The organism is Gemmobacter serpentinus (assembly GCF_008973825.1).
Taxonomy (GTDB): domain Bacteria; phylum Pseudomonadota; class Alphaproteobacteria; order Rhodobacterales; family Rhodobacteraceae; genus Gemmobacter; species Gemmobacter serpentinus.
In genome coordinates, this window is sequence record NZ_WCHR01000007.1 from 1 (window position 1) to 56,467 (window position 56,467).

Genomic DNA, 56,467 nt, shown 5'->3' on the forward strand with positions numbered 1-56,467 from the left:
GAGGCTGAGAGGCTGAGAGGCTGAGAGGCTGAGAGGCTGAGAGGCTGAGAGGCTGAGAGGCTGAGAGGCTGAGAGGCTGAGAGGCTGAGAGGCTGATCCCGCAGCTTGCCCCGAAATCCAATGAAAAAGGGTGCCCGGAGGCACCCTTTTCTTGTCAGCTTTTCATGCCATCCCAGAAACTCTTTACCTTCTTGAAGAAGCTGGAACCTTCCGGGTTGTTTTCTTCCGACAGTTTCTCGAACTCGCGCAGCAATTCCTTCTGCCGCGCGGTCAGGTTCACCGGGGTTTCCACCACCAGTTCGATCAGCAGATCGCCGATGCCACCACCGCGCAAGGCGGGCATCCCCTTGCTGCGCAGCCGCATCTGCTTGCCGGTCTGGCTGCCAGCAGGCACCTTCACGCGCGAACGTCCGCCATCGATGGTCGGCACCTCGACCTCGCCGCCCATGGCGGCCGTGGTCATCGGCACCGGCACGCGGAAGAACAGATGCGCGCCATCGCGTTGGAAGATCGGATGCTCGCGCACCTCGATGAAGATATAGAGATCTCCCGTCGGACCACCGCGCAGCCCCGCCTCGCCCTCACCCGCCAGACGGATGCGGGTTCCGGTCTCCACCCCGGCCGGGATATTGACCGACAGCGCGCGCTCTTTCTCGATGCGCCCTGCGCCCCCGCAGACCTTGCAGGGGTTCTTCACCATCTGCCCCATGCCGTTGCAGGTGGGACAGGTGCGTTCGACCGTGAAAAAGCCCTGCTGCGCCCGCACCTTGCCCATGCCCGAACAGGTCGGGCAGGTCACAGGCTCGGCCCCGCCTTCGGCACCCGTGCCGTGGCAGCTGTCACAGCTGACAGAAGCCGGAACATTGATGGTCTTCTGAACGCCCTTATAGGCCTCTTCCAGCGTCACCCGCAGATTGTAGCGCAGATCCGAACCGCGTTGCGCGCGCGACCGGGGGCCACCGCCACCACCGCCGCGACCGCCCATGAAATCGCCGAACAGATCCTCGAACACATCCGAGAAGGCGCTGGCGAAATCGCCATTGCCCCCGCCATGGAAGCCGCCGCGCTGACCGCCACCGCCCATGCCGCCGTCAAAGGCCGCATGACCAAAGCGGTCATAGGCGGCCTTCTTGTCGGCATCCTTCAGCACGTCATAAGCCTCGTTCACTTCCTTGAACTGAGACTCCGCCTCCGGGTTGTCGGCATTGCGGTCGGGATGCAGCTCTTTGGCCTTCTGGCGATAGGCCTTTTTCAGCTCTTCTGCGGAAGCCCCGCGCGAGACGCCCAGCACCTCGTAATAGTCACGTTTCGCCATGGATCATCCCTTTCAGGAACCGGAGAAGGGCGGCCCGTCACCGGACCGCCCCCTTGCCGTTTCCAGCGGTCTTACTTCCGCTTGCCTTCGCCGAGATCTTCGAAATCGGCATCGACGATGTCATCATCCGCTGCGCGCGGCCCGTCTTCCTCGGCACCGTCGGCCTCAGCCGCCTGCGCCTTGTAGATCGCCTCGCCCAGCTTCATGGCGGCTTCGGTCAGGTTCTGGATGCCACCCTTGATCTTGCCGGCATCCTCGGTCTTCAGCGTGTCTTCCAGCGCGCTCATCGCCAGTTCGATCACCTCGACGGTCGACGGATCGACCTTGTCGCTATGTTCGGACAGCGATTTCTTGGTCGAGTGCAGCAGGCTTTCGCCCTGGTTCTTGGCCTCGACCAGCTCCTTGCGGGCCTTGTCGGCTTCGGCATTGGCCTCAGCGTCACGCACCATCTTGTCGATCTCGTCATCGGACAGACCGCCCGAAGCCTGGATCGTGATGTTCTGCGACTTGCCGGTGCCCTTGTCCTTGGCCGAGACGCTGACGATGCCGTTGGCGTCGATGTCGAAGGTGACCTCGATCTGCGGCAGGCCGCGCGGGGCGGGCGGGATGTCTTCCAGATTGAACTGGCCCAGCAGCTTGTTGTCGGCCGCCATTTCACGCTCGCCCTGGAACACGCGGATGGTCACCGCGTTCTGATTGTCCTCGGCGGTCGAGAAGACCTGGCTCTTCTTGGTCGGGATCGTGGTGTTGCGGTCGATCAGACGGGTGAACACACCGCCCAGCGTCTCGATACCCAGCGAAAGCGGGGTCACGTCGAGCAGAACCACGTCCTTCACGTCGCCCTGCAGAACGCCTGCCTGGATCGCCGCGCCAAGCGCCACGACCTCGTCCGGGTTCACGCCCTTATGCGGCTCCTTACCGAAGAACTTGGTGACTTCTTCGATCACGCGCGGCATCCGGGTCATCCCGCCGACCAGCACGACTTCGTCGATGTCACTGATCGACAGGCCTGCATCCTTCAGCGCGGCCTGGCACGGTTTCATCGAACGCTTGACCAGATCATCGACCAGGCTTTCCAGCTTGGCGCGGGTCAGCTTCATCACCATGTGCAGCGGCGTGCCCGAGTTGCGGTCCATCGAGATGAACGGCTGGTTGATCTCGGTCTGGCTCGACGAGGACAGCTCGATCTTCGCCTTTTCAGCGGCTTCCTTCAGGCGCTGCAACGCCATCTTGTCCTGGCTCAGATCGACGCCATGCTCTTTCTTGAACTCATCGGCCAGATACTGGACGATGCGCATGTCGAAATCTTCGCCACCCAGGAAGGTGTCGCCATTGGTCGATTTCACCTCGAACAGACCGTCATCGATCTCCAGAATGGTGATATCAAAAGTGCCGCCGCCAAGGTCATAGACGGCGATGGTCTTGGTGTCTTTCTTGTCGAGCCCATAGGCAAGTGCTGCGGCGGTCGGTTCGTTGATGATGCGCAGCACTTCCAGGCCCGCGATCTTGCCCGCGTCCTTGGTGGCCTGACGTTGCGCATCATTGAAATAGGCGGGAACCGTAATCACGGCCTGGGTGACGGTTTCACCCAGATAGGATTCGGCGGTTTCCTTCATCTTTTGCAGGATCATGGCCGAAACCTGCGCGGGCGAATATTTGTCGCCGCGCACTTCGACCCAGGCGTCACCATTGCCGCCGTTCACGATGGAATAGGGGACCAGCTTCTTGTCCTTTTCCACCTCGGCATCCGTCACGCGGCGCCCGATCAGGCGTTTCACGGCAAAGACGGTATTAGCGGGGTTGGTCACGGCCTGACGCTTGGCGGCCTGGCCGACCAGACGTTCCGTTTCGGTAAAGCCCACGATGGAGGGGGTGGTGCGTGCCCCTTCGGAGTTCTCGATGACGCGCGGCTGCGACCCATCCATGATGGCAACGCAGGAGTTCGTGGTCCCGAGGTCGATCCCGATGACTTTGGCCATATTGCTACCTCTTCTTTCGGCGATGTTATGGGGGCAGAGCCTGACAAGGCCTCCGTCCCCGATCCCAGTTGAGCGGCGGGGCGGCCTGCCCCAACCGGCTTCGTGGCGTATATAGGCAGGCCCCGCAGGCCCTGCAAGCATGACAAAGGCGTGAAAGCCCGTCGAATGAGGGGAAATTTGCTCAGGGCTCGACGGAACAGCAACCGCTGAGCGAAGCCTCGCCTGCGGTGCCAGCAAGCCCCGGGCGCAGATGTCCCGCAACACGGATGCCGTAGCTGCGATCGCTCATCCCGTCAGAGCAGCTGCCCGCCTCCAGCCTCAGATCGCCGCCCTGCGCGGCATCACCAAAGCTGGCATATGCCTGCCCATCGGCCCCCGAGACCGCCCCGAGGGCAAGGGTCTGTGCCGGCAGACCCGGCTCTTCGCGGCGCGCATCCCCCTGACGCGGGCGCAGGGTCAGCGACCAGAACGGCTCGGTGCCAAAACAGTGCAACGCGTCCTGGATCTGCCACCAGTCTTCGCCCGTTCTGCGGGCCATATATTTCATATAGACCCAACCCGCGCCATCGCCCTTGTTGACCTGGCCCCAATTGCCCTGCTGGCGCACAACCTCCACCGCGCGGGCATCAGGGGCAAGTTGCGCCACCACCGCCGCCCGAGACGAAGGCTCCGCCCGCACATTCAGCACGTCCCAGTCTGCCACACCCTGCACATCATAAAGCGCAGGAAGACCATCCGCCGCGGCGGGGCCCGCCAGCATCAGACAAAGCGCAAGCGCACGCATCATCGTTTGGCACCCCAACTGGCCGAAATATGCTGCCGGGTGAAATACTCCGCCATCAGCCCGATCATGATACAGGCGATCGTCACCTTGATCGGATAGCTGATGGAGCTGTAATGCGGGTGGTAGTTCAGGAAGATATGCCCGCGCCCCTGGTCGATGGTATGGAACAGCGGATTCCAGTCAAACCACTGTCTGCGGTTGGCGGGCAGCGTGTTCGCGGCAAACATCTTGCCGGAAAAGATCATGTTCGCCCGCATATAGACCTGGCTGACCAGTTGGAACACATCGGGGGCCCAGGGCTTGACCGCCAGAAAGATCATGCCGATCCCCACGCCCGAGGCCCAGGACAGCACAAGCATCCCCACGGTCTTGATCGGCTCATGGATCGAGATCGGCGTGAAGGCCGCGTGATAGACATAAAGCACGCAGGCCGCCGACAGGACCTGTAGATAAAGCGCACTGAGCGCGGCAGATCCGATGGAGACGATGGTATTCATCGGCCGGTGCAGCATCATCGGCGAGGTCGGTCCCTCAGACCCGGCCACGGCCCCAAGCGCCTTGGTATGGGTCATGAACATGAAGACCCCAGACATCACATAAAGCACGAAATTGCCACGGATCGCCGACCGGCCGCCCAGAAGGTTCATCATCGTGTAAAAGACAACGATCAGCAGCACGGTCTGGAAGATGTTCAGCAGCAGCCCGATGATCGCATTGCCATGGCTTTTGCGCACATGCCGGACGGCGGCATGGAAGATGAGTTCCAGCGTGGCAATGCCAGAGCCAAGAAAGGATCGCGGTCTGTCCGCCTCGAACATGCTGCCTGACCTCACGGGTTTTGCGCATTCTGTGCGGGAAATCTTGCCGTTCCCTTAGCAAGCCATGATAAGGAGCAACGGATTTTTTCGCAACCGCGCGTGTGTCACGCTGCGGAGACCGCCCTACGGAGCTGCCTGATGGATTTCGACCGCCTTGTCCCCACCCTGCGTCGCCTTGCCCTTGAAGCCGGTGACCGGATCATGGAGGTCTATAATTCCCCTGAATTCGAGGTAAAATCCAAGGGCGATGCCTCGCCAGTGACCGAGGCTGACGAGGCCGCCGATGCGATCATCTCGGCAGGTCTTCAGGCCGAATTTCCCGACATCGCGTTGATCACCGAGGAACAGGCCAACAGCCACGCCCTGCGCGCCGAGACTTTCCTGATCGTCGATCCGCTGGATGGCACCAAGGAATTCATCCAGCGTCGCGGCGATTTCACCGTGAACATCGCCTATGTCGAGAACGGCGTGCCGCTGCGTGGCGTGGTCTATGCCCCGGCGCAGGGACGGCTGTTCTACACCCAGGCCGACGGATCGGCGGTGGAGGAGACCGGCACGCTCGACAAGCAATATCCCGGCACGCTGCGCCGGATCGGCGTGTCGATCCCCGACAATGATGCGCTGCTGGTGGTGGCGTCGAAATCGCATCGCGATGCGGCAACAGATGAATACATCCACAAATACCGCGTGAAGGACATGCGCTCGGCCGGGTCTTCGCTGAAATTCTGTCTGGTGGCGACGGGCGAGGCCGACCTTTACCCCCGCCTTGGCCGCACGATGGAATGGGATACGGCAGCGGGCGATGCGGTGCTGCGCGGCGCGGGCGGCCAGGTGGTGCGCTTTGATGACCACACACCGCTGGCCTATGGCAAGGCAGGCTGGGACAACCCGTTCTTCATCGCCTATGCGCCCGGCGTTGCATTGAAAGCCGGTATTGAGGCTGAAAAATGAGCGTCCTGATCGCCATTCCCGCTCGCTATGCCTCCACCCGCTATCCCGGCAAGCCGCTGGTGGTGCTGAATGGCCCGGACGGGGCCAAGACCCTGATCCAGCGCAGCTGGGAGGCCGCGAAAGCCGTGCAGGGCGCCGACCGTGTCGTGGTTGCGACCGATGATGACCGCATCAAGGCCCATGCCGAAGGCTTTGGCGCCGAGGTGGTGATGACCTCCAGCGCCTGCCAGAACGGCACCGAACGCTGTGCTGAAGTGGCCGCCAAGCTGCCGGGTTTCGAGATGGTGGTGAACCTGCAGGGCGACGCGCCGCTGACGCCGGCCTGGTTCGTCGAAGACCTGATCGCCGGTCTGCGTGCCGATACGCAAGCCGATATCGCAACGCCGGTGCTGCGCTGTGACGGGCGCGCGGTCAGCGGCTTTCTGGCCGATCGACGGGCGGGGCGCGTTGGCGGCACCACGGCGGTGTTCGGCACCGGCGGGCGGGCACTCTACTTCTCCAAAGAGGTGATCCCCTATACCGGCAAGACCTATGCCGATGACGATCCGACCCCGGTCTTTCACCATGTCGGCGTCTATGCCTATCGCCCGCGTGCGCTGCGCGCCTATCCAAGCTGGCCCATCGGCCCGCTGGAGGTTCTGGAAGGGCTGGAGCAGCTGCGCTTTCTGGAACAGGGCCGCAATGTGCTTTGCGTCGAGGTCGAGGCCAAAGGTCGCCAGTTCTGGGAGTTGAACAACCCCGAAGACGTGCCCCGGATCGAGGCCATGATGGCCGAGATGGCAGCACAGTGACAGCGCGGCCCACGGTCTCGGCACCTCTCACGGTTTCGGTGATCGTGGTTAGCTGGCAGCGGCCGCAAGACCTGCGCCGCTGCCTTACCGCCCTGTCGCAACAGGATCACCCTGCGCTGGAGCTGATCGTTGTGGCCGACCCTGCGGCCTGCGCACAGACGCAGGCCAAGATGCAGGCGGCGGGTTGGGCCGGGCATATCCTTGAAAATCCGGGTGGCAACATATCGCTGGCCCGCAATCTGGGGCTGGCGCGGGCCGCCGGACAGGTCGTGGCCTTCATCGATGATGATGCGGCCGCCGAGCCGACATGGGCCAGCCGTCTGATCGCCCCCTTTGCCGAGGCAAGCGTGGTGGCCGCCACCGGATTTGTGCGTGGGCGGAACGGCTTTTCCTTTCAATGGCGGGCGTCAGAGCTCGATCATCTGGGGCAGGATCATCCGCTTGAAGTCACCGCGCCGGCCTTGCTGGCGGCCCGGACCGATCGCGCCATCAAGACACAGGGCACCAATTGCGCCTTTCGGGCCGAGACCTTGCGGGCCATCGGCGGCTTTGACCCCGCCTATCGCTTTTATCTGGATGAAGCAGATGTGAATATGCGGCTGGTCGGGCGCGGCCTTACGGCGGTGATCCCCGATGCGCAGGTGCATCACGGCTTTGCGGCCAGCGACCGCCGCCGCGCCGACAGGGTGCCGCTGTCGCTGCATGAAATCGGTGCCTCCAGCATGGTCTTCCTGCGCCGCCACGCACCAGAGCGGCTTTGGGCGCAAGGGACGGAACTGCTCCGCGCCGATCAGCGCCGCCGCGCCCTGCGCCTGATGGTTGAAGGGCGGATCGAGCCACGCGCGGTGGAACAGCTTTTGCTGACGCTGGAACAGGGTCTGGCCGAAGGCGCGCGCCGGGTGCTGACCGACCTGCCCCCCCTGCCCGCCCCACAGACCGGCTTTCTGCCGCTGCCCGGCACCGGCCCCCGCCCGGGGCGACTGATCGCAGGCCGGATCTGGCAGGCCCGCAAGCTCGAAGCCCAGGCGCGCAGTGCCGTCGCCGAAGGTGCAATTTCGACCCTGATCCGCCTCTCACCGACCAGCCTGCGCCACCACATGCGCTTTCATCCCGACGGATGGTGGCAACAAACCGGCGGGCTGTTCGGCCCCTCGCAGCGCAACCAGCCCGCCTTTCGATGGTGGCGCTTCGCGGAAAGAATCGCCACAGAAGCCGAAAACTGGGCAAATTTCCGCCGAATGAATGATGAACGCCGATCATGACTTGCAGTTTTTTCCAGCCATGACATGAAGGCACAAGATTTCTGCATCGCACCAGCCATGAATGCAGTTTTGCGAATTTCGCTGCAAAATCCCGGTGTTTCCCCTATTATGACACGTGATTACCGTGCAGACGATATATCCAACGAAATCAGTCCCAGAGAATCGAGCTGATCATGAAGTCGAGAAAGGTCACGAAAGCTGTCTTCCCGGTTGCGGGTATGGGCACACGCTTTCTTCCTGCAACCAAGTCGATCCCGAAAGAGATCATGACGCTGGTGGACCGCCCGCTGATCCAATACGCGATCGATGAGGCGCGCGCCGCAGGCATCAAGGAATTCATCTTCGTCACCTCGCGCGGCAAATCCGCGCTGGAGGATTACTTTGACCACGCACCCGAGCTGGAAAACACGCTGAAGCGCGCGGGCAAGACCGAACTGCTGGAAACCCTGAAAAGCACCAATATGGACAGCGGCGCCATCGCCTATGTCCGCCAGAACCGCCCGATGGGTCTGGGCCATGCAGTATGGTGCGCCCGTCGCCTGGTCGGCAACGAGCCCTTCGCGGTTCTGCTGCCCGATGACGTGATCGCCTCTGAAAAGCCCTGCCTGCAGCAGATGGTCGAGGCCTATGAGGAAACCGGCGGCAATATGGTCGCCGCAATGGAAGTGCCCCCGGCCAAAGCCTCCAGCTATGGCGTTCTCGACATTGACGAGGACATGGGTTCGATGGTGCGGGCCAAAGGCATGGTTGAAAAGCCCAAGGCCGAGGAAGCCCCTTCCAATCTCGCGGTGATCGGGCGTTACATCCTGTCGCCAAAGGTCATGAACAATCTGAACAAGATGAAGCAAGGTGCGGGCGGCGAGATCCAGTTGACCGATGCCATTGCCGAGGAAATCGGGTCCGAAGGCACCGGCGTCTATGGCTTCCGCTTCCGGGGGCAGCGCTATGACTGCGGCTCCAAGGCCGGGTTCCTGCAAGCGACCGTGGCCTTCGGCCTGTCGCGCCCCGACCTGAGCGAAGAGTTCGGCCTGTATCTGGATGACGTTGTCGCCCAGCAAAAGGCTGCGCAGTAAGTCGCGATGCGGGCCCGCCTTCTGGACCTTACGCGACTGGTGTCGCGGCTGGGACGGGAGGCCTTGACCGGCGTCGACCGTGTCGAACTGGCTTGGGCCGAAAGACTGCTGGAGGGGGAGGCCCGCGAGGGCATCCCCCTTTTTGCATTGGTGCGCACCGCCTGGGGCTTTTGCCTGCTGGACGGGCGCGGTGCTGCGCGGATCGTTGACATGGCTCATGGCACCCCGCTTGGCCCCGCCGATCTGGCCGGGCGCATCGGGCGGCGACGCGATCCCTTGCGCGCACAGGCCGAAGCCGAGGCACGCCGGGCCGCCATCGCACATTGCCTGATACCAGGACTGAAGCGGATGCTGCGCCGCCATCTGCCCGATGGCTGCGCCTGTTTCAACATGGGCCACGCCAATCTGACTCCGCAGGTCATGGCGGCCCTGCCCGGCCACCTGACCGTGCTGGTCCATGACACGATCCCGCTCGATCACCCGGAGTTCACCCGCCCCGGGATTCCTGAAACCTTCGCCCGCAAGATGGCGGCGGTGTCTGGCCGCGCCGATCTGGTGGTGCATAGCACGCAAGCCGCACGCAGGCTGACCGAGGAGCATTTTGCCCGTATGGGCCGCGTGCCGCCGGGCCTTGTCGCGCCGCTTGGCATCACAAGCGCCCCGCCTGTGCCCGTCGACCCACCCGGACTGGATCGAACACGCCCTTTTTTCGTGATCCTTGGCACGATCGAGCCGCGCAAGAACCACGACCTGCTGCTGGACGTCTGGGACAGGCTGGCCTTGCAGCACCCGCCGGGAACGCTGCCACAACTGTTGATCGCGGGCAGCCGGGGCTGGCGCAATCACACGGTGTTCCAGCGGCTGGACGCCCGCCCTGATGGCATCATCGAGGCATCCGGGTTGTCAGACGGTGCGCTGACCAACTTGATGCAGCGATCAGCGGGCCTGCTGCTGCCCAGCCATGCCGAAGGCTATGGCCTGCCCCCGCTTGAGGCGGCAAGCCTTGGTGTGCCTGTCATCGTCTCCGATCTGCCAGTCTTCCGGGAAACCCTTGGTGACTATGCGGTTTACCTTGACAGAACAGATGTTTATTCTTGGATGGAAACAATCGGGCGACTGGCGGCAAGCCACAAGCCGGAAGAAGAATGTGCGAGTGGGAAAGCTGCGCGGCAAGCGCCGCTTGGGGTGCCGGGGTGGGAGAGCCATTTCAACGCAGTGTTAAACATCATCTGCCAGGTTGGCGGGGGCAACCGGCCGGAGTAAGCAGCGCGTGGGGATTCTGACGACATACCGGCTGCGGCTGGCGCGCAAACGCTGGCGCATCAGGGCCTTCCGCAAGCGGAGGGAACTGACGCCTGTTGTCAGCCGGGTGATGAATATCCGCGCCTCGGACCTGTTGCTGGTCTCCACCATTCGCAATGAGAAGGTGCGCCTGCCCTGGTTCCTGCGCTACTACCGCGATCTCGGTGTCAATCATTTCCTGTTCGTGGACAATGACAGCGATGATGGCTCGCGCGAATATCTGGCTGAACAGGCCGACGTCTCGGTCTGGACCACGAAACACAGCTATAAACGGTCGCGCTTCGGCATCGACTGGGTGAACTGGCTGTTGATGCGCTATGCCCATGGCCATTGGGCGGTGGTCGTCGACCCAGATGAATTTCTGGTCTACCCATTCTGTGACACAAGGCCCCTCAGGGCGCTGACCGACTGGCTTGATGCCAGCTCGATCAAGTCGTTCCCGGCGATGATGCTGGACATGTATCCCAAGGGGCCGATCAGCCGCAGCCCTTATCAAGAAGGGCAGGATCCACTCGACATTGCCCACTGGTTCGACAGCGGCAATTACACGATGACCAAGAACCCGTCTTATGGAAACCTATGGATCCAGGGCGGGCCACGGGCGCGGATGTTCTTTGGCGACACGCCCGAACGGGCCCCGGCGCTGAACAAGATCCCGCTGGTGAAATGGCATCGCAGCTATGCCTATGTCAGTTCCACCCATATGCTGCTGCCGCGCGGGCTGAATTTTGTCTATGATGAATGGGGCGGCGAAAAGGCCTCGGGCTGTCTGCTCCACGCCAAGTTCATCGACACTTTCGCCGCCAAGGCGCAAGAGGAGATGGACCGCAAGCAGCATTACGCCAACAGCCACGAGTATCGCGCCTATCAGGAAGGCATGGCCGCAAGCCCGGACTTCTGGTGCAAGTGGAGCGAGAAATACATCAACTGGCGCCAGCTGGAGATTCTGGGCCTCATGTCCAAGGGCAACTGGGCATGAGCGTGGGCTTTGTCATGCTCTGCCATACCGCGCTGGACCGGGCCGCTCAGGTGGCCCGGCATTGGGCGGCGCATGGCTGTCCGGTGGTGATCCATGTCGACAAACGGGTGCGCCGTCGCCCGTTTGAACGGATGCGGCGGGATCTGGAAGGCGTGGCCGATATCCGCTTCAGCGAACGGTTTTCCTGCGAATGGGGCACATGGGGGCTGGTCGCGGCAACTCAGGCCGCCTCCAGCCTAATGCTGCACGAATTTCCCGGCGTGCGTCACGTCTACCTCGCCTCCGGCTCGTGCCTGCCATTGCGCCCGGTGACCGAACTGGTGGCCTATCTGGATGGCCGCCCGCGCACCGATTTCATCGAAAGCGTCACGACCGAGGATGTCGGCTGGACGGTCGGTGGGCTGAATATCGAACGTTTCACCCTGCGCTTCCCGTTTTCATGGCGCAAGCAGCGGCGGCTGTTTGACGGCTATGTCCGGCTGCAACGCAACCTGCGCTTTCGCCGCCGCATCCCCAAGGGGCTGGTGCCGCACTTGGGCAGCCAGTGGTGGTGCCTGACCCGCCAGACGCTAAGCGCGATTCTGGAAAGCCCGGACCGGGCGGAGCACGACCGCTATTTCCAGCGCGTCTGGATCCCGGATGAAAGCTATTTCCAGACACTGGTGCGGCAGGTCTCGGCCAATGTCGAAAGCCGCTCGCTGACGCTGTCGAAATTCGATTTTCAGGGCAAGCCGCATATCTTCTACGACGATCACCTGCAGCTTCTGCGCAAATCCGACTGCTTTGTCGCGCGCAAGATCTGGCCGCAGGCCGACAAGCTCTATCGCACCTTCCTGTCTGCCGATCTGGGGAAACAGGCGGCGGCCGAGCCCAATCCCGGCAAGATCGACCGGCTGTTCGCCAAGGCAGTGGAGCGGCGGACCAAGGGCCGGGCCGGGCTTTACATGCAGAGCCGCTTCCCCAAGTCGAACTGGGAAAACGGCATGACGGCCGCCCCCTATTCGGTGTTTCAGGGCTTTGCCGATCTGTTCGAAAATTTCGATATCTGGTTGGGCAAGGTCGCGGGCACGCGGGTGCATGGCCATCTGTTTGCGCCCGACCGGGTGCAATATGCAGGCGGCGAGACGGTCTATAACGGTGCGCTGTCCGACAGTGCGGGCCTGCGCGACTACAACCCGCGCAGCTTTCTGGTCAGCCTGATCTGGAACACGCGGGGCGAGCGGCAGTGTTTTCAGTTCGGCCCCGATGATGTGCAGGATATCGCGCCCTTCCTCGCGCGCGATCCCAATGCCCAGATCTCGGTGATCTCCGGGGCCTGGGCGGTGCCGTTGTTCCACGCCAATGCCAATTTCGGCGAAATCCGTAAGGAAGCCGCGCGGATGCAGAAGATCGAGGCCGAGTATCTGGATATCCTGCGCGGGGCCAATGTGAAGGCCAAGGTGCGGATCTGGACGCTGGCCGAATTTGTCGAAAACCCGATGGAACCCTTGCAGACCATCATCGACGAAATCAGCCCGCGCAGCCTGCGCCGGGTGACCGAGGCACCGCGCATGGCCGATCTGGCCGGATTTGGCCAATTCCTGCAGAACCTGCGCAATCAGGGAATGCAGCCGGTGTTGATGGGCGATTTTCCGGCAGGCGACGACCCGCGCCCGCAGCCTTCGCGGCGTGGCCGCCCCTATCTGGTGAAATGACGTGGTGAAATTCACCTCTTTCGTGATGTTCGCGGAAATGCGCACCGGCTCCAATTTTCTGGAAGCCAATCTGAATGCCCTGCCCGGCGTGACCTGCCATGGCGAGTTGTTCAACCCGCATTTCATGGGCAAGCGCGACAATCCCGAAATGTTCGGTTTTGATCTGGCCGCGCGTGAGGCCGATCCGATGGCGGTGCTGGCTGCGATGCGCGACCAGACCGAGGGGCTGGCGGGGTTCCGCATCTTCCACGATCACGATGCGCGGGTGATTGCGCAGACGCTTGCAGACCCGGCCTGCGCCAAGATCGTCCTGACCCGCAACCCGATGGAAAGCTATGTCAGCCTGAAGATCGCGCAGGCCACCGATCAATGGCGCCTGACCAATGCGAAGAACCTGAAAACCGCCCGCGTCAGTTTCAACGCGGCAGAGTTCGAGGGGCATCTGCAAGCGGTGCAGGATTTCCAGATCGATCTGATGCGCGGCTTGCAGATCTCGGGCCAGACCGCGTTCTATATCGATTACGAAGACCTCAATGATCTTGAGGTGCTGAACGGCCTCGCGGCGTTTCTGGGGCTTGAGGCACGGCTGGAGGCGCTGGACCCCAAGCTGAAAAAGCAGAACCCCGATGCCGCGATCGACAAGGTGCTGAACCCCGCCGAAATGGAGACGTCGCTGTCGCGCCTCGATCGCTTCAACCTGGCCCGCACCCCGAATTTCGAGCCGCGCCGGGCACCGGCGATCCCGGGCTTCATTGCCGCCGCTGATGCACCCTTGCTGTTCATGCCGATGCGTGGCGCGCCGGAGGCGCAGGTGACCGAATGGCTGGGCCAGTTGGGGCGCGGCGGGCTGATCACCGATTTCGTGCAAAAGACCCTGCGGCAATGGAAGCGGCAAAGCGGCGCGCACCGCGCCTTCACCGTGCTGCGCCACCCGCTGGCCCGTGCCCATGACGGCTATTGCCGCGCGGTGCTGTCGGGCGAGACCGATCTCTATCGGCTGATGACCAAGGCCTATGGGCTGGACTTGCCGCGTGGCGAGGGCATCGCCGCTGATGCGCATCATGCGGGGTTTCTGACCTTCCTGCGCTGGTTGAAGATCTATCTGGGCGGCCAGACCGGCCAGAAGATCGACCCACGCCTGGCCAGCCAATCGGCGGTGCTGCAAGGCTTTGCGCAATTCCAGACACCTGACATGGTGCTGCGTGAAGAACGGCTGGCCGAGGGGCTGGAATATCTGGCAAGCGATCTGGGCATCACCGCCCCCGATCTGCCCCCCGATGCCTCGGGCCCCCTGCCCTTCGCGCTGCGCGAGATCTGGGACAAGGATCTGGAAGAGGCCGCGCGCGATGCTTACCCGCGCGATTATCTTGGCTTCGGCTTCGGCCGCTGGCGCGGCTGATCGCCAGCCTTTGCATGGATGCGTCAGTGCCTGCCTGATTTGTGAGGATCGCGCGTGACAAAGCCCCGCGCGGCCTGCGCCGCAGCGGGTTCATATGCCCTTTGTTGCCTCAGGCCGCGGCGGTGGCGCGGCTTTCGGTCAGGATGGCGTAAAGTTTTGCCGGGTCGGTATTGGCCCGCAGCTTGGTGCAGATCCCGGCGTCGCGCATCGTGCGGCTGACCAGCGCCAGCGCCTTCAGATGCTCCACCCCCGATTCCTTTGGGGCGAACAGGCCAAAGACCAGATCAACCGGCTGGCGATCAACGCTGTCATAATCCAGCGGCTTTTCCAGACGCAGGAAGATGCCGATGATTCCCGGAACCTCTTCCAGCCGCGCATGGGGCAGCGCGATGCCATGGCCCACGCCGGTGGGGCCAAGGCTTTCGCGTTCTTGCAGACCATCAATGGCGACCGCTGCGTTCAGACCATAGGTCTGTGCCGCGATCTCTCCCAACTCCTGGAAGAGACGCTTCTTGCTGGTCATTTGACTGACGACCCGAACGGCTTGCGGATTGAGAATCTTCGTAAGTTCCATCAGGTCGTCCACCAGGCACCGGAACGGTGCTTCACTTGCTGTTGCGAGGGTCGATCCAGCCGATATTGCCGTCATCACGACGGTATACGACATTCACGCCCCCATGCCCTTCATTCCGGAAGACAAGCATCTTCTGCCCTGCCAGTTCCATCTGCATCACCGCTTCGCCGACGGTAATCGAAGCAATCTTCGTTTCCATCTCGGCGATCACGATGGGTTGCAGCTCTCCGGCATCGGAGTCGTCACCCTCTTCGGTCGGGGCGAGGATATAGGCGGAACCTCCGTCGAATTCAACAGGTGCCGTGCGGCGGCTGTGATGGTCGCGCAAACGGCGCTTGTGGCGGCGCAATTGCTTGTCCAGACGCTCGCGGCAGGCCTCGAAAGCCGCGTAGATCTCGGATGCGCTGCCTTTCGCCGCGGCATTCAGGCCGGTCGACAGGTGGATCGTGGCCTCGCAGACATACTCATGCGCGCTCTTGGAGAACACGATCACTGCATCGGTCGGACGTTGGGCATATTTTTCAATGACCTCGCCCAGTTCGGCCTTCACATGGGTCTGAAGCGCCTCACCGATGTCGATCTGTTTTCCGCTGATCTGGTAACGCATGGCTCCTCCTTCGCGATAACAGCCAGAAAACCCTGCATCATGCCGGGTCCCCCGCTGATGGTCTTCACATGGGTCCGCGCCCCCGGCACTGGCGCACCCGCATCGGGCAGGCAAGGGCTGCCGGGATGGGGTGGAAGCTGGAGGCGGGTATCACATGCATTAGGGGTATTTGGTGGCAGGTCGGGCCATGTTGTCAACTGCCCATAGCGCCGATCCGCCGATCCCCATCGTCGCAGGGCCCGCGCTTGACCAAAACGTCAAACCATGGTTCCATAAGGAATATTTCCGGGTGCAAACAATGGCTTCCGGGCGGCTTTGCGACCCGCGTGCGGGGCTGTCGCTGTCTGGCCGCGTGGCATGGGGCCGCGATCAGATCGGGTTTGCCGCCTTTGATCCGATGGCGGAACGGGGTGGCCAGAAATGACCGGAACCTGCCATCAGCGGGCGGTCAGGCCATGCGGAAATTCGGCCCCAGATAGACCCGGCGCACGGTTTCATCCTGCACGATCTCTTCGGTCGTGCCGCTCATCAGGACGTGACCGTCATGCAAGATATAGGCACGGTCCACGATCTCCAGCGTTTCGCGAACATTGTGGTCTGTGATCAGCACGCCAAGGCCACGGCTTTTCAGATCCTGCACCAGATGGCGAATCTCTCCCACCGCGATCGGGTCGACCCCGGCAAAGGGTTCGTCCAGCAGCAGATAGCGCGGCTCGGCCGCCAGACAACGGGCGATCTCGGCGCGCCGCCGCTCCCCGCCCGAAAGGGCCAGCGCAGGCGCGCGCCGCAAATGGGTGATGGAAAACTCCGACAGCAGCTCTTCCAACCGCTCCCGGCGCCTGTGCTTGTCGCGTTCGCGAATTTCCAGCACGGCGAGGATGTTGTCCTCGACCGAAAGCCCGCGAAAGATCGACATTTCCTGCGGCAGATAGCCCACGCCAAGACGGGCGCGGCGATACATCGGCAGCGCCGTCACATCCTTGCCGTCAATCACCACCTCGCCGCCCTCGGGCGTCACCAGGCCTGCGATAGAATAGAAACAGGTGGTCTTGCCCGATCCGTTCGGCCCCAGCAGCGCAACCACCTCGCCCCGCGCAAGATTGAGCGAGACATCGCGGATCACGAGGCGTTTCTTGTAGCTTTTCCGCAGGTTGCGGACGGTCAGGCCCTCAGGCAGCGCATCGGACATCAATTGCCACCCGGCACAAAGACGGTGGAAACCCCGCCTTCCATCCGGCCAGTCCCGGCCTTCAGGTCAATGACCAGCTTCTGGCCAGAAATCGCGCTTTGGCCCTGGGTCAGCAGCACATTGCCGGTCATGACCACCGCGCCGGTTGCGATGGTATAGACCGCCTCGCTGGCCTCTGCTGCGTCCGTTTTCGACGCCAGGGTCACGCCGCCCGTGGCATGTAGCTTCTCGATGCTTTTGCCACCCTGTCCATATTCGACCCGGACGCTCTGCGCGGCCAGCCGCATATCGCCCTGCCCCACCAGCACATTGCCGCTGAAGGTCGCCGATCCATCGGCCTGATTGACGGCAAGGCTGTCGGCCTTCACCTCCACCGGCAGGGACGTATCCTGTTTCAACCCGCCGAAATTCACACTGGCCTGCGCCAGCACGGGCAGCGGGGCAAGGGCACAGAACAAGATCATCAGGATCGGGCGGAACATGGAGGGAAGCCTTCAGTCAGCAGCGCCCGCTGGCGCGCCGGGTTGGTATATCAGGCGGACGCCATCGTTGAAAACCAGAAGATGATCAGATTTCGCGGCCTCAGGCCGGGTCAGCACCATATGGCCCGCGCTCAAGGTGCCAAGCGGGCCAAAGCCTTCGACCGCGCCCGCGCTTTCTGCCCCGCCCTGATCCAGCGAAACCGTCATGCTGTCGGTGCGGAATTCATATCCCAGCGAATGGGCCAGCAAGACGCCATGATCGAGCTGCGCGCTTTTGCCATCGGGCGACATCTGCATCGCGCCCGCCGTGATGACGCTGCGCGCACCGTCCGGGGTTTCCATCTGCGCGCGCACGCTTTCGGCCGAGGCCCCGCCACCGCGGCCGTCCGCTGCCCCCGGAATGGCCTGCGCCGCCGTGATCGAGACGGTCGCCCCGTCGCGCGTCACCCCGGCAAAAGCGGGCGACGAAATGCGCGGCTCGCGCAGCCGGTCGGCAAGCTCCGCCTCGCTCATGGTGATCGCGCCTTCGGGGTCGATGGTGCGGGCCACCAGAAACAGGCTCGACAAGATGGCAAGCGCCAGAAGCGGCAGCGCCACTTTCAGCCAGCCCACCAGCCGCGAATGCCCGTCCAGATGATCGCGCGCCATTGCCCCTCCGTCAGACCACGCCCGCCCGCAGGCAGTCATGGATATGGATCAGACCGACAACCTGGGTGGAGCCTTCGGGATCCACCACGAAAAGCGAGGTGATCATCTTTTCCTGCATCAGCGCCACGGCGCGGGTCGCCAGCGCATCGGGGCCGATGGTGCGCGGGTTGTGCGTCATCACCTGCCCCGCGCTCAGCGACAGCAGGCCATTCATATGGCGACGCAGGTCACCATCGGTCACGATGCCCGCCAGATGGCCATTGGCATCGGTGACACCGACCACACCGAACCCCTTTTGGCTCATCGCCAGCAGCGCGTCGCCCATCGGCGTCTCAGTGCCAACCAGCGGCAGATCGCCATGCATCAGATGCCGCACCGTTGCCAGCTTTGCCCCCAGCTTGCCGCCGGGATGGAAGACGCGGAACTGGTCGGGCGTAAACTGGCGATGTTCCATCAGCGCCACCGCCAAAGCATCGCCAAGCGCCAGCGTCATGGTGGTCGACGTGGTCGGCACGATGCCGGTGCCGCAGGCCTCGGGTGCCGGGGGCAGCAGGATCGCCACATCGGATTGCCGCAGCAGGGTGGACCCCTCCCGCGACGCCACACCGATCAGCGGGATATTGAAGCGCCGGGTATGGGCGATGATATCGGCAAGTTCCGGCGTCTCGCCGGAATTGGACAGCACCAGCGCAACATCATGTTCGGTGACCATACCCAGATCGCCATGGCTCGCCTCGCCCGGATGCACGAATTGCGCGGGCGTCCCGGTCGAGGCAAAGGTCGCCGCGATCTTGCGGGCGATATGGCCGGATTTCCCCATGCCGCAGACGATGATCCGGCCGCGCGCGCCCATGATCAGGCGCAGCGCCGCGACGAAGCTGTCGCCAAGATGATCGGCCAGCAGATCCAGCGCCTCGGATTCCTGCCGGATCACCCGGCGGCCGATGGCCAGGAAATCCTTCGCCAGCTCAGTGGTGGAAGATGTCATTCGGCTCATTCCAGCCCATCAGATCCAGCGTGGCCCGCGTCGGCAGAAAATCAAAGCAGCTTTGCGCCAGATCCATCCGCCCCTCGCGGATCAGCCGAACCTCCAGCGCGGTCTTCAATTTGTGCAGATACAGCACGTCCGACGCCGCATATTCCTTCTGCGCCTCGCTCAGCTCTTCCGAACCCCAGTCAGAGGTCTGCTGCTGCTTGGAGACATCCACACCCACCAGCTCGGCCAATAGATATTTCAACCCGTGGCGGTCGGTGAAGGTGCGGATCATCCGCGAGGCGATCTTGGTGCACCAGACCGGCGCGGTGGTAACGCCAAAGGCGCGTTTCAGCGCAGCAATGTCGAAGCGACCGAAATGGAACAGCTTGATCACCGCAGGATCAGTCAGCATCCGTTCCAGATTGGGCGCGCTGGTCTGGCCGCGCGCGATCTGCACCAGATGCGCATCGCCATTGCCCGATGACAGCTGCACCACGCAGAGCCGGTCGCGGCGCGGGTCAAGGCCCATCGTTTCGGTGTCGATGGCCACAACCGGGCCTAGGTCCAGCCCGTCGGGCAGGTCATTCTGATGCAGGTAGATCGTCAAGAAAAAGGGCCTCCGCTGGCAGCGTGCGACCGGGATAGACCCGCACGCGGCGCGGGTCAACGTCAGGACCGGGGGATCGGGGCCAGGACCGGGGCACCGGCGGCGCGAAACCGCCGGTATTTCCGGCAGCGCCGACCTGCAGTTGCAGCCTTGCGAATCGGCTCACCCGGCGCTTGGATGATCCGGTCGGTCGCGAGGGAGGTGCCCCTCCCCCAAGCCCGGACGACAGCCCTGCGCGCGAGGTGCGGATGAGTGCTCCGCTTTTGGCCACCCGTCTGGCCGAACCGATAGCGGCCCTTGCCCGCGACACCCGGCTGCGCGCGCTGCGGTCGCCCTTCGCGCCCGGCCTTGCAATTGCAGCGGCGGATTGGCACGGGGCACGGCCGATCCTGTTTGCGCAGGCCATCGGCACGGGACTTGATTGGCCTGCCGCCCGCGCCCGCGCCCTTGGCGAAATCGCCGAAAACCTTTGTCTGCACCCCGATGCGGGCAGCGGCCCCTGCCCGGTCCTGTCCGGGGGACAGGTCATTTGCACCGACGCCCGCGCCGATCCCGGACTGGGAAGCGAAGGAGTTGCGGTTGGGCCGGATCTGGCGGCCGCGCAACGGGCGGCCCTTTGCGAAAGGGCAGAGCGCGCGGCACTGGCACTGTGGTGGCAGGGGCGTTTGGCGGCGGCGCGTCTGTCGATGCCGCCCGTTCTGTTCCGGCTGCGCATGGGGGCTGCGGCCCCCCGACAAAGCCTGCTGCTCAATCTGCCCTTTATCGGTGCCCTCCATATCCGTCTTGCCATCAGCGATGATGGGCAGGGTGGACAGGCCGCCATGGGCAGCGCGGCGGCGGCTGATCCGGCCGAAGCCGACGAGGCCGCGCTGCGCGAGATGTGCCAGGCAGAACTGGCCTGGCTCCTGCCGCCGGATCATCCAGATTGCGCAGCACGCAACCGGCAGGCCGTGACGCTGGCACGGCGCCTGCCCGCGCTTCTGGCAGCCGCTCCCGCCCCCGCCCCGGCAGGGCGACTGCCATTGCCGGATCTGGACGCGCTTCACGCACGCGGCCTGCGCGTGGGCTATGCCGATCTGACGCATCCACAACTTCAGATTGCAGCAGCCCGCTTTATTTGCCCCGATTGGCCTTCCGCGCGCGACTTTTTGGCATCCTTCTGATATCGCGAGACTTTAAACACAGGCTTCCCTAACGGAAATGACGCGGCACTAACGCGAAACCCGCATTCTCGCTGCCCATCAGCCCCGTCACGGGTTGCCCTATCGCCGCGCCCGCGCCTTCAGTTCTGCCGATCACGCCCAGACCAGTGCTTCCCGCCGGACGTTCCGGCTCGCCTGCCCCGACCACGGGCCGAGACGAGATATGCCATGCCGCTGCACGCTGATCCCCTGTCCAATCCGCCGCGGCCATCCGCGCCTTCGCAACTGGCCCTTGCAGGCGGACCGGCCCTTTCGGCCGCCCAACCTGCCGTCCCCGCCGCAGTTCGGATGCAGGATCGACATGGCGATGATCCACGGCACGCCGCCCACGGGTGCGGGGCAGAGGTTGATATCCTTGCATCTGCTGACCGGCCGGAAACCGCCATGCCCGCGGGCTATACCTATCTCGGTCAATTGCTGGGACATGACCTGAAACCGGCGGTCAGCTTGGCCGATCGTCCGGCCTGCGTGCCCTTGGCGCTGGAAACCCTGCTTGGCCCGCTGGATGCGCCACAGCACGGCCCGATGCTCTGGCAGTTCCCAAACCGACCGGCGACATTTCCCTTCTTCAGCGCGGATCTGCCCCGCCCCTTCTGCATTCCGGGGCTGGGCATTGCCACCATTCCCGATCTGCGCAACGATCTGAGCCCGATGCTGGCACAGCTTTCGGCCTTGTTCATCGCAGCCGCGCAAAGCTGCGAACGGGCCTTGACGCGCAGCCTTGCCGCCCCACAGGCGCGACCCGCGGCCCGGGCTGCCACTGTGCGGATGTGGCATCGGATATTGCGGGCCGACTACCTGCCCCGCCTTTGCCTGCCCCTCCTCTGTCAATCTGACACCTGTCTGCCCGCCGCAGGCCCCTCTGACGTCACCGCAAATCCGTCGGACCGCTTTCCCGCAGGCCTTGGCCTCGATGTCCTGCGCGCAACGCAATGGATGATGCGTGATCAATATCGGCTGGGCGAGGATTGTGAAACCATCGCCGAGTTGCTGCTTGGCGAAACCGATATCGAACGTCGTCGACACGAGGCCGGGCACCGGGATTTCTGGCGAATCGACTGGCGCAACTTCTTCGCTCTGGATCCGGGGCATCCGCCGCAACGCGCGCTGTCCTTGACCGGGGCGATCCCGATGATCCAGCCGCATAATCTGGCCAAAGATGCGGTGCCCATGCGGCCCGAGGGTCTCGACCGGGTCGACCTGACCACCGACGAGGTCAATCAGACCGGGCTGGCGACGCTTGTGCGTCAGCTGGCACCGCAATGGCGGTTGCAGAACCCCGGCTGGACCCTGTGGAGCCTGCGGCGACGGCGCGCCCTGATGCAGCAATTCTGCCTGACGCGCGGCCTTGCGATCCCGCCGCATCTGGCCAATGATCCGCCTCTCTATCTTTTTATCTTGGCAGAGGCAGGCGCGACCTCCGCGTCAGGCACCGCCGATGGACATGGCGACGGGCACCGGCTTGGCGCGCTCGGATCGGTTCTGGTGATGGCTACCGTCCATCAAGCCATCACGACGGCCGAAGCGGCGCTACAGGTCAATGACCCGACACCGCTTGACGCGGTCGACACGCTGCCTGCCCTGATCCGTCACCTGACCCCGCAAGCCTGAGCCCACAAGCCTCAGCCCGAAACCAAGTTCACCTCGCCACCAAAAGAAGGGACGCCGCATGACCACGCCACCTGATGTCAAATACGAGACGCTTTCCTTTACCATCACCGGCGCGTTCATGATCGCGCTGTCGCGCGTGCCCCCGACATCCTATCCGGCAACGGTCGCGGATTTCATGGGGCTCTTGGGGGATTACGCGCGCAGCACCGCCGCAGCGCTGGAAACCGGCGCGGGCCGCCTGATGCGCGCACCCGATCTGCCCCCCGGCCCCGTTTCGGGTATGGCCTTTCCGGTCAGCTTCACCGCCAATCCCGGCGATACCTCCGCTGACCCGCTCGGCACATGGGAGGTTGCGGGCGTGCTGCGGTTGCTGAACCTGCGGCAAGGCGCGGCGATGCAGGTCTTTCACAACACCGCCGATCAGATCTATCTCCGCCTGCCCGAGCCGCAGAATATCGCTGACAAGGAGGATCGCGCGATCCAGCACGATAGTGAGGAAACCCGCTTTGAAAACATGCCCTTCATCGCGCCCTATTTCGAGGGTGATCTGACCTCGATGGAATTTGTCTGGGCCAATGTCGGCGATTACACCACACGTTCCTGCCGCTGAACAGGCGGTTCAGCCGGAAGACCAAGCGCGGCGGGAAACGCCCCGTCGCGCGGGTCGGGTGCGGTCAGGTGGGTCGCGGTCAGATCGGTCAGCGCCGCCGCCACGCGCTCATGTCCATGGCCGCGCCGCATGGATGTGGCGGCCAGAAACCAGGCAAGCGGATCGGGGGAGGTATCGCCCTGCCAGCGCCGCGCCAGATCATCGCAGAACAACTGCCAAAGCCGCAGCCCCCGCACGCGGTCGCCTGCCATCTGGCCGGCCGCTGCCCCATAGGCATAGGTGAAGGGTATCGCCCCCCCGGCGCGTTCCGCCAGGTCCATCGCTTGCAGGTGGTCGCCGCGCAGCAGGGCAATCGGTGCCCGATACCCCATCGAGACCCGGCAGACACCGGCATCCAGCCGGGATGCCGCCTCGGCCAGCCGCACCGCGCGTGGCAGATGCCCGGCAAGCGCCAGCATTTCCGCCGCAGCCGACAGGCGGCGCGGGTTGCTTTGCGACAGATCCGCCACCATGGAGGCCGCCCGCGCCGCCATCTGCACATCATCACACAGGATTGAGCTCCAGCCAAAGGCGAGCCAGGCATCGCCCCGTTCGGGTGCCTCTTCGGTGCAGGCGCGGCCGATTTCCAGCGCCTCGGCCACGCCGGAATGCATCGGGCCAAGGCCGGGAAAGATCAATTCGCGGCTGTTCAGCAATTCCGACAGGCCGACGCGGGCACGAATGCCTAATTCGCCGCCCGACCGCACCGCGCGCAGCATGGCCTCAGCCCGGCGATCTGCCTCGGCAGACCAGTCACGCATCAGCCATCTGGCCCGCATCAGCTTGCGGTAATCGGCAAGCTCGCTGTCCGAGAACCCCTCGATGCGCGAGATGTAATGCGCCTCCAGCTTGCCAGTCAGCCGGATTGCCATGCGCTGCACCGCAAAACCGGAATTGCGCAACCAGTCATCGCGATGCAGATGCAAGGGCCAGGTCCAGATGATGGTGCCGGACCCAAGATCCTTCAGCGACAGGATCAGGCGCATCCCCTCCAGCCCCGGCGAGACGGTGCCGCGCAACTCGTAATGGCCCGCCGCATCGGGCAACGCCATGCCCGGGCTGGTCTCGATGGTCACCCAATCCTCAACCGCGAACAGCGCGGCCGAAAGTTCCGCCTGCACCGATGACACCAGAATCTGTTCGTCATCGGGCAGGGTGGCAAAGGCAAAAGGCTGCAGGAAGATGGTGATGCGCTCGGCCTCCGCGCCCGCCGCAGCGGCCGGGTGGCCGGTCTTCAGCGCCACCGCCAATTCCTGCGTCGCAGGCGAGGGTTCGACATCGAACTCCTCATCCAGCACATCCCAGAGACGCTTGTAATGATCCAGGGCCGCTGCGGTATTTCCCGCCGCCATATCGATGCGCATGAGGGCGCGGGTGGCCTCCTCATCCTGTGGCAGCATCTCACGCAGGCGCTCAGCCAGAACGCGCTGTTCCGCCGAGGGCAGCCCGACCCCCAGCCGATCCCGCACGGCCAGACGATCCCGCAAGGCTTGCGCGCGCTGTGCCAGCCATGTGGCGCGGCGATCGGTCAGGAAAGCATCAAAATGCGGATCAAGCCCCCAAAGATCGGCAGCAAAGCGCATTTCTGCATCTGTCAGGGATCGCGTCGCAAGGGCCGTGGCATCGCCTGCATCCCAGGCAGCAAGATCTCGGGTCAATTCGCAGCCCGCATCGGCAAAGCGGGCGCGCAGATCAAACCGCCCGGCTTCCAGCAGGTCATGGGGGGCCGATTCGCGGGCCAGCACATGCAAGGTGTTGCGCAGCGACCCGCGCGCCTTGTCGATACCGACATGCGACCACAACAGATCGGCCAGCCGGTCCCGCTGGGTGCCGGTTTCACCGGACAGGCAGAACCAAGCCAGAATCGCCTTCTGTTTCTGTCCACGAATCGCGACCTCCTGCCCGTTATGCAACAGGCAGAAACGGTCGAGAACACGGTAGCCGTAACCATTGGCCATGCGATGTCTCTGCCCCCGAGTCAGATGATCGAATGGAATACCCCGAATCCCGGGATAGACCAGCCGAGGGGCTGCGTCTACCTCCGCGCGAGGCGGTGCCACGCTGCGCGCGCGGAGGGCGCATCCAAAGCGTTTAGGGCAAGGGCAAAGCCCCCGGTGCCATCTGGATGGAGGGTTGAACTTCGTTCACGGGCCTATCTGCCCCGCAAGTCGCAGAATCGGCGACAGATCCATCTGCATGGCGTGGCCTTGCCCCATGCTGCGGGGATCCGTGATCGGATGCCCGCCTTGGATGGAGGGCGCCCATCGCACGAGGGGACCCGCGATGGACGCCGACCAGTGGTGCCACCCGCCCGAAAGCGCATGACACCCGGTCAGGAGTGGCTGCGACGCGGGACTGGTGCGTCGCGCCCCTCCTATGAAATGCCTCAGGCCGAGGCGTAGCGATCCAGCCAATGCCGCTCTTCGGCCTCGATCAAGCCAAGACGTGCGGCCCGCAGGGTCTGCAGGAAAGTGTCGATATCCGTGGCTTCGTGATCGGCCATGGGCTTGAGCGGCCAGACTGCGCCCTCAAAGCCCGGGCGCTCGTCCAGATTGACCAGCGCGCCCTGCGCCAGCAGTTCCGCCGTCAGCTGGCGCGCCACATCGACACGCGGCAGGGCCACGGTCACCACCGGGCCGGGCTGGCCAAGCGTGGCAAGGCCCGCAGCCTCCAACCCGTCACGCAGCCGCCGCGCATTTGCGGCAAGGCGGTCGCGCCGCTCTGCCCCTTCATCGCTTGCGATCACATCCAGCGCGGCCAGCGCGGCCGCGGCCTGCAACGGCGACATCGCATTGCTGTCGAACTGGGCCGCGCAATGCAGCCGCAACGCCACCTTCAAGGCGGCATGGCGCGACGCCACAAACCCACCATTGCTGGCGAATGCGCGCGAGAAACTGCCCAGCACGATATCAACCCGACCAATCATGCGCTGCATTTCCAGGACCCCCCGCCCGGTCTCGCCGGTCATCCCCAGATCATGCGAGACATCGACCAGCAGCGTCGCGGCGTAACGGCGGCACAGCCGTTGCAGGCGCGGCAGATCGGGCAAGGACTGTTCGTGAAGCGACAGCGCGGGCACCACCACCAGGATACCGGCATGTGGATCGGTGTCGCGCAACCATTCCAGCCGCTGTTCCAGCCCTTCGGCATCGCCATGATCCAGCATCTGCACCCGCGCCCCCGACGAGGCCGCGCCTTCGCGCAGGCATTCGCGCGGGTGCCCGATCACCAGCGCATGATCGCCCGCGCGCAACAGGGTGCGCAACGTGCCATAACCGGCAGTCCAGCCACAGGGGAAGACGACGGCCTCGTCACAGCCCAGAAACATCGCCAGACGCTCTTCCAGCGTGGTGGTCAGCGTGCTGAGGCCCATTTGCGCGGCCGATCCCGCCGCATGAACGCCAAATCGCCGCCCGGCCGCCGACACCGCCGTCAGAATCGCCGGATGCGAGGCCAGCGACAGCGCGTCCTGCATCGCCAGATTGATACCCGCTATGCCGCGCCCGGCGCGGTCCCGCCCGACCACGCGCGGACCAACGCGGGCGGCGGTGGATTTGCAACTGGCATCAAGGCCCCGGCTCAACCGCGTCTCCATCCAATCGGAAACCGGGCTCCAGCGATCCAGCAGATCGGGATTGCCCGCATCCAGCAGGTCGCCCACGGATTGCGACAGCAGCGTCTCCATGCTGGCAGGTTTGAACATCGCGGATCTCCTGGGGCGGAAAGCGGGGTGGGGAAGGTTGCGGGCGGATTACGGACACAGGATGGTCGAGGACGGCTGGCACGACGCGGCGGGCGACGGAAACAAGGCTTGGCAGCCCTTCCCTAGCTCGTCACGGCTGCGGCGGTGCCAGGGTCCAGACTGCTCTCTTGGCCGACCATGCCCGATCTTGCGTCAGCGCCGCGTCAGCGCGCCAGACGCTGCCCACGCCGCGCCACCCGACACAATCCCGGCCTGCCGGGTGGACGCCGCCCCGATCCGCGCTTAGTTTGGCAAAAGCAGAATCCGGGAAGCCTCATGTCCGAGACCGAAGCGCAGGGCTATCAGGTCCTCGCCCGCAAATACCGCCCCGCCACCTTCGCCGATCTGATCGGCCAGGAGGCCATGGTGCGCACGCTGAAAAACGCCTTCGCGGCGGATCGCATCGCGCACGCTTTCGTCATGACCGGCGTGCGGGGGGTGGGCAAGACCACGACCGCGCGCATCATCGCCAAGGGGCTGAACTGCATCGGGCCGGATGGCAAGGGGGGGCCAACGACCGAACCCTGCCTGGTCTGCGACCAGTGCAAGGCGATTGCTGAGGGCCGCCATGTCGATGTGATGGAAATGGACGCGGCCTCGCGCACCGGGGTCGGTGATATCCGCGAAATCATCGATTCCGTGCATTACCGGGCGGCGTCGGCCCGCTACAAGATCTACATCATCGACGAGGTTCACATGCTGTCGACCAGTGCGTTCAACGCGCTGCTCAAGACGCTGGAAGAGCCGCCCGCCCATGTGAAATTCATCTTCGCCACCACCGAGATCCGCAAGGTGCCGGTGACGGTGCTGTCGCGCTGCCAGCGATTCGACCTGAAGCGGATCGAGCCCGAGGTGATGATGGCGCATCTGGCCAAGGTGGCCGGGCTGGAAGGTGCGACCCTGTCGCAAGACGCGATGGCGCTGATCACCCGCGCCGCAGAAGGTTCGGTCCGCGACGCCATGAGCCTGCTGGATCAGGCGATTGCCCATGGAGCGGGCGAAACCACCGCCGATCAGGTCCGCGCCATGCTGGGTCTGGCCGACCGTGGCCGCACGCTGGATCTGTTCGACATGATCTTGCGTGGCGATGCCCCATCTGCCCTTGCGGAACTGGCGGGCCAATATTCCGATGGCGCCGATCCGATGGCGGTGCTGCGCGATCTGGCCGAGATCACCCATTGGATCAGCGTGATCAAGATCACGCCCGAGGCCGCCGAAGACCCGACCGTGCCCCCCGATGAGCGCGCGCGCGGCCTGGATATGGCCGAACGGCTGCCGATGCGGGTGCTGACCCGGATGTGGCAGATGCTGCTGAAAGCCATCGAAGAGGTGGGGCTGGCCCCCAATGCGATGATGGCCGCCGAAATGGCGGTGATCCGGCTGACCCATGTGGCCGATCTGCCCGACCCCGAGGCGCTGCTGCGCCGGCTGCAATCGGGTGCCCCGCCCGCCCATCCTGGACCCCATCCCGGTAGCGGGGGCGGTGCCCCGGCGGGCGGCGGTGGCGGAGGAGGCATGGTCCATGCGCCCGCCCGGATGATGGCACCCGCCCGCGGCCCGGCGATGGGGCCGACGATGAGCGGTGGCGCGGCGCTTGCCGTGGCCGAGGACCGGCTGAAAATCTATGCGACCTTCGATCATGTGCTGGATCTGATCCGCGAAAAGCGTGACATGACGCTGCTGTTTTCGGTCGAGGCCCATGTGCGGCTGGCGAAATACAGCCCCGGCCGGATCGAGTTCGAGCCCACGCCGGACGCCCCGCGCGATCTGGCCGCCACATTGGCGCAGCGGCTGCAAGGCTGGACCGGACAACGCTGGGGGGTTTCGGTCGTGGCCTCGGGCGGCGCGCCGACCGTGGCCGAGATGCGCGACGCCGACCGGATCGCAGCCGAGGCCGAGGCAATGCAGAACCCGTTGGTGCAGGCCGTGATGGCAGCCTTTCCCGGCACCCGTATCGCCGAGATCCGCACCCTTGAGGCGATGGCGCAAGAAGCCGCCGTGCAGGCATTGCCCGAAGTCGAGGATGAATGGGATCCGTTCGAGGAAGATTGATCGGGGCGGGATCGCCGGGTGGAAGAGCGGCCCACAAATTTTCGACGAAAATTTGTCGCGCATCCCCTGCCCGGGCCCTTGCCTGCGCCTATCTCTGGATCAACGCGACTATCACATCGAATGCGGAAGGGTGACGAATGCTGAAAGGGTTGGGGGGTCTTGGCGATATGGCCAAGATGATGAAGGCCGCGCAGGACTTTCAAGGCAAGATGACCGAGTTGCAGGAGGCTTTGGCCCAGACCATCGTGATCGGCGAGGCCGGGGCTGGTCTGGTCAAGGCGCGCTGCACCGCCAAGGGCGAATTGACGGGCCTAGAGATTGATCCGGCAATCCTTGTGCCCTCTGAGAAGGAAGTGGTCGAGGATCTGATCGTTGCCGCCATCAAGGATGCGCAGGCGCGCGCCGCCATCAAGGGGCAGCAGGAAATGCAGCGCATGACCGAAGGTCTTGGCCTGCCGCCCGACTTCAAGCTGCCGTTCTGAGCATGGCGGCCCCCTCCGATATCGAGGATCTGATCGGGCTGATGGCACGTCTGCCGGGCCTTGGCCCACGCTCGGCCCGGCGCGCGGTCCTGCTGCTGCTGCGCAAGCGCGGGCCGCTGATGGCACCACTGGCGCAAGCGATGGCGCATGTCGCGCTATCGGCGCGCGATTGCGTCACCTGCGGCAATATCGGCACCGAAGAGACCTGCCCGATCTGCGCCGATCCGCGCCGCCAGACCGGAGAGATCTGCGTGGTGGCGGATGTGGCGGATCTCTGGGCAATGGAGCGGACGGGGGTGTTTCGCGGCCGCTATCATGTCTTGGGCGGCACGCTGTCGGCGCTGGACAATATCGGCCCCGATGCGCTGCGTATCCCGCTTCTGGTTCAGCGCGTGCGCGATGAGGCCACGCGGGAGGTGATCCTTGCGCTCAATGCCACGGTCGATGGCCAGACAACCGCGCATTACATCGCCGATGCCCTGACGGGAACCGGGGTGCAGGTGTCGTCATTGGCACAGGGCGTGCCGATCGGGGGCGAGCTGGATTATCTGGACGATGGCACGATCGGGGCGGCGCTGCGCGCAAGGCGCAGGTTCTGAGCGCCCTTCGCAGGCCATCGGGCCATAAAGCGGTGACGCAGGAGGAGTGAGAGGGATGGATATCCAACGCATCGCAGCCAGCCTTGAGGGGCAGGACGATCTTTACGCCGCCCTGCGCCGCGCGGGCACCGGGCTTTCGCCGCGCGCGGCCGAGGATCTGCTGCCCGCGCTTTACGCGGCGCTTGGCGCAGCCCCGGAGGCTGCCCGCCTGGCATCGGTCGATCAGGGTCTTTTGCGCGCGGTGATCCGCGCCGGGGCAGGCCTGCCTGCAGCCCCCGCGCTGGCGGATTTTCTGCGAAAATCCGAGGTCGCGCCGGTGTTTCTGCCGGAGATCGGCGACAGCCTGCATATGCCGCTTTTGTGCGATGTGACGGAAGACATGCCCGCCTATTCCGATTTGGGCTTTGATCTGTGGTTCGCCGATCAGGGTGTGGATTACGGGCTTGGCCCTTACGGCGAAAAGCGCAGCGTCTATCGCGCCGCGCAATTCGCCGATCAGGCAAGTTCGGAACGGCGGATGATCCATATGGGCATCGATGTCTTCGCGCCCGCCGGGACGGAAGTGCACGCGCCCCTGCCCGGCCTCGTGCATTCAGTGGTCTATAATGCCGATCCTCTGGATTACGGCCATACGCTGATTCTGCGCCATGACGGCCCTGGGGCGGATTTCTTCACGCTTTACGGCCATCTGGGGGCCACATTGACGGGTCTGTGCAAGGTCGGGCAGGCGGTGGCCGCGGGTCAGGTCATTGCCCATCTCGGCGATTGGCCCGAGAATGGCGGCTGGGCACCGCATCTGCATTTTCAGGTCATGGCGGATCTGCTGGAGCAGCGCGACGGCAATTTCTTTGGCGTCGGCCATGAAAGCCTGTGGGATATCTGGCAGCAGATCTGCCCCGATCCCAACCTGATCCTGCGCCTGCCAGCGGGCGCTTTCGGCCCTGATCGCGAAATTTGAGTATTTGGCCAAGCAGCAAATGGGAAACCGCCAGTCTTTTAGGCTGGCGGTTTTGTATTCAGCGCAAGGGGCATGGATCTTGCGATACCGCGGCCAGGTGGGCGGCAAGCGGCGCAGAGCCGGACCACCGCCCGCGGAAGGGCGGCAGGGGGCCCAGCCGCCCCGGACTCCGTCCGAAAGAACCAGGCTGCGGAGCATAACTGCCACAGCGCCGCCCCTTTTCGCGCCCTCAGGCGTGGCGCGCGCGGTGGCCGATCTGGTAGTAATTGCCGGTGCGCGTTTCGAGATAGGGGGTGAGCGGGATGTCTTCCTGTTTCAAGAAACCCTGTTGCGGCAGGGCACCGGCGCGGACCATCTCGATCACGGCCACGACCGAGGCGCTGGTGGTCCAGGCGATGGCGGTGCGGGATTTGCCGCCGATCTCGATTGGATAATAGCTGCGCACAAATTCCTTGCGGCGCAATTGCCCACCGGTTTTGCCTTCGGCCGCGACATGGACATAGACCACGTCCTCATCCACCGGCGGCTTGGCATTGGTCAGGATCCGGCCTGCCTCGGCACGGTTTTCGCGCATCAGCAACTCGTGGAAGAAGAAGTTCATCAGTTGGACATGGCCGGGATAGCGCATGGTCTTGTAATCAAGGTTCTCGATCCGGCCGAGATAGGTTTCGCACATTGTGCCCAGCCCGCCGGAGGTGGTGAAGGCCTCAAGCTGCATCCCGTCGATATAGACCGCTTCGGTCCATTCCATCGCCGAGACGGTTTTCAAGACCCCCTCTTCGATCACCTCGCAATCATTGAGGTACTCGTTCACCACGCCCTCGGGCGACCAGTTGAAGGCGTAACCCAGAAGGCCGGTGGGGTTTTGCGGCAGGGCCCCCACGCGCAGCTTGATGGAGCGGACGGAGTCGAACTGGTTGGCCAGATCCGCCGCCACGATGCCGACAAAGCCGGGGGCCAGGCCGCATTGCGGGGCCATCAGGCCTTTGGATGTTTTGGCAAGCTCGCGGATATGTTTGGTGGTGGGCACGTCTTCGGTCAGGTCGAAGTAATGCAGGCCCAGACCGTGGGCCACAGTCGAGACCCCGATATTGAGGTGATAGGGCAGGCAGGACAACACGGCTTCTTGCCCTTCCAGCGCAGCTTTCAGCGCGCCCGTATCGGACAGATCGACGGCTTTGGTCGTGAAGGGGGCATCGACCTTGCGGGCGTCGATGCCGGTGACGGTGAAGCCGCTTTCGGCCAGGAGCTCTGCCGCCAGATGGCCGACTTTGCCAAGGCCCAGAACCGCGATCTTGTTGAATGACATTGGATTTCCCCGTCTTGCCGGCATCATGTGCCGGATGTGTCTTTGCCCGAAAAGCCTAAGGGGCGGCCTTGCCAGTTTCGCCGGACAGAGCGCCAGAAATGTCGCGAAGTTCCGGCAGAGTGACGAAGTGATAGGCAAATCGCCATGCACCGATTCTGCGCCAGCCTTGTGGGCCGATCTCATCGGCCAATCCCACCGGAATATAAAAGGCGTGGCACGGGGATTGCCCATGCCACGCCCTTTGCATTGGAAACGATGGATCAGCCTGCGGCGGTGACCAGCGTCCGTTGCGCCTCCATCCCCATGGAAACAAGGATCGGCGAAGCTTCCTGCCGGGTCTGGAAATCGGCCTTGGCCGACAGCCCACGCCAATTGGCAAGGATCAGCGATTGCGCCACCGCCCCGCCCAAGGTGGTGCCGGGGCCGGTGACGATGAACAGATCCGGCGCAAACTCGCGCGCAGCATGGGCGATGGCCTTGGTGAAATCGTAGCTTTCGACCACCTGATGCCCCAGAGTATAGTCCCACAGCGCCTGCAGATCGCAGGCACCGGGCCACCAGACATGGCCGCGCCCATCGATCATCGGCAGCCTGGGCTGGCCGAACAGCGCCGGCGAAAGACGCGCCCGGCCCGCCTCGGCCACCGGAGCCTGCAGCGCAGTATGGAAGGCCGCGTGATTGGCCAGCCGCATCGGGAAGCGGCCTTGCAACGGCGGCACCGCCCCCTCGAACGCTTTCAGCCCCTCTTCATTGCCGGCCAGAACCAGCATCCCGCCCAGATCGATGGACAGGGCCAGAACGTGACCCAGGCGCGCCGCGATATCGGCCATGATGGCCAGCAGCCCCGCCTTGCGCGCCGGATCGGGGTGCCAATCCTCATCGACGAAGGGGTAGATCAGCTGGCCTCCGATCAGGCGTTCCTGCATCAGCGTGCCCATGGTGTTGACCACCTCGAAGCCACCCTCGGGGGTCAGCGCGCCGCCGCAAGCGAGCGTCGAATACCACCCCATCGAATTGCCGGTGACCGCCACCACCTCCACGCCTTCAATCGCGCGGAAATCGGCGAGGGTCGCGGCATATATCAGCGCCGAGGCATTGTCGCCCCGCGTGTGTTTCGCCACCGAATAGGTGGCGGCACTGTCCAGCGCGGTCAGCGTCTCTTGCCCGGCGGCCTGACGGCGGGCGTCAAAGGCGGCCAGCAGGCCGGCATCCTTGAAGTGACGCTTCAAGACGCCAAGTTCGGACTTGGTGTAGGTTCCCCTTCCGGGGCAGATCACAACGGCGGTTTTCATGGCAGCAGTTTTCATTTCGCCCCCTCCACCAGCGCCTTGGCGGCGGCAATGATGCTGTCCTTTGACGGCATGGTCGCGGCATAGGCCGGGCCGGTCGCGATAAAGCTGTCTTCCGCCGTCAGTCGCGCCAGCGGCAGGCCCGGACAGACCTCGTGGAAATGCGCCATCAGCGCCTCGGCCATGCCGCCGGTATGGCGGGTTTCATCAACGATCAGGATGCGTTTCGCGCCCTGCACCGCTGCCGTCAGCGCGGCTTTCGGCAAGGGCGAGAGCCAGCGGGTGTCGATGATCCGGGTCTTGATACCTGCCTCGGCAAGCGCCGGTTCAGCCTGGCGGGACAGGTAGGTGCCATTGCCGAAGGTGACGATTGCCAGGTCATCGCCCATGCCATGCGTGCCGACCTGCCCATAGGGGATCACCTCGGACGGGTCGGGATAGATCTGCATCCAGCCGCCATCCTTCTCGCCATGCAGATCACGCATCGGGTAAAGCGCGATGGGTTCCAGGAACACGACCAGCCGCTGTTCCTCGCGCGCCAGACGCACGCATTCGCGCAGCATCCGGGCCGCATCGGCGCCGTTTGACGGGCAGGCCAGGATCAACCCCGGAATGTCGCGCAGCACCGCAACCGAGTTGTCGTTGTGGAAATGCCCGCCAAAGCCCTTTTGGTAGCCAAGCCCCGCGATGCGCAGCACCATCGGGTTGGAATATTGCCCATTGGAGAAGAAGGGCAGCGTCGCCGCCTCGCCGCGCAACTGGTCCTCGGCATTGTGCAGATAGGCCAGAAACTGGATCTCGGGCATCGGCACGAAACCGTTCTGCGCCATGCCGATGGCAAGGCCAAGGATCGACTGCTCATCCAGCAGGGTGTCGATCATCCGGTCCTGACCGAACCGCGCCTGCAACTTCTGGGTGACACCGTATACGCCGCCCTTGCGACCGACATCCTCGCCCATCATGACGATCTCGCCATGGGCCAGCATCAGATCGGTCAGCGCCCAGTTGATAAGGCGCGACATGATCTGCGGATCGGCCATCTGCTTCATATCGCTGCCAAAGGCCGCTGCGCGCGCCTCGGCGCTTGGGCCGTTGGTCGGCTTGCAGGCGCGTTTGGGCGGAATGATCGAGGCCATGACCCCCGCCGCATCCGTCAAGCGCGGCCGGGTCACAGCCTCGGCCGCGATGCGGGCCACACGGGCATTGGTGTCATTATAGACCGCCAGCGCATCTTCGGCCGCCATCGCGCCGCTGGCATCCAGCTGGCGCACCATATGCAGCAGCGGGTCCTGTGCCTCTTCGGCCTCGACCTCTTCGCGCGACAGATAGGTGGTGGGCATATCGGCCCCGGCATGGCCGTAAAGCCGGATGGTGCGGATATGCAGGAAGGCAGGCTTGCGCCGGGTGCGGACATAATGCGCCGCCGCCTGCGCGGTGGCGAAGGTGTCATAGATATCCAACCCGTCACAGGCAAAATATTTCAGGCCGGGACGGTTCTGGAAGGTGGCCCCGATCCACCCCTTGGGTGTCTTGGTGGAAATGCCGATGCCGTTATCCTCGCAGCAGAACAGCAATGGCAGCGGGATCGACTGGTAGGATGTCCATTGCGCGGCGTTGAAGGTGCCCTGCGCGGTGGAATGGTTGGCCGACGCATCGCCAAAGCTGCAATAGACAATGGCGTCATCGGGCAATTCGGCGTGTTCGGGGCGGTGACGACGCGCCGCCCCGATCCCGTAGGCCGCCCCCATGGCTTTAGGCAGGTGGGACGCGATGGTAGAGGTCTGCGGCGGAATGTTCAGCGCCTTTGATCCCAGCACCTTGTGCCGCCCGCCCGAAATCGGATCTTCGGACGAGGCCGCAAAGGACAGCAGCATGTCCCAGGCGATGCTTTGCCCCGGCACCTGCTGGCTGCGCGCAATCTGGAACGCGGCATCGCGGTAATGCAGGAAGGCCATATCGGTGGGGCGCAAAGCGGCGGCAACCGCCGCCAGCCCCTCATGCCCGGACGAGCCGATGGTGTAGAACCCCTGCCCTGCCCGCTGCATCACCCGGCTTTGCCGATCCAGCGCGCGGGACAGGCAGGCGGCGCGATAAATCTCCACCGCCTGAGACGCCGCAAGCGCCCCAGAAGGGGCGCTGCCATGGGAAAAGTCCCGCGACGCAGAGCGGCGCAGGAAATTGTCGTGAACGATGTCGGCGCGATCCATGCCCGCTCCTGTTGTTGTTCGGCCCTGTCGGTGTGAAGCAGGCCCCGAATGATCGACGACGAATTTTCGACGAAAATTCGGGGCCTGCCCGTGTTCTAGTAGCCCGCGCCTTAGAAGAAGGCCTGCAAGCCGGTGATGGCACGGCCCAGGATCAGGGCGTGCACGTCATGGGTGCCTTCATAGGTGTTCACCGTTTCCAGGTTCACCATGTGGCGGATCACCTGGAACTCTTCGGAAATGCCGTTGCCGCCATGCATGTCGCGCGCCCAGCGGGCGATATCGAGCGCCTTGCCGCAATTGTTGCGCTTGACGATGGAGATCATCTCGGGGGCCGCATTGGCCTGATCCATCAAGCGGCCCACCTGCAGGCTGGCTTGCAGGCCAAGGCTGATCTCGGTCAGCATATTCGCCAGTTTCAGCTGATAGATCTGGGTGCCCGCCAGCGGCTTGTTGAACTGCTTGCGATCCAGGCCATATTGCCGCGCGGCGTGCAGGCAGAACTCGGCCGAACCCAGCACACCCCAGCTGATGCCATAGCGGGCGCGATTCAGGCAGCCGAACGGCCCCTTCAGCCCCTCGACGCCGGGCAGCAGCGCATCCTCGCCAACCTCGACATCCTTCATCACGATCTCGCCGGTCACCGAAGCGCGGAGGGAGAGCTTGCCCGCAATCTTCGGTGCCGAGAGACCCTTCATGCCTTTCTCCAGCACGAAACCACGGATCTTGCCGCCATGCGCCTCGGACTTGGCCCAGACCACAAACACATCGGCGATCGGGCTGTTGGAGATCCACATCTTGGACCCGTTCAGCACATAGCCATTGGCGGTCTTGCGAGCGACAGTCTTCATGCCCGCCGGGTCCGATCCCGCATCGGGCTCCGTCAGGCCGAAGCAGCCGATATATTCGCCCGAGGCCAGTTTCGGCAGATATTTCAGCCGCTGCTCTTCCGATCCATAGGCATAGATCGGATACATCACGAGGCTGGACTGCACCGACATCATGGAGCGATAGCCGCTATCGACGCGCTCCACCTCGCGGGCAACCAGACCGTAGGCCACATAGGATGCGCCAAGCCCGCCATATTCCTCAGGCACGGTCACGCCCAGAAGGCCCATCTCGCCCATTTCGCGGAAGATCGCCGGATCGGTTTCCTCATCGGCGAAAGCCTTGATGACGCGGGGTTGCAGCTTGCCCTGCGCATAGGCGCGGGCGGCATCGCGCAGGGCGCGTTCATCCTCGGTCAGTTGCGCATCCAGCCGGAACGCATCTTCCCAGTCAAAGCGACCGAGGTCGGGGGCGTCTTTCGGTTTCAGGGCCATGGCTCTGCCTTTCGCATTCCTCATCTGATATGTGTATAAGGGATTGCTAGGCGTCAGAATAACTCTAGATTGGCCTGAATATATTTCTATAAGGCATATATCATGGCCACGCCCCGTCGCCTTTTGCCCTCTGTCTCGCTGCTGATGGCCTTTGAATCGGTGATCCGCACCGGATCCACGCTGGCTGCGGCCCATGATCTGAGCCTGACGCAAGGCGCGGTCAGCCGCTTGATCCAGAATCTGGAGACGCAACTGGGTGTCGCGTTGTTTCGCCGCGAGGGCCGCAGGCTTGCCCCCACCGAAAACGCGCTGGCCTATGCCCGCGACGTCGCCAAGGCGATGGATCTGATCTCGCGCGCCTCGATGCGCGTGCGATCGGCCCCGGGTGGCGGCACCTTGGGCCTGTCGATCCTGCCGACCTTCGGCACGCGCTGGCTCGCGCCGCGGCTGCCGGGGTTTCTTGCGGCGCATCCCGGCATCACGATCAATCTGGGCACAAGGCTGCGCCCGTTCGATTTTGCCGAAGAAGGCTTTGATGCCGCGATCCACTTCGGGGCCGAGACCTGGCCCGATGCAGGTTTTGCCAAGCTGTTTGACGAACGCATGGTGGCCTGCGCGGCACCGGGATTTCTGGCCAGCCACCCGGTCAATGGTCCGCGCGATCTGATCGGCTTGCCGCTGTTGCAACTGGAAACCCGCCCCAATGCCTGGGCCGACTGGATGGCCCATCACGGGTTGCATGACGCGGCCCCGCTGGGAATGCTGTTCGACCAGTTCGCGCCGATGATCCAATCGGCGATCTATGGCATGGGGGTCGCGCTGCTGCCGGAATTTCTGGCCAAGGCCGAACTTGCCGACGGGCGGCTCGTCGATGCCTGGGGTGGGCCGGTGCCCAGCCGGGGCAGCTATTACCTTGTCTGGCCGCGGGCCGGCGATGCCTATCCGCCGCTGATCGCCTTTCGTGACTGGCTGCTGCGCGAGGTGCGCGGCGCGCGGGATGAGGCGGTTCTGGCCTGGTAGCCGTTCCGCCATGGTCGGCCTTTGGCATCCGCGCGGGCTGGATCGCCGCTCCCGCCTGATCGGATGTCGCGGGCGGGCGGGAACCGACCACCGCCCCATGTGATGCTGCCCCTGCCCCTTGCAAGGAATGCCCCATGACCTCCGTCACCATCGCCACCGCCGCCTATCCGCTGGATGAATTCACCGATTTCTCGGGCTATGCCGCCAAGCTGACGGATTGGGTCGACAAGGCCGTGGATCAGGGCGCGCAGCTTCTGGTCTTTCCCGAATATGGCGCGATGGAATTGGGCAGCCTTGGCGGTCGCAGCGTGGCCAGCGATCTGGAGGCCAGTCTGCATGAGGTCGCGCGCTGGAAACCGCAGGTCGATGCGCTGCATTGCGAACTGACTGCAAAGCACGGCCTGCATATCCTTGGCGCCTCTGGCCCGGTCTTTCTGGATGGGCATGACCGCCCGGTGAACCGCGCCACGCTTTATGGCCCCGGCTGCATCCTTGGCCATCAGGACAAGCAGATCATGACCCGGTTCGAGCGCGAGACATGGTTTGTGGCCCCCGGCACCGGGTTGACCCTGTTCGACACCCCGCTTGGCCGCATCGGCGTGGTGATCTGCTATGACAGCGAGTTTCCGTTGCTGTCGCGGGCCTTGGTCGAGGCCGGGGCGGAAATCCTGCTGGCACCCTCCTGCACCGATACCTATCGCGGCTTCACCCGGGTCCGGGTCGGCGCGATGGCGCGCGCTTTGGAAAACCAGTGCATCGTGGTGCATTCGCCTACCGTGGGCGATTGCGATTTCTGCCCGGCGGTGGACGAGAATGTGGGGTCCGCCGCGATCTATGGCCCGCCCGATCTGGGCTTTCCTGACAATGGGATTTTTACCGAGACCGTCCTGAACCAGCCCGGCTGGGCCATCGCCACCGTCTCGCTTGACGCTGTGGCAGAGGTGCGGCGCGCCGGTGGTGTGCTCAATCACCTCCATTGGGAGGAGCAGACGGCGCGGATCGGCGCGGGCGTCAACCGCGCCTGATAAGGGTCGGAAATTGGCCCGCGCCGACATGCGGGCCAATGCGCGTCAGGCCATCATCCGGTCGGCAGAAGCCTCGAACAGACTGCGCGCGTATTCGGTTTTCATCCGGGCCCCTGCCAGATCCTCGCGCGCCATTTCCTCGACCGCGCGGCCATGCTGCATGACCAGAACCCGGTCACACATATGGTCGATCACCGCCAGATCATGACTGACCATCAGGAAGGTCAGGCCACGCTCGGCACGCAGCCGCGCCAGCAGGTTCAACACCTCGGCCTGCACACTCGCATCCAGGGCTGAGGTCGGCTCGTCCAGCAGCACGATCTCGGGTTCCAGCATCAGCGCGCGGGCAATCGCCACGCGCTGACGCTGCCCCCCCGACAGCTGATGCGGATAGCGGAAGCGGAAACTGGTCGGCAGGCCCACCGCCTCGAGCGCCTGCATGACCCGGCGATCGGCATCGCCCAGGCCATGAATCGCCAGCGGCTCCGACAGGGTGCGATCCAGCGTATGGCGCGGATGCAGGCTGGCATAGGGGTCCTGAAACACCATCTGCACCCGGGCCGCGAAACGTCGGTCATGGCGCAGCACCTCGCCACCGATACGGATCGTGCCACCGGATACCGGCGCAAGCCCGCAGATCGCGCGCAGGATGGTGGATTTGCCCGAACCGCTTTCGCCGACAAGGCCATAGCTTTCGTGTGCGGCAACCTGCAGGCTGACATTCTGCACCGCGCGCACCACGCGGCCTTGGGCGGTGAAGGTGACGGACAGGTTCTCGATCTCGATCAGGCTCATCTCATGCCTCCTGTGCCCAAGCGGCGCTGCGGTCCAGCCCCGGCAGCGGGCCACGGTCGCCACCGATGCGCGGCAGGCAGTTCAGCAGGCCCTGGGTATAGGGGTGTTTGGCGTTCAGCAGATCGCCCGCCGCCAATTCCTCGACCACGCGGCCCTTATACATCACCAGCACCCGGTCGCAGAACCGCGCGACCAGCCGCAGATCGTGGCTGATGAAGATCAGGCCCATGCCGCGTTCGCGCACCAGCCCGTCAAGGATCTTCAGCACCTCGGCCTGCACGGTGACATCCAGCGCCGAGGTCGGCTCATCCGCGATCAGCAGATCCGGGTTGGGGATCAGCATCATCGCGATCATGACGCGCTGCCCCATCCCGCCAGACAGCTCATGCGGATAGGCTTCCATCACGCGTTCGGGATCACGGATCTGCACCGCCTCCAGCGCGGCGATGGCCTTGGCGCGCGCCTCGGTGCGGCCCAGCCGGTCGCGCTTGCGCAAGCCTTCCATCAGCTGTGCACCGATCTTCATCACCGGGTTCAGCGAATACTTTGGATCCTGCATCACCATGGCGATGCGCGGGCCGCGCAGGGCGCGCATCTCACGTTCCGACAGCCGCATCAGATCCTGGCCATCAAAGCGCATCTCGTCGGCCTCGATCCGCCCCGGCGGGCGGATCAGCCGCAGGACAGATCGCCCGGTCATCGTCTTGCCCGAACCGCTTTCGCCCACAATCCCCAGCCGTTCCCGGCCAAGGCTGAAGGACACGCCGCGCACGGCCTCGACCACCCCGGTTTCGGTGTCGAAACTGACCCGCAGGTTCTTGACGGAAAGAAGGGTCATTTTCCGGCACTCCTCGGGTCCAGCACGTCGCGCAGACCGTCACCCAGCAGGTTGAAGCCAAGGCTGACGATGAAGATGGCAAGGCCCGGCATGGTGGCGACCCACCATTGCTCAAACAGGTACTTGCGCCCGGCCGAGATCATCAGCCCCCATTCCGACATCGGGGGTTGCGCGCCAAGACCAAGAAAGCCAAGCCCCGCCGCGATCAGGATCACCCCGGCCATGTCCAGCGTCACACGGATGATGACGGAGGGCAGGCACATCGGCATGACATGGCCCCAGATGATGCGCAAAGGCCCCGCCCCTTGCAGCCGGACGGCCGCGATATAGTCGGAATTGCGCACGGTCAGGGTTTCGGCCCGCGCCACCCGGGCATAGGGCGGCCATGCGGTCAGCGCGATGGCGAAGACCGCGTTTTCGATCCCCGGCCCCAGCACGGCCACCAGCGCCAACGCAAGGATCAGGCGCGGGAAGGCCAGAAAGATATCGGTGATCCGCATCAGCACGGTATCGACCCAGCCGCCGAAATAGCCCGCGACAGTGCCGATGATCAGGCCAAGAATCGGTGCCGTCACCGCAACCAGCGCGATCACCGAAAGGGTGATCCGGGCACCAAAGACGATCCGGCTCCAGATATCGCGCCCAAAGTCATCGGTGCCCAGCCAGTGACCGGGGGTCAGCGGCGGTTGCAGGCGGTTCTGCAGATTCTGGGTGATCGGGTCATGGGTGGCAAGCCAGGGGGCGAAGGCCGCCAGCACCAGCAAAACCCCGATGATGATGAGGCCGGCCACCGCCAGCGGATTGCGCTTGAGGCGCAGCCAGCCCAGATAGGTCTGGCCCAGCCGGGCCTGCCGGCGCGAGGCGGGATTGGGGTCGCGCAGCCATTGGGTCAATGTCGTCATCGCCGTTACCTCGCCCGCGGATCGACCAGCTTGTAAAGCAGGTCGGACACAAGGTTCAGCGTGACAAAGGCCACGCCCACCACGATGGTCCCGCCCAGAACGGCGGGCATGTCATTGGTCATCAGCGCATCGGTGATGTAACTGCCAAGGCCCGGCCAGGCGAAGATCGTCTCGGTCAGCACTGACCCTTCCAGCAGATAGGCATAGCTGAGCGCGATGACCGTAATCAGCGGCACCATGACATTACGCATGGCATGGACCCAGATCACCCGCCATTCCGGCATCCCCTTCACGCGGGCGGTGGTGATATATTCCTGCCCCAGTTCGTTCATCATGAAGCTGCGGGTCATGCGGCTGATATAGGCCATCGACAGATAGCCCAGCAGGCTTGCCGGCAGGATGATATGCGACAGCGCATTAGCGAACATGTCCCAGCGGCCCGCAAGGGCGGTATCGATCAGAATCATGCCAGTGACCGGGGTCACGTCGAATTCGAACTGCATCTGATAGATCGCATCCAGCCGCCCCGGCCCGCCAACCCAGCCCAGCACGCCGTAAAACAGCAAAAGCCCGATCAGTCCCAGCCAGAAGACCGGCATCGAATAGCCCATCAGGCCAACCAGCCGCACGATGTGATCGGCGATGCTGCCGGGTTTCGTGGCGGCCAGCACCCCCGCTGGAACACCGGCCAGCACGCCAATGATGACGCCCAGTGTCGACAGTTCCAGCGTGGCGGGAAAGACCCGTCCCACCGCTTGCAAGACCGGCTCGCCGCTGCGGATCGAGGTGCCAAGATCGCCCTGCAATACATTGCCGAGATAGATCAGGAACTGGTGCCACATCGGCTTGTCGAGGCCCAGTGCCACACGCGTAGCTTCGATCTGCGCATCGGTCGCGCGGTCGCCGACAATCGCCAGAACCGGATCGATCGGCACCACGCGGGCGATGATGAAGGTGATGAACAAAAGGCCCAGAACGGTGGCCGCCAAGGAGATCAGCGTGCCGCCAAGGCCGCGCAGGCGGCCGAGCCAGGGGTTGGTCGGGAGGGGGGCGGAGGATGCGGCCATGGGGCGGAACGCGCCCCCGGACCTGTCATCGGCCGGGGGCGCATCGTCTTACTTGGTCACAAGCCAGTAGGCCGCGCTGTCAATCGCGCCGCCGGTGTAGAAGTGGTTCACATTGCCACGCATCGCGGAATTGTAACCGATCTGGAACAGCGCAATGAAGGGCGAGGTCGTGCGGTGCTTCTGCTGCAGGTCCTGATACATCGCGGCACGCTTCTCGCCATCCCGCTCCATCACAGCCGCCGCCGTGATATCATTCAACGGGCCGGGATCATAGGCATTGCGCCAGGCCAGCGTGCCGGTGCCGGCATCATCGGCATTGTTGTCGTTCCAGGCAAACGAGCCCGCATTGGTCTGCGGATCCGGGTAATCCGGGCCCCAGCTTTGCAGCGTCGCGTCATGCTGGCGCGCGCGGTAGCGTTTCAGCTGTTCGGCGCCCTCGCCGATGTTCAGCTCGACGGTGATGCCGACCTGACCAAAGGTGTTCTGGATCGATTGCGCCATTTCCATCCGGTCAGCAGCATTGCGCACATCGATCACGACCTTGGGCGCGGTCACGCCGCTTTCGGCCAGCAGGGCCTTGGCCTTTTCGACATCAAGGCTGAACGGCGTGTCGTCCAGCGCACCAAGATAGCCTTTGGGCAGGAAGGCCTGATGCACGACCATATTGCCCTTCAGGACGGTATCGGCCAGCCCCTGATAGTCGATGGCCCACCGCATCGCATCCAGGAACTTTTCGTTCTTGTAGGCCTCGTTTTTCTGGTTGAAGGACAGATAGAAGATCTGCCCGCCCACATCGCTTTGCACCTTCAGATCGGCATTGCCCTTGATGCCCTCGATATCCACCGGGGTCAGTTCGCGGGCGACGTCGATATCGCCTTTTTCCAGCAACAGACGCTGGGTTGCGGCTTCGGGCACATGGCGCATGAACACGGCCTTCATCGGTGCGTCACCACGCCAATGGCCTTCGCGCGCCTGAAGGATATAGCCCTCATTCGGCTTGTAGGATTTCAGGATATAGGCCCCGGTTCCGGCCGAGTTGGTCTTCAGCCACTCATTGCCCAGATCGCCATTCGCCTCATGCTCCAGCACGGTCTTCTTGTCGACCACGACAGCCACACCGGCGGTGAGGCAGTTATACAGGAAGGTCGGCGCATAGGGCTTGTCGGTTTTCAGCGTGACGGTATCCCCGTCAAAGGTCACCATCTGATCGACATTATCCTTGGTCCAGCCGAACTGGTTCAGGATGAAGGCAGGCGACTTGTCCAGTTTCACCGCGCGCTGCAGCGAGAAGGCCGCATCTTCCGCCGTCACCGGATTGCCGGACGAGAAGGTGATCCCCGGCTTCATCTTGAAGGTGAAGGTCATGCCATCTTCGCTGACATCCCAGCTTTCGGCAAGGCCCGGCTGCGGGCCGGTCGGCTCAGACGGGTCCAGCTCCACCAAGCCATCATAGACATTGTTGATCACATCAAGGCCCGAAAACTCGAACGCCTCTTGCGGATCAAGCGAGACGATATCGTCAATCGCATCCGCAATCACCAGCGTATCCGCCGGGGTTTCGGCCAGCAACGCCCCCGGCGCTGCGGTCATCATGAGGGCGGCGGCAACAGCAACGCCCACCCGGCGAAGGGTCGGATCAATCAGCATCGTAAACTCCCCGTTCTTGTTTTTGACGGCTTTGCCCTGCAGGGCCTGCAACGCAATCCTTGACCGATTGGGCAACTTTCGCCGCACCTTGTCAACTGCGGTGAAACATGGCGTGATCGCCGCCAGATCCTGCCCGAAAAAGGAGCCATCCATGACCCCCACCGCCATTTTTGACGGCCATAATGACCTGCTCTCCTGTCTTTGGGCGGCGGGCGACACCGAGGGGCGGGCCTTCCTTGACGGATGGGAAGGCATGATTTCATTGGAAAATTGCCGCAAGGGCGGTTTTGCGGGCGGGTTTTTCGCGATCTGGGTGCCGGGCGAACGGTCCGATGCCCCAGATCCGATGGCCACCTATCGCGCCTTCCCCCCTGTCAGCACGGAAAAGGCGCATCGCGTGACCTTGGAACAGGCCGCGATCCTGATCCGCATGTCCGCCGCGCGCCCCGATGCGATCCGCCTCTGTCGCAACGTGTCAGAGATCGAGGCCGCGCGGGATGCAGGGGCGGTCGCCGCCATCCTGCATATCGAAGGCTGCGAGGGGATCGGCGCGGGCCTTGACGAGCTGCATGTCCTGCATGGTGCTGGCCTGCGCAGCATCGGCCCGGTCTGGAGCCGCAGCAATATCTTCGGCCATGGTGTGCCCTTCAACTTCCCGGCCTCGCCCGATACCGGGCCAGGCCTGACCGATGCCGGCAAACGGCTGGTCACGGAATGCGACCGGCTGGGCGTGCTTGTCGATCTGGCGCATCTGAACGAGGCGGGATTCTGGGATGTGGCACGGCTGTCGACAAAGCCGTTGGTCTCCACCCATTCGGCCGCCCATGCGATCTGTCCCGCCACCCGCAACATGACCGATCGCCAGCTGGATGCCATGGCAGAGACCGGCGGGTTGGTGGGCCTGAATTTCGGCGTGGGCTTCCTGCGTGATGACGGACTCAAACAGGCCGATATGCCCGCCAGCCAGATGATCCGGCATCTGGATCACCTGATCGCACGACTGGGCGAAGACGGCGTGGCGCTTGGGTCGGATTTCGACGGAACCATGGTGCCGGACTGGATGACATCCGCCGCAGATCTGCCCAAACTTGTGGCGGCGATGCGCACCGCGGACTATGGCGAGGCGCTGATCGAAAAGCTGTGCTGGGGCAACTGGATGGGGCTCTTGGCCCGCATCATTGGCCGCTGATCCGACACCTAATCGGGCAGACAGGCATTTTCGCCCTTGAAAATCAGGGAAAACAGGCGCATCTAGCGCCCGAGCCTGCGCCCCCTGCGCGGGCCAAACCCTTTTGGAGTGAACATGGCCAAGGAAGAACTGCTCGAATTCCCCGGTGTCGTGAAGGAACTCCTGCCGAACGCGACATTCAAGGTCGAGCTGGAAAACGGCCATGAACTGATCGCGACGATGGCAGGCAAGATGCGCAAGAACCGCATCCGTGTTCTGGCTGGCGACAAGGTGCAGGTGGAAATGACCCCCTATGACCTGTCGAAAGGCCGCATCAACTACCGCTTCAAGTGAAGCTGATTCTCGGCTCCGCCAGCCCGCGCCGGAAGGATCTTCTGGCGCAAATGGGCATCGTGCCCGACGCGATCCTGCCCCCTGATATCGATGAAGACCCCCGCAAGTCCGAACTGCCGCGCCCCTATTGCGCACGGCTTGCACGGGAAAAGGCACAGGCCGTTGCGGCCGATGCCGATGATATCGTGCTTTGTGCCGATACCACCGTGGCGCTTGGCCGCCGCATCCTCGGCAAGCCGCGCGATGCTGGTGAGGCGGCGCAGTTTCTGACCATGCTGGGCGGGCGGCGCCATCAGGTCATTACCGCCGTTGCCGTGCGCCGGGGCCACCGCCTCTGGTGCCGCGAGGTGGTGACCGATGTGAAGATGAAGCGCCTGTCCGACCTTGAACTGAACGCCTATCTCGCCAGCGGCGAATGGGAGGGCAAGGCGGGGGCCTATGCCATTCAGGGCATGGCGGGTGCGTTTATCCCGTGGATTTCCGGATCATTTACCGGGGTGGTCGGCCTGCCTGTGGCCGAAACGGCAGCCCTGCTGGCCGCCGCCGGATACAATCTTTATCGGAGCTGAGCCATGAAGGGCCGCGTGATCGTTCTGGACCAGTGGCTTGAACGTCAAGCCGCAGCACTTGTGGTGGATGGCGTCTTGCATGACCTGGCCATTGACCTTGGCGATGATACCCCCCTGCCCGGCGCGATCTATCGCGGCACTGTGGATCGTCTGGTCAAGGGTCAGGGCGGCGTCTTCGTCAAACTGCCCGAGGGCCAGTCGGGCTTTCTGCGGCAGGTCTCGGGCCTCGCACCCGGGCAATCCGTTCTGGTGCAGGTCACCGGCACCGCAGAGCCGGGCAAGGCCCTGCCCGTCACCACGCGGCTTCTGTTCAAAAGCCGCTACGCGATCCTGACCCCCGGCGCGCCGGGGCTGAATATCAGCCGCCGCATCCATGATGAGGACAGCCGCGCCAATCTGGAAGCCTTGGCCCAGGCCGGGATGGAGGGTGCCCCGCGCGACCTTGGCCTGATCCTGCGTTCGGCCTGCGATGGTGCCGACGAGGCCGAGATCGCCGAAGACATCCTCGAGATGCGCGACCTGGCCGTGGCGGTGCTGAACGATATCGATGGCAAGCCCGAACTGCTGATCGAGGGCCCCTCGGCGCATGAGACCGCCTGGCGCGAATGGGCTGACCCCGCCCCTGATGAGGTCGTGCAGGGCCGCTTTGCCGATCACGGCATTCATGAGATGCTGGACCAGCTGCTGTCGCCACGCGTGGATCTGTCCGGCGGTGCCCATGCGCTGATCGAGCCGACCCGTGCCCTGATCGCGGTGGATGTGAACACCGGCACCGATACCTCGCCCGCCGCCAGCCTGAAGGCCAATATCGCGCTGGCCCGCGACCTGCCCCGCCAATTGCGACTGCGCGGCCTTGGTGGCCAGATCGTGGTCGATTTCGCGCCGATGCCGAAGAAGGACCGCGCGACGCTGGATCAAGTGTTGCGCGCCGCTTTCAAGGGCGAGTCGTCCGAGACCAGCCTGTCGGGCTGGACCAATCTTGGTCTCTTTGAGCTGGTGCGCAAACGCGACCGGGCCGCCCTGCGCGACCTGCTGGGGGATCGCGGATGAGCTGCCCGATCTGCCAGAAGGCCGCGGATGCGAAATACCGCCCCTTCTGTTCCAAACGCTGCGCGGATATCGATCTCGGGCGTTGGCTGAAGGGTGGATATGTCATTCCCGGCAATGCCTTGGAAGAAGATGAGCGCGCCAATGAGGGTGCCGCACACGACCCGCTCGAAAATCCGCCTCGTCACTGAAATTTTTGCCAGAATCCTCTGGACAGCCCCCACGCCCTCGCTTAATACCGCCCCACCAAGCAGCCGCAGGCTGACAGTGCCCGGATAGCTCAGTTGGTAGAGCAGCGGATTGAAAATCCGCGTGTCGGCGGTTCAAATCCGTCTCCGGGCACCATTTTTGTTTATAAAATCAGACACTTAATGCAAACGTTTGACAGCCACGTTTCTGGCGTTGAAACCTACACACTGCATATACACAACTTTCGGGTGTCGCAGTGGATCAAAACAAGCAAGAATCGCGTCACAAAGTCACGGAACGACACACGATCTGGCGTGGCTTAGAAATCCACAAGGTCCGGGCATCCCCCTATTGGCAGGTCCGGCTCTATGATCGGACCGCCAAGCGATACGTCACGAGAAGCACAAAAGAAAAGTTGAAGCGCAACGCGATTGAAGCTGCCGAAACCATGGCGCGAACCGGGATTTTGAAAGCGCCGGTGATTGAGGTCATTAACACGATTCCGTTCGAGAAGACCTTTGAATACTTTGCAGGCAAGGCTCTGGGGTTAGCCAAGATCAAGGGCAAGAAGTATGCCGCTCGGGATGACGAACGGATCCTGTATCGCCGGGATGATGGCCTGATCGCATATTTCGGAACGCGAGAGATTGAGGGCATCACCTCTGCCGAAATCACCGAATATTTTGCGATGATGGATGAGACGCGCGACGAACCGCTGTCGGCCTCGACCAAGAACAAGCACCGATTTGTTCTTAATCGAGTTTTCAACGCGGCTGTCGAGGAACGGGCGTTGACGCGGTTGCCTGCAATCCAGACGTTCAGCACGGATGACACGCCGCGCCCGGCGTTTTCAGATCAGGAGTATGACGAACTTCTCAACATGACGAAGTCCTGCATCAAGCGCGGCGATACAGTTTTCGGAAACAGGGTAACGGACGAAATCCTGCACCTGATCCGATTCATGGTCAGTAGTTTTGTGCGACCACTGACAACGGAACTGATGGCGATCAAGCTGGGTGATCTGACGCCCAGAAGTGATCGCAAGAGCCTCGAAGTGAAGATCAACGGCAAGACCGGCAAGCGGGTTACCGTCACCATGCCAGACGGTGCGAAAATCGTCGCGGCACAGTCATCCGAAACGGGGCGGTCTGACAGCTCGGCATTCCTGTTCTTTCCAGACGTGGCGGATCGGGCAAAGGCGCTGACCATTGCACGACAACAGTTCAACCACATCCTCGCGGCGGCACACCTCAAACAGGATTACGAAGGGAATGCGCGGACACTTTACAGTCTGCGACACTTCGCGATTCAGAAGCGGTTACGAGATAGCGGGGGCAAGACTAACATTTACACATTGGCGGCCAATGCGGGCACCAGCGTCGAAATGCTGCAACGCTTCTATCTGGCCAAGATGGCATTGAGCGACGATATGGTGAAAAATCTGCACCATGACGAAAAGGAGGAGGAGGCAAGGAGGGCTGCCGAGGCACAGCGGGGCGATAAGATCACCTTCACAACCCCAGGACCGTATACACCAATGAAGGTTGCGATAAACCCAGAGCGCTCAGGTAGCAGTTTCGTCGCGAAGACCCAACAGTATCAGACTGAAAGAAAGACGACAGCAGCTGACGACGCCGGTTCATAGCCGGACATCTCCACCGCGTTGGCAACTGGTCAGCTGTCTGCATTCTACAAAACTACGCCCAAGAGTTTGCGTTCCCGCTCCTGACAGCCTCACGGAAGCCTTGTTATGCTTGCCTACAGCGCCTCAAAAACTTCCAACGTGGATTGCTAGCATTTCGCAACCATTAAAGGTCAAATTCTCAAGGACGACAAATAATGAAAGATAATTCAGGACAATATACTTTTACGATAGATGGAGACAATGAGTTTCCCCATGGTTGGTCAGGTGTAATTTCCTATCCAGAGAGCAATTCCGAAAGTGTTCATTTCAAAATTTTCAGCAATAATATTTGGGGATTTGTGAAGCCATTCCGAGAATTAGGCGACCATGACAATTATGTCGTGCATGGCTGGCTAAACTCTTGTCGCCCCGTCACCCTTTTAGAGCCTTTTTACAACTCCAGCGGCGGTGGAGAATTGTCCGATGGATTTAAGATATCAGCACGTATATCTGGTTATGTTGATAACTTGATTGAAGGAGCGCATGTGAATGCTGACAATCCATACGCCATTTTAGAGATCGGATTTTGGTCCGAATCTCTGGTTTTGATTGCGCAAATGCAAGCATGCCGCGAGAAGGCCGTCGCATGTGAAGATGGCATGCATGAGACTAAGAAATTGTCATCTGAGACAGAGGTGGCTGATCTTGGGAAGCTTAACTTCACGATTACATATCGTGATGATGAGCATACAGGCGAGAGAGTTGCTCGGGCGTATACCCGCCTAAAAACGAACAATGGAGTTGATATCTGGACCGCACAACGGTGGTCGATGTTTCATCTGAGCTTTATCGACTTTCTGGTCGGCTCGTCGGCGGGAAACTTTCATACGTCGGTATTGATAAATGATGCGGATAATAGCAGCTATAGGCCTGACAATAAATTGAGACTGAGAGTCTTCCCAAGGGGAAAAGCTGACTATCTAAGTGATATCAGCCTTCGCTTAACAGACCCGATTGACGTTATCCCCCAGGCTCTCGTGAGGGCATGGCTAGACGATCAAATTAAGCAACGTATTTTCACGGCAACAACCTTGCGGTCTCCAAAGTTGGGTGTCTTTGAACGCTTCATAAGAACGATTGCCTTTGTTGAGCAATGGCTACGCACGAGGTATCCTGACTGCTCTGAAAAGAAAAAACAGTTCAAGGCATCTGTAGTTGAATACAACAATCATCTAAGCACGGCACCCGAAAAAGTAAGGACCTTCGCGCAGGAGTTTGCAAAACCTCGGTATCCACAGACAAACAATCTAAAAGACTTGCTGGTACGAGCTTTCACTGAGTGCCGACCTTTGGGCTTAGCATGTGATGAACAGCAAGCACAAATCGTGGCAGATCGTAGAAATGAGCTTGCACACGGCAATGAGCCCTCTGAAAGACATCAAATACGTGACTTACTTATTGGGTCAGACATTGGCCTGGCCGTTATTGAGCTGTTGACATTAAAAGATATAGGGTTTGACCCCTCAAATCAGCATGAGCCGCGACGTGACCGATATGGATCTCAAAACGGCATTTACAAATCAAGATCCAGAGGTGAGAGTTAATTCAGGACTTGCAATGCCTGCTTCCTGCGATTTATTGGTCATGCTTGGGATGCACAGCGAATGGCAACTGTCCGCCCTTAGAGGCGCTTCGATGGCGATTTATTTTTCTGTAGGACGACAGTTATCAGTGGCAACTCGCCCGACAAATTCGTCGCAACCCAAGATACTACGCCGACCTTAACCTGCATCAGCACGATCTATAGACCTTGAAACGTTCCTGCCCGCGAAGAACCCGTAGATTTTTTTGCTGTCTGCGCTCGATGCGCGTTTGCTCCTGCCCGTTCATGCATCCTCGATCATCGAAAGGCAGGATGACGGAGAAATTTCCAATGGTTTCTTCACGAACTGCCTCTTTCAATGCATAGGCGGTGTAGTCTGCCAGCGTTGCGGCGTTACTGTGGCGGTCGAATAGCTTAAACAGGATCGCATCTGACCCAATTTTGACGCCCTTGAGCGTTAAAGCGGTGCGGCGCAAGATCTCCAACAGTCGAGCCAGATCCAGCGGAGCTATACCATGCGGAACGAAGATGCCCCCATGGCAGTGGACCTGTCGCAAATCGCGATCCGCGCCGCTGAACTTACTGCCATTCACATCCAGTGCCGAGAAAAGTCCGCAGTGGGACACATTGGGTTTCTTACCAATCAACTTGGTGAAATATGCTTCGATTGTGCCGAACAGCGTTCGACACAACGGCTCATGCTGAGCCGGATCATCCAGATGGATGGTGAATGTAATGCATCGTTTATCCAACTCAGCGAAGCTGCTCATTCCAGATACAGTTGCCGCTAAGACTTCATGACGTAAACCATACTTCCAGAAAGAACGTCCCAATCCTTCACTATTATTATTTATATTCAATAATTTAATCCTTTCAGACATTGTTCGACCATCACCCAGAAAAGGGCGTTGAGATCGAGTGTGAAAGAGGTTTTGGGGTCCGGCTCATGGGGTGCCTCAGCACCCCAAATCTTGCCTTACTGCCTAAAGACGAAGCCCAGAGAAGGGGCGTCACCGTTGTTGTCGGTCGCGGCCCCTGTGACAAGGTTGCGTTCCCGCAGCTCCTTGCTGATCATTATGATGATGGCACTGGTGACGGCTACATTTTTGTCCCTACAGTGCCTTTTCAACTCTGACTTCAGATCTTTTGGCAGCCGAATATGTAAATGATCCATCCAACTACCTCCTTGATATCATATATATATTTATATTGCGTGTTCACGTTGTGATCGCAAAACTCAAAATTTCTTCGATTTTTTTTGTGGCTAGAGCGCCCGATTGCGTCGCTGTTCTGCGGGCGACTCACGATGGAGCTCTTGAACGATCTCCGCGCGCGAGGTGCTTTCGTTGTGCTGTCTCTGACTTCAACGAATACCTATTGTTTATAGCATAATTCCTAACTTATGTCAATATTGTTAACTTTTCTCAAGAAATGCACCCCGGAAAATGTTGTGACCTAGACGACATGTTCATCTAGGGCAAGGTCATGCTGGACCGCTGATACGCGCAGATATTTGTCTAACAAAAGTTATCTTGCCTTTTTTGCACAAATTGTATAAATGATTCTTAATATCTATTTATACAAAAGGCGCATGAAATGCTGGTGGGGTATGCGCGGACTTCAACCTTTGACCAAGTTGCTGGTGTCGAGGCGCAAGAACGCGATCTTATCGCAGCAGGGTGTGAAAAAGTGTTCCGCGAACAGGTTTCGTCGGTCGATGTTGCCGCCCGTGAAAAGCTGGCATCCGCACTCGATTTCTTGCGGGAAGGAGACACACTGGTTGTTGCCAAGCTGGACCGCTTGGCCCGCTCGGTGGCTCATATGCATGACATTCTCCAACGGATCACCGCGAAGGGCGCTGCGTTGAAAATCCTGAATATGGGGATCGACACGAATACACCGACCGGGAAGTTGATGTTGAATGTCCTTGGCGGTGTTGCTGAGTTCGAAAGAGAAATCATGCTGGAACGCCAGCGTGAGGGCATCCCAAAAGCCCGGGCAGCCGGGAAGTATAAAGGTCGTGCCCCGACTGCCCAGCGCCGTAAAAGTGAGGTCTTGGCACTTGTTGCCGAGGATGTAGGCCCGACCGAAATAGCCAAACGTCTCGGTATCAGTCGCGCCAGCGTCTACAATGTGATTCGGGGCTAAAACATATACACACAAACATATACACAAGCATTAAGTATCTAATTTTAATGTATAGTGTTTGGATTGAAAATCCGCGTGTCGGCGGTTCAAATCCGTCTCCGGGCACCATCACAATCTCTCGACATATCGATGCTTAGACCGGGCCGATGATCCTGGCGGCTCATCTCGTCATTCATGACAGATGCGCAGGGGCGCATGATCCGCCGCGCAACGAGCTGCAGGCCCGGGATGATGGGGCGCGAAAAGACTTGGCCGGGCAAGGTCTGCCCGGCCGAACGCAACCATGCGTCACACATACTCACGCGTCACATAAACGGGGCATCAGTCCATCGAGACATTGGCACCTTTAACAACGGGCTCCCATTTCGCCATTTCGGCGGCAACATGTTCGGCCAGTGCCGCCGGGTCGCTGGCCACGATGGTGGCCGAGAATGTCGCCATCTGTTCGGCCACCTTGGGATCGGCCATCGCGGCCTTGGCGGCATCCGCCAACCGGGTCACCACCTCGGGCGGGGTGCCTGCCGGCGCAAACAGCGCGTTCCAGCTATACGTCTCATAGCCGGGCAACGTCTCGCCGATGGCAGGAACATCGGGGAAGGCGGGAGAGCGTTCGGCCGTGGTCACGCCTAGGGCCTTCAACTTGCCCGACGAAACATGCCCCGAGGCCGAGGGCAGGTTGTCAAAGATGATCGGCACCTGCTTGCCCAGCACATCTGTCAGTGCCGGACCCGAGCCCTTGTAGGGAATATGGGTGATATCGACGCCCGCCATGGATTTGAACAACTCGCCCGACAGATGCAGCGGCGTGCCATTGCCTGACGAGGCATAGGCCAGCGGTTCGGCCTTGGCGAGATCGATCAGTTCCTGCACGGTATCGGCGGGCACATCCGGGTGCACCGCCAACACATTGGGCACCAGAACCAGCAGCGAAACGGGCGCAAAATCCGCGACCGGATCATAAGGTTTCTGTTTCAGGATCAGCGGGTTGAGCGCATGGGTCGCCACGGTCCCCATCAGGATCGTATAGCCGTCAGGCTCGGCCTCGGCGACCTGGGTCGCGCCAAGGCTGCCGCCCGCGCCGCCGACATTCTGCACGATGACCTGCTGGCCCAGATCCTGGCTCATGCGTTCGGCCACCACCCTTCCGACCAGATCGGTCGAGCCGCCGGCGGCAAAGGGAATCACAAGGGTGATGCTGCGATCGGGGAAATCGGCCTGCGCCGGGCTTGCATGGGTCAGCGCAAGTGTCATGGTCAGCGCGGCGGTCGTGGCAAGCATGGCACGCCGGGTGAAATCTGCGGTCATGGTGTCTCCTCCTTGGTAAAAGACAGGGGTCCGTTAGCGGGACGGATGCGGGGCGCGCGAGCGCGCCCCGCAGGCGGCGCTTAGCCTTCGCTTTCGGTAAAGACCTCATCGCGGCTTTTGCGGATCGCGGGCAGGAAGACCAGCACCAGCACCCCCACCGCCAGCAGAAGCAGCGTCAGGCTGATGGGGCGGTTGATGAAGGTTGCTGCATCGCCCCGCGACAGGATCAAGGCGCGGCGCAGATGTTCCTCCAGCAGGGGCCCAAGAACAAAGCCCAGCAGCAGCGGCGCAGGTTCGAACCGCAGCTTGCCCATGACGTAGCCAAGCAGGCCGAAAAAGGCGACAGCGTAGAGATCCCAGGTGTTCGAGGCCACCGAATAGACGCCGATGGAACACATCGCCATGATGATCGGGAACAGGATGAAATAGGGCACTTTCAACAGCTTCACCCAAAGCCCGATCAGCGGCAGGTTCAGCACCACCAGCATCAGGTTCCCGATCCACATGCTGGCGATGATGCCCCAGAACAGCCCGGGCTGTTCCGACGCCACATTTGGCCCCGGCACGATCCCCTGGATGATCATCGCACCAATCATCAGCGCCATCACCGGATTGGCCGGAATGCCCAGCGTCAGAAGCGGGATGAACGAGGTCTGCGCCCCGGCATTATTGGCCGATTCCGGCCCCGCCACCCCCGCGATCGCCCCATGGCCGAATTCGCCCGGGTTTTTCGACAGCTTCTTTTCCACCGTGTAAGAGGCGAATGAGGCAAGGATCGCCCCGCCACCCGGCAAGATACCAAGAACCGAGCCCAGGCCTGTGCCGCGCAGAACCGGCCCGACAATGGCGCGGAAATCCTCGCGCGTGGGCCAAAGCCGCCCGACATGGCTGGTCAGCACCTGACGGTCATGCTCGTCTTCCAGATTGCGCAGGATCTCGGCAATGCCGAAAACGCCAACCGCGACCGCCACAAAGTTCAACCCGTCGGCATAGGCGGTGATGCCCATCGTGAAGCGCGGCGTCCCGTCATAGATGTCGCTGCCGACCATGCCCAGCAGCAGCCCCAGCACCACCATGGCCAGCGCCTTCAGCACCGATCCATGCGCCAAGGCGACGGACATGATGAGGCCAAGAACCATCAGGCTGAAATATTCGGCTGAACCAAACTTCAGCGCGACCGTGGTCAAAAGCGGCGCGAACAGCGCGACCAGGAAGGTGGAGACCGTCCCCGCAAAGAATGACCCGATCGCCGCAACCGCCAGCGCGATACCGGCGCGACCCTTGCGCGCCATCTGATAACCATCAATGGCCGTCACCGCCGACGAGGATTCGCCCGGCATATTGATCAGGATCGCCGTGGTCGATCCGCCATATTGCGCGCCGTAGTAAATCCCCGCCAACATGATCAGTGACGAGACCGGCTCCAGTTGGAAGGTGATCGGCAGCAGCATGGCGATGGTCGCGGTGGCACCGATGCCCGGCAACACCCCGATCAGCGTGCCGAGCAGCACCCCGATCAGACAGAAGGTGAGGTTTTCCAGCGAGCTTGCGACCGAGAACCCGAGGGCGAGATTTGACAGAAATTCCATGTGCCCCCCCTCAGAACGGCAGCCAGGGGCCGAACCGCCGGAACGGCAAGCCAAGGGCATAGCTGAAGACCAGCGTTGAAAACAGCGTGACAAGGAAGGCCAGCAGCAGCGCCCAATGCAGCTTCATCCGCATGGAGGCCATGGCCGCAATCAGCGCGGTCAGAAACAGCGCCGGCACGAAACCCAGGCCGCGCACCGTCAGCCCGAAGAACACCGGGGCGGGCAGGATGAACAGCAGCCCACGCCAGGCGATGGCCCCCATGGCCTCGGATGTGGCGGTGCTGCGAAAGGCCTTGAGAAAGACCAGCAGCCCCAGCAGGAACAAAATGCCCGACAGGATGGCCGGAAAATAGCCCGGCCCCATGCGCAAAGCGGTGCCGATGCGCAGATCCATGGTCTGCCAGGCAAAAAAGCCCGCAGCCAGCATCAACAGCGCGCCAGCAATGGCCTCGCTGCGGTCAGTGGTTGGTGAAGTCATCGAATTCCCCCCTAGGGACGACAGGGATCTCCGCCCGGTGCCGGGCGGAGAGGATCAGTGGCTGCGGGGTGCCGGATCAGTCGGCATAGACGCCTGCCGCCTCGATCACGGTTTTCCAGCGGGCGATCTCGGATTCGAGCTTGGCCTTCAGCGCGGCAGGGGTGGCGTCGGCGGCGGGCGACGGGGCGGTGCCCAGATCGGCCATCGCCTTTACCACGCCCTCATCCGCCAGCGCCTTTTGCAGCGATGC

The 56,467-nt window shown here is 62.6% G+C and carries 53 protein-coding genes and 1 tRNA gene (1 of these 54 cut by a window edge); 27 read left to right on the top strand and 27 right to left on the bottom strand.

Going from position 1 to position 56,467, the window contains the following annotated elements; translation table 11 throughout:
* Positions 1 to 154: 154 nt before the first annotated feature.
* From dnaJ to GBJ34_RS04710, 4 genes are all read right to left on the bottom strand, one after another.
* Positions 155 to 1,315: a molecular chaperone DnaJ gene (dnaJ, locus tag GBJ34_RS04695; RefSeq protein ID WP_151718117.1), complete on the bottom strand. Its 1,161-nt coding sequence runs from the start codon at positions 1,313 to 1,315 to the stop codon at positions 155 to 157.
* Between the two features lie 71 nt (positions 1,316 to 1,386).
* Entirely contained in the window at positions 1,387 to 3,294 is a 1,908-nt protein-coding gene (gene dnaK / locus GBJ34_RS04700; RefSeq protein ID WP_151718118.1) for a molecular chaperone DnaK, read from the bottom strand.
* 181 nt (positions 3,295 to 3,475) lie between these two features.
* Entirely contained in the window at positions 3,476 to 4,081 is a 606-nt protein-coding gene (locus GBJ34_RS04705) for an SH3 domain-containing protein (RefSeq protein WP_151718119.1), read from the bottom strand.
* Positions 4,078 to 4,896, bottom strand: coding sequence for an ABC transporter permease (locus GBJ34_RS04710; RefSeq protein WP_151718120.1), 819 nt, complete (start codon positions 4,894 to 4,896; stop codon positions 4,078 to 4,080). The genes GBJ34_RS04705 and GBJ34_RS04710 overlap by 4 nt, the downstream gene beginning before the upstream one ends.
* Before the next feature lie 138 nt (positions 4,897 to 5,034).
* Here GBJ34_RS04710 and cysQ point away from each other — a divergent pair, with 138 nt between their 5' ends.
* The 8 genes from cysQ (at position 5,035) to GBJ34_RS04750 (ending at position 14,347) form a co-directional block, all read left to right on the top strand.
* Positions 5,035 to 5,847: a 3'(2'),5'-bisphosphate nucleotidase CysQ gene (gene cysQ / locus GBJ34_RS04715; RefSeq protein ID WP_151718121.1), complete on the top strand. Its 813-nt coding sequence runs from the start codon at positions 5,035 to 5,037 to the stop codon at positions 5,845 to 5,847.
* A complete protein-coding gene (locus GBJ34_RS04720; RefSeq protein ID WP_151718122.1) occupies positions 5,844 to 6,638 on the top strand; it encodes a 3-deoxy-manno-octulosonate cytidylyltransferase in 795 nt (264 codons plus the stop codon). Before cysQ ends, GBJ34_RS04720 begins: the two co-directional genes overlap by 4 nt.
* The gene (locus tag GBJ34_RS04725) at positions 6,635 to 7,900 is read left to right on the top strand and encodes a glycosyltransferase family 2 protein (protein WP_192931113.1); all 1,266 of its coding nucleotides are present in this window, start codon (positions 6,635 to 6,637) and stop codon (positions 7,898 to 7,900) included. The genes GBJ34_RS04720 and GBJ34_RS04725 overlap by 4 nt, the downstream gene beginning before the upstream one ends.
* A gap of 173 nt (positions 7,901 to 8,073) precedes the next feature.
* A complete protein-coding gene (gene galU / locus GBJ34_RS04730) occupies positions 8,074 to 8,973 on the top strand; it encodes a UTP--glucose-1-phosphate uridylyltransferase GalU (protein WP_151718124.1) in 900 nt (299 codons plus the stop codon).
* Between the two features lie 6 nt (positions 8,974 to 8,979).
* Positions 8,980 to 10,236, top strand: a complete 1,257-nt coding sequence (locus GBJ34_RS04735) for a glycosyltransferase family 4 protein (protein WP_151718125.1) — start codon at positions 8,980 to 8,982, stop codon at positions 10,234 to 10,236.
* A gap of 7 nt (positions 10,237 to 10,243) precedes the next feature.
* A complete protein-coding gene (locus GBJ34_RS04740; RefSeq protein WP_151718126.1) occupies positions 10,244 to 11,254 on the top strand; it encodes a glycosyltransferase family 2 protein in 1,011 nt (336 codons plus the stop codon).
* Positions 11,251 to 12,948 carry a DUF5927 domain-containing protein gene (locus tag GBJ34_RS04745; RefSeq protein WP_151718127.1) on the top strand — a complete coding sequence of 566 codons (1,698 nt, stop codon included), beginning with the start codon at positions 11,251 to 11,253 and terminating at the stop codon, positions 12,946 to 12,948. Before GBJ34_RS04740 ends, GBJ34_RS04745 begins: the two co-directional genes overlap by 4 nt.
* A gap of 4 nt (positions 12,949 to 12,952) precedes the next feature.
* The gene (locus GBJ34_RS04750; RefSeq protein WP_318843219.1) at positions 12,953 to 14,347 is read left to right on the top strand and encodes a nodulation protein NodH; all 1,395 of its coding nucleotides are present in this window, start codon (positions 12,953 to 12,955) and stop codon (positions 14,345 to 14,347) included.
* Positions 14,348 to 14,456: 109 nt separating this feature from the next.
* Here the strand turns inward: GBJ34_RS04750 and GBJ34_RS04755 are convergent, their stop codons facing one another.
* On the bottom strand, positions 14,457 to 14,921 hold the full coding sequence (locus GBJ34_RS04755; protein ID WP_151718128.1) for a PTS sugar transporter subunit IIA: 465 nt from the start codon (positions 14,919 to 14,921) through the stop codon (positions 14,457 to 14,459).
* A 31-nt stretch (positions 14,922 to 14,952) separates the two neighbouring features.
* Positions 14,953 to 15,528 (bottom strand): ribosome hibernation-promoting factor, HPF/YfiA family, encoded by a 576-nt coding sequence (hpf, locus tag GBJ34_RS04760; RefSeq protein WP_151718129.1) that lies wholly within the window; start codon positions 15,526 to 15,528, stop codon positions 14,953 to 14,955.
* A 187-nt stretch (positions 15,529 to 15,715) separates the two neighbouring features.
* On the opposite strand from hpf, the gene GBJ34_RS04765 reads away from it, so the two are divergent.
* Positions 15,716 to 15,952 carry a hypothetical protein gene (locus GBJ34_RS04765; protein ID WP_151718130.1) on the top strand — a complete coding sequence of 79 codons (237 nt, stop codon included), beginning with the start codon at positions 15,716 to 15,718 and terminating at the stop codon, positions 15,950 to 15,952.
* 24 nt (positions 15,953 to 15,976) lie between these two features.
* On the opposite strand, the gene lptB is transcribed toward GBJ34_RS04765, so the two are convergent.
* From lptB to GBJ34_RS04790, 5 genes are read right to left on the bottom strand one after another with little or no spacing between them, the layout of a single operon-like run.
* Positions 15,977 to 16,717, bottom strand: a complete 741-nt coding sequence (gene lptB / locus GBJ34_RS04770; protein ID WP_151718131.1) for an LPS export ABC transporter ATP-binding protein — start codon at positions 16,715 to 16,717, stop codon at positions 15,977 to 15,979.
* Complete coding sequence (lptA, locus tag GBJ34_RS04775) at positions 16,717 to 17,199, bottom strand: lipopolysaccharide transport periplasmic protein LptA (protein WP_151718132.1); 483 nt, start codon at positions 17,197 to 17,199, stop codon at positions 16,717 to 16,719. The genes lptB and lptA overlap by 1 nt, the downstream gene beginning before the upstream one ends.
* A 12-nt stretch (positions 17,200 to 17,211) precedes the next feature.
* Positions 17,212 to 17,847 carry an LptA/OstA family protein gene (locus GBJ34_RS04780; protein WP_151718133.1) on the bottom strand — a complete coding sequence of 212 codons (636 nt, stop codon included), beginning with the start codon at positions 17,845 to 17,847 and terminating at the stop codon, positions 17,212 to 17,214.
* Between the two features lie 10 nt (positions 17,848 to 17,857).
* Positions 17,858 to 18,835 (bottom strand): KpsF/GutQ family sugar-phosphate isomerase, encoded by a 978-nt coding sequence (locus tag GBJ34_RS04785; RefSeq protein WP_151718134.1) that lies wholly within the window; start codon positions 18,833 to 18,835, stop codon positions 17,858 to 17,860.
* Positions 18,816 to 19,430 (bottom strand): ribonuclease D, encoded by a 615-nt coding sequence (locus GBJ34_RS04790; protein ID WP_151718135.1) that lies wholly within the window; start codon positions 19,428 to 19,430, stop codon positions 18,816 to 18,818. Before GBJ34_RS04790 ends, GBJ34_RS04785 begins: the two co-directional genes overlap by 20 nt.
* 248 nt (positions 19,431 to 19,678) lie before the next feature.
* Between GBJ34_RS04790 and GBJ34_RS04795 the strand changes: the two genes are divergently transcribed.
* The 3 genes from GBJ34_RS04795 (at position 19,679) to GBJ34_RS04805 (ending at position 22,853) form a co-directional block, all read left to right on the top strand.
* On the top strand, positions 19,679 to 20,593 hold the full coding sequence (locus GBJ34_RS04795) for a YcaO-like family protein (protein ID WP_151718136.1): 915 nt from the start codon (positions 19,679 to 19,681) through the stop codon (positions 20,591 to 20,593).
* A 423-nt stretch (positions 20,594 to 21,016) separates the two neighbouring features.
* Positions 21,017 to 22,243, top strand: coding sequence for a peroxidase family protein (locus tag GBJ34_RS04800; protein WP_151718137.1), 1,227 nt, complete (start codon positions 21,017 to 21,019; stop codon positions 22,241 to 22,243).
* A 58-nt stretch (positions 22,244 to 22,301) separates the two neighbouring features.
* Positions 22,302 to 22,853 (top strand): hypothetical protein, encoded by a 552-nt coding sequence (locus tag GBJ34_RS04805; RefSeq protein ID WP_151718138.1) that lies wholly within the window; start codon positions 22,302 to 22,304, stop codon positions 22,851 to 22,853.
* Here the strand turns inward: GBJ34_RS04805 and GBJ34_RS04810 are convergent.
* Both GBJ34_RS04810 and GBJ34_RS04815 read right to left on the bottom strand, forming a co-directional pair.
* Positions 22,829 to 24,850, bottom strand: a complete 2,022-nt coding sequence (locus GBJ34_RS04810) for a BTAD domain-containing putative transcriptional regulator (protein WP_151718139.1) — start codon at positions 24,848 to 24,850, stop codon at positions 22,829 to 22,831. The two genes, GBJ34_RS04805 and GBJ34_RS04810, sit on opposite strands and share 25 nt — an antisense overlap.
* Positions 24,851 to 25,278: 428 nt before the next feature.
* The gene (locus tag GBJ34_RS04815; RefSeq protein ID WP_151718140.1) at positions 25,279 to 26,595 is read right to left on the bottom strand and encodes an aminotransferase class I/II-fold pyridoxal phosphate-dependent enzyme; all 1,317 of its coding nucleotides are present in this window, start codon (positions 26,593 to 26,595) and stop codon (positions 25,279 to 25,281) included.
* Positions 26,596 to 26,910: 315 nt separating this feature from the next.
* Here GBJ34_RS04815 and GBJ34_RS04820 point away from each other — a divergent pair, with 315 nt between their 5' ends.
* The 4 genes from GBJ34_RS04820 to GBJ34_RS04835 all read left to right on the top strand — a co-directional run bounded on the left by GBJ34_RS04820 (position 26,911) and on the right by GBJ34_RS04835 (position 30,725).
* Positions 26,911 to 28,686, top strand: a complete 1,776-nt coding sequence (locus tag GBJ34_RS04820; protein ID WP_151718141.1) for a DNA polymerase III subunit gamma/tau — start codon at positions 26,911 to 26,913, stop codon at positions 28,684 to 28,686.
* 137 nt (positions 28,687 to 28,823) lie between these two features.
* Positions 28,824 to 29,168 (top strand): YbaB/EbfC family nucleoid-associated protein, encoded by a 345-nt coding sequence (locus GBJ34_RS04825; protein ID WP_151718142.1) that lies wholly within the window; start codon positions 28,824 to 28,826, stop codon positions 29,166 to 29,168.
* Positions 29,169 to 29,170: 2 nt separating this feature from the next.
* Entirely contained in the window at positions 29,171 to 29,767 is a 597-nt protein-coding gene (gene recR, locus GBJ34_RS04830; protein WP_151718143.1) for a recombination mediator RecR, read from the top strand.
* Positions 29,768 to 29,822: 55 nt separating this feature from the next.
* Positions 29,823 to 30,725, top strand: coding sequence for a peptidoglycan DD-metalloendopeptidase family protein (locus tag GBJ34_RS04835; RefSeq protein ID WP_151718144.1), 903 nt, complete (start codon positions 29,823 to 29,825; stop codon positions 30,723 to 30,725).
* A 229-nt stretch (positions 30,726 to 30,954) separates the two neighbouring features.
* Here GBJ34_RS04835 and GBJ34_RS04840 read toward each other — a convergent pair whose 3' ends face one another.
* From GBJ34_RS04840 to GBJ34_RS04855, 4 genes are all read right to left on the bottom strand, one after another.
* A complete protein-coding gene (locus GBJ34_RS04840) occupies positions 30,955 to 32,034 on the bottom strand; it encodes a saccharopine dehydrogenase family protein (protein WP_151718145.1) in 1,080 nt (359 codons plus the stop codon).
* A 260-nt stretch (positions 32,035 to 32,294) separates the two neighbouring features.
* A complete protein-coding gene (locus GBJ34_RS04845; protein WP_226341046.1) occupies positions 32,295 to 33,341 on the bottom strand; it encodes an ACP S-malonyltransferase in 1,047 nt (348 codons plus the stop codon).
* The gene (locus GBJ34_RS04850; protein WP_151718146.1) at positions 33,338 to 35,530 is read right to left on the bottom strand and encodes a thiamine pyrophosphate-dependent enzyme; all 2,193 of its coding nucleotides are present in this window, start codon (positions 35,528 to 35,530) and stop codon (positions 33,338 to 33,340) included. Before GBJ34_RS04850 ends, GBJ34_RS04845 begins: the two co-directional genes overlap by 4 nt.
* Before the next feature lie 110 nt (positions 35,531 to 35,640).
* Entirely contained in the window at positions 35,641 to 36,849 is a 1,209-nt protein-coding gene (locus tag GBJ34_RS04855) for an acyl-CoA dehydrogenase (RefSeq protein ID WP_151718147.1), read from the bottom strand.
* Between the two features lie 102 nt (positions 36,850 to 36,951).
* On the opposite strand from GBJ34_RS04855, the gene GBJ34_RS04860 reads away from it, so the two are divergent.
* Positions 36,952 to 37,869, top strand: a complete 918-nt coding sequence (locus tag GBJ34_RS04860) for a LysR family transcriptional regulator (protein WP_151718148.1) — start codon at positions 36,952 to 36,954, stop codon at positions 37,867 to 37,869.
* Between the two features lie 134 nt (positions 37,870 to 38,003).
* Positions 38,004 to 38,894 (top strand): carbon-nitrogen hydrolase family protein, encoded by an 891-nt coding sequence (locus GBJ34_RS04865; RefSeq protein ID WP_151718149.1) that lies wholly within the window; start codon positions 38,004 to 38,006, stop codon positions 38,892 to 38,894.
* 45 nt (positions 38,895 to 38,939) lie between these two features.
* Here GBJ34_RS04865 and GBJ34_RS04870 read toward each other — a convergent pair whose 3' ends face one another.
* From GBJ34_RS04870 to GBJ34_RS04890, 5 genes are read right to left on the bottom strand one after another with little or no spacing between them, the layout of a single operon-like run.
* Positions 38,940 to 39,689 (bottom strand): ABC transporter ATP-binding protein, encoded by a 750-nt coding sequence (locus GBJ34_RS04870; RefSeq protein WP_151718150.1) that lies wholly within the window; start codon positions 39,687 to 39,689, stop codon positions 38,940 to 38,942.
* A gap of 1 nt (position 39,690) precedes the next feature.
* The gene (locus GBJ34_RS04875; protein ID WP_151718151.1) at positions 39,691 to 40,527 is read right to left on the bottom strand and encodes an ABC transporter ATP-binding protein; all 837 of its coding nucleotides are present in this window, start codon (positions 40,525 to 40,527) and stop codon (positions 39,691 to 39,693) included.
* A complete protein-coding gene (gene nikC / locus GBJ34_RS04880; protein WP_151718152.1) occupies positions 40,524 to 41,429 on the bottom strand; it encodes a nickel transporter permease in 906 nt (301 codons plus the stop codon). The genes GBJ34_RS04875 and nikC overlap by 4 nt, the downstream gene beginning before the upstream one ends.
* Positions 41,430 to 41,434: 5 nt before the next feature.
* Positions 41,435 to 42,496 (bottom strand): ABC transporter permease, encoded by a 1,062-nt coding sequence (locus tag GBJ34_RS04885; protein ID WP_151718153.1) that lies wholly within the window; start codon positions 42,494 to 42,496, stop codon positions 41,435 to 41,437.
* 48 nt (positions 42,497 to 42,544) lie between these two features.
* Positions 42,545 to 44,143, bottom strand: coding sequence for an ABC transporter substrate-binding protein (locus GBJ34_RS04890; RefSeq protein ID WP_151718154.1), 1,599 nt, complete (start codon positions 44,141 to 44,143; stop codon positions 42,545 to 42,547).
* A 151-nt stretch (positions 44,144 to 44,294) separates the two neighbouring features.
* On the opposite strand from GBJ34_RS04890, the gene GBJ34_RS04895 reads away from it, so the two are divergent.
* The 8 genes from GBJ34_RS04895 (at position 44,295) to GBJ34_RS04930 (ending at position 50,698) form a co-directional block, all read left to right on the top strand.
* Positions 44,295 to 45,332: a dipeptidase gene (locus GBJ34_RS04895; RefSeq protein ID WP_151718155.1), complete on the top strand. Its 1,038-nt coding sequence runs from the start codon at positions 44,295 to 44,297 to the stop codon at positions 45,330 to 45,332.
* Between the two features lie 114 nt (positions 45,333 to 45,446).
* The gene (infA, locus tag GBJ34_RS04900) at positions 45,447 to 45,665 is read left to right on the top strand and encodes a translation initiation factor IF-1 (protein ID WP_054301515.1); all 219 of its coding nucleotides are present in this window, start codon (positions 45,447 to 45,449) and stop codon (positions 45,663 to 45,665) included.
* Positions 45,662 to 46,234: a Maf family protein gene (locus GBJ34_RS04905; RefSeq protein WP_151718156.1), complete on the top strand. Its 573-nt coding sequence runs from the start codon at positions 45,662 to 45,664 to the stop codon at positions 46,232 to 46,234. The genes infA and GBJ34_RS04905 overlap by 4 nt, the downstream gene beginning before the upstream one ends.
* A 3-nt stretch (positions 46,235 to 46,237) precedes the next feature.
* A complete protein-coding gene (locus GBJ34_RS04910) occupies positions 46,238 to 47,284 on the top strand; it encodes a ribonuclease E/G (protein WP_151718157.1) in 1,047 nt (348 codons plus the stop codon).
* Positions 47,281 to 47,472: a DNA gyrase inhibitor YacG gene (locus GBJ34_RS04915; RefSeq protein ID WP_151718158.1), complete on the top strand. Its 192-nt coding sequence runs from the start codon at positions 47,281 to 47,283 to the stop codon at positions 47,470 to 47,472. Before GBJ34_RS04910 ends, GBJ34_RS04915 begins: the two co-directional genes overlap by 4 nt.
* Before the next feature lie 78 nt (positions 47,473 to 47,550).
* Positions 47,551 to 47,626: transfer RNA gene (locus tag GBJ34_RS04920), tRNA-Phe, on the top strand.
* 100 nt (positions 47,627 to 47,726) lie between these two features.
* A complete protein-coding gene (locus tag GBJ34_RS04925) occupies positions 47,727 to 49,115 on the top strand; it encodes a hypothetical protein (protein ID WP_151718159.1) in 1,389 nt (462 codons plus the stop codon).
* A 194-nt stretch (positions 49,116 to 49,309) separates the two neighbouring features.
* The gene (locus GBJ34_RS04930; protein ID WP_151718160.1) at positions 49,310 to 50,698 is read left to right on the top strand and encodes a HEPN domain-containing protein; all 1,389 of its coding nucleotides are present in this window, start codon (positions 49,310 to 49,312) and stop codon (positions 50,696 to 50,698) included.
* A 187-nt stretch (positions 50,699 to 50,885) separates the two neighbouring features.
* Here GBJ34_RS04930 and GBJ34_RS04935 read toward each other — a convergent pair whose 3' ends face one another.
* Positions 50,886 to 51,578 (bottom strand): hypothetical protein, encoded by a 693-nt coding sequence (locus tag GBJ34_RS04935; protein ID WP_151718161.1) that lies wholly within the window; start codon positions 51,576 to 51,578, stop codon positions 50,886 to 50,888.
* Positions 51,579 to 52,293: 715 nt separating this feature from the next.
* Between GBJ34_RS04935 and GBJ34_RS04940 the strand changes: the two genes are divergently transcribed.
* The gene (locus tag GBJ34_RS04940) at positions 52,294 to 52,845 is read left to right on the top strand and encodes a recombinase family protein (RefSeq protein WP_151718162.1); all 552 of its coding nucleotides are present in this window, start codon (positions 52,294 to 52,296) and stop codon (positions 52,843 to 52,845) included.
* Between the two features lie 321 nt (positions 52,846 to 53,166).
* On the opposite strand, the gene GBJ34_RS04945 is transcribed toward GBJ34_RS04940, so the two are convergent.
* From GBJ34_RS04945 to GBJ34_RS04960, 4 genes are all read right to left on the bottom strand, one after another.
* Positions 53,167 to 54,150: a Bug family tripartite tricarboxylate transporter substrate binding protein gene (locus GBJ34_RS04945; protein ID WP_151718163.1), complete on the bottom strand. Its 984-nt coding sequence runs from the start codon at positions 54,148 to 54,150 to the stop codon at positions 53,167 to 53,169.
* 80 nt (positions 54,151 to 54,230) lie between these two features.
* Positions 54,231 to 55,739, bottom strand: a complete 1,509-nt coding sequence (locus GBJ34_RS04950) for a tripartite tricarboxylate transporter permease (RefSeq protein WP_151718164.1) — start codon at positions 55,737 to 55,739, stop codon at positions 54,231 to 54,233.
* A 10-nt stretch (positions 55,740 to 55,749) separates the two neighbouring features.
* Entirely contained in the window at positions 55,750 to 56,217 is a 468-nt protein-coding gene (locus tag GBJ34_RS04955) for a tripartite tricarboxylate transporter TctB family protein (RefSeq protein ID WP_151718165.1), read from the bottom strand.
* Positions 56,218 to 56,293: 76 nt separating this feature from the next.
* Positions 56,294 to 56,467, bottom strand: the final stretch of a protein-coding gene (locus GBJ34_RS04960) for a tripartite tricarboxylate transporter substrate-binding protein (RefSeq protein ID WP_151718166.1). Its footprint extends 813 nt past the window's final position; the window shows 174 of its 987 coding nt (coding positions 814–987); the start codon falls outside the window, past its right edge — the gene reads right to left on this strand; its stop codon occupies positions 56,294 to 56,296.

Bases quoted from the DNA above. Each gene is read 5' to 3' on its own strand.
- dnaJ (WP_151718117.1), bottom strand. From the start codon at position 1,315: ATGGCGAAACGTGACTATTACGAGGTGCTGGGCGTCTCGCGCGGGGCT.
- dnaK (WP_151718118.1), bottom strand. From the start codon at position 3,294: ATGGCCAAAGTCATCGGGATCGACCTCGGGACCACGAACTCCTGCGTT.
- GBJ34_RS04705 (WP_151718119.1), bottom strand. From the start codon at position 4,081: ATGATGCGTGCGCTTGCGCTTTGTCTGATGCTGGCGGGCCCCGCCGCG.
- GBJ34_RS04710 (WP_151718120.1), bottom strand. From the start codon at position 4,896: ATGTTCGAGGCGGACAGACCGCGATCCTTTCTTGGCTCTGGCATTGCC.
- cysQ (WP_151718121.1), top strand. From the start codon at position 5,035: ATGGATTTCGACCGCCTTGTCCCCACCCTGCGTCGCCTTGCCCTTGAA.
- GBJ34_RS04720 (WP_151718122.1), top strand. From the start codon at position 5,844: ATGAGCGTCCTGATCGCCATTCCCGCTCGCTATGCCTCCACCCGCTAT.
- galU (WP_151718124.1), top strand. From the start codon at position 8,074: ATGAAGTCGAGAAAGGTCACGAAAGCTGTCTTCCCGGTTGCGGGTATG.
- GBJ34_RS04735 (WP_151718125.1), top strand. From the start codon at position 8,980: ATGCGGGCCCGCCTTCTGGACCTTACGCGACTGGTGTCGCGGCTGGGA.
- GBJ34_RS04745 (WP_151718127.1), top strand. From the start codon at position 11,251: ATGAGCGTGGGCTTTGTCATGCTCTGCCATACCGCGCTGGACCGGGCC.
- GBJ34_RS04755 (WP_151718128.1), bottom strand. From the start codon at position 14,921: ATGGAACTTACGAAGATTCTCAATCCGCAAGCCGTTCGGGTCGTCAGT.
- hpf (WP_151718129.1), bottom strand. From the start codon at position 15,528: ATGCGTTACCAGATCAGCGGAAAACAGATCGACATCGGTGAGGCGCTT.
- GBJ34_RS04765 (WP_151718130.1), top strand. From the start codon at position 15,716: ATGTTGTCAACTGCCCATAGCGCCGATCCGCCGATCCCCATCGTCGCA.
- lptB (WP_151718131.1), bottom strand. From the start codon at position 16,717: ATGTCCGATGCGCTGCCTGAGGGCCTGACCGTCCGCAACCTGCGGAAA.
- lptA (WP_151718132.1), bottom strand. From the start codon at position 17,199: ATGTTCCGCCCGATCCTGATGATCTTGTTCTGTGCCCTTGCCCCGCTG.
- GBJ34_RS04780 (WP_151718133.1), bottom strand. From the start codon at position 17,847: ATGGCGCGCGATCATCTGGACGGGCATTCGCGGCTGGTGGGCTGGCTG.
- GBJ34_RS04785 (WP_151718134.1), bottom strand. From the start codon at position 18,835: ATGACATCTTCCACCACTGAGCTGGCGAAGGATTTCCTGGCCATCGGC.
- GBJ34_RS04795 (WP_151718136.1), top strand. From the start codon at position 19,679: ATGAGTGCTCCGCTTTTGGCCACCCGTCTGGCCGAACCGATAGCGGCC.
- GBJ34_RS04800 (WP_151718137.1), top strand. From the start codon at position 21,017: ATGCCCGCGGGCTATACCTATCTCGGTCAATTGCTGGGACATGACCTG.
- GBJ34_RS04805 (WP_151718138.1), top strand. From the start codon at position 22,302: ATGACCACGCCACCTGATGTCAAATACGAGACGCTTTCCTTTACCATC.
- GBJ34_RS04810 (WP_151718139.1), bottom strand. From the start codon at position 24,850: ATGGCCAATGGTTACGGCTACCGTGTTCTCGACCGTTTCTGCCTGTTG.
- GBJ34_RS04815 (WP_151718140.1), bottom strand. From the start codon at position 26,595: ATGTTCAAACCTGCCAGCATGGAGACGCTGCTGTCGCAATCCGTGGGC.
- GBJ34_RS04820 (WP_151718141.1), top strand. From the start codon at position 26,911: ATGTCCGAGACCGAAGCGCAGGGCTATCAGGTCCTCGCCCGCAAATAC.
- GBJ34_RS04825 (WP_151718142.1), top strand. From the start codon at position 28,824: ATGCTGAAAGGGTTGGGGGGTCTTGGCGATATGGCCAAGATGATGAAG.
- recR (WP_151718143.1), top strand. From the start codon at position 29,171: ATGGCGGCCCCCTCCGATATCGAGGATCTGATCGGGCTGATGGCACGT.
- GBJ34_RS04835 (WP_151718144.1), top strand. From the start codon at position 29,823: ATGGATATCCAACGCATCGCAGCCAGCCTTGAGGGGCAGGACGATCTT.
- GBJ34_RS04840 (WP_151718145.1), bottom strand. From the start codon at position 32,034: ATGTCATTCAACAAGATCGCGGTTCTGGGCCTTGGCAAAGTCGGCCAT.
- GBJ34_RS04845 (WP_226341046.1), bottom strand. From the start codon at position 33,341: ATGAAAACTGCTGCCATGAAAACCGCCGTTGTGATCTGCCCCGGAAGG.
- GBJ34_RS04850 (WP_151718146.1), bottom strand. From the start codon at position 35,530: ATGGATCGCGCCGACATCGTTCACGACAATTTCCTGCGCCGCTCTGCG.
- GBJ34_RS04855 (WP_151718147.1), bottom strand. From the start codon at position 36,849: ATGGCCCTGAAACCGAAAGACGCCCCCGACCTCGGTCGCTTTGACTGG.
- GBJ34_RS04860 (WP_151718148.1), top strand. From the start codon at position 36,952: ATGGCCACGCCCCGTCGCCTTTTGCCCTCTGTCTCGCTGCTGATGGCC.
- GBJ34_RS04865 (WP_151718149.1), top strand. From the start codon at position 38,004: ATGACCTCCGTCACCATCGCCACCGCCGCCTATCCGCTGGATGAATTC.
- GBJ34_RS04870 (WP_151718150.1), bottom strand. From the start codon at position 39,689: ATGAGCCTGATCGAGATCGAGAACCTGTCCGTCACCTTCACCGCCCAA.
- GBJ34_RS04875 (WP_151718151.1), bottom strand. From the start codon at position 40,527: ATGACCCTTCTTTCCGTCAAGAACCTGCGGGTCAGTTTCGACACCGAA.
- nikC (WP_151718152.1), bottom strand. From the start codon at position 41,429: ATGACGACATTGACCCAATGGCTGCGCGACCCCAATCCCGCCTCGCGC.
- GBJ34_RS04885 (WP_151718153.1), bottom strand. From the start codon at position 42,496: ATGGCCGCATCCTCCGCCCCCCTCCCGACCAACCCCTGGCTCGGCCGC.
- GBJ34_RS04890 (WP_151718154.1), bottom strand. From the start codon at position 44,143: ATGCTGATTGATCCGACCCTTCGCCGGGTGGGCGTTGCTGTTGCCGCC.
- GBJ34_RS04895 (WP_151718155.1), top strand. From the start codon at position 44,295: ATGACCCCCACCGCCATTTTTGACGGCCATAATGACCTGCTCTCCTGT.
- infA (WP_054301515.1), top strand. From the start codon at position 45,447: ATGGCCAAGGAAGAACTGCTCGAATTCCCCGGTGTCGTGAAGGAACTC.
- GBJ34_RS04910 (WP_151718157.1), top strand. From the start codon at position 46,238: ATGAAGGGCCGCGTGATCGTTCTGGACCAGTGGCTTGAACGTCAAGCC.
- GBJ34_RS04915 (WP_151718158.1), top strand. From the start codon at position 47,281: ATGAGCTGCCCGATCTGCCAGAAGGCCGCGGATGCGAAATACCGCCCC.
- GBJ34_RS04930 (WP_151718160.1), top strand. From the start codon at position 49,310: ATGAAAGATAATTCAGGACAATATACTTTTACGATAGATGGAGACAAT.
- GBJ34_RS04935 (WP_151718161.1), bottom strand. From the start codon at position 51,578: ATGTCTGAAAGGATTAAATTATTGAATATAAATAATAATAGTGAAGGA.
- GBJ34_RS04940 (WP_151718162.1), top strand. From the start codon at position 52,294: ATGCTGGTGGGGTATGCGCGGACTTCAACCTTTGACCAAGTTGCTGGT.
- GBJ34_RS04945 (WP_151718163.1), bottom strand. From the start codon at position 54,150: ATGACCGCAGATTTCACCCGGCGTGCCATGCTTGCCACGACCGCCGCG.
- GBJ34_RS04950 (WP_151718164.1), bottom strand. From the start codon at position 55,739: ATGGAATTTCTGTCAAATCTCGCCCTCGGGTTCTCGGTCGCAAGCTCG.
- GBJ34_RS04955 (WP_151718165.1), bottom strand. From the start codon at position 56,217: ATGACTTCACCAACCACTGACCGCAGCGAGGCCATTGCTGGCGCGCTG.